This is a genomic window from Rhodococcus yunnanensis NBRC 103083 (assembly GCF_001895005.1).
Lineage (GTDB): Bacteria > Actinomycetota > Actinomycetes > Mycobacteriales > Mycobacteriaceae > Rhodococcoides > Rhodococcoides yunnanense.
The window spans coordinates 56,274-113,944 of record NZ_BCXH01000011.1; the positions used below are offsets into that span (position 1 = coordinate 56,274).

General features: G+C 64.7%; 50 protein-coding genes (2 of these 50 cut by a window edge). 28 read left to right on the forward strand and 22 right to left on the reverse strand.

The features are described 5' to 3' along the window. The 4 genes from RY1_RS17700 to RY1_RS17715 form a co-directional block, all read right to left on the reverse strand. A protein-coding gene (locus tag RY1_RS17700; protein WP_072805319.1) for an ABC transporter ATP-binding protein crosses the window boundary here: on the reverse strand, positions 1-859 show its 5' portion. It extends 32 nt beyond the left edge of the window; the window shows 859 of its 891 coding nt (coding positions 1-859); the start codon lies at positions 857-859; the stop codon falls past the left edge of the window. 10 nt (positions 860-869) lie between these two features. Beyond that, entirely contained in the window at positions 870-1,403 is a 534-nt protein-coding gene (locus tag RY1_RS17705) for a hypothetical protein (protein ID WP_072805320.1), read from the reverse strand. Continuing rightward, positions 1,400-1,666 carry a helix-turn-helix transcriptional regulator gene (locus RY1_RS17710; protein WP_072805321.1) on the reverse strand — a complete coding sequence of 89 codons (267 nt, stop codon included), beginning with the start codon at positions 1,664-1,666 and terminating at the stop codon, positions 1,400-1,402. Before RY1_RS17710 ends, RY1_RS17705 begins: the two co-directional genes overlap by 4 nt. A gap of 276 nt (positions 1,667-1,942) precedes the next feature. Next, positions 1,943-3,577: an ABC-F family ATP-binding cassette domain-containing protein gene (locus tag RY1_RS17715; protein ID WP_072805322.1), complete on the reverse strand. Its 1,635-nt coding sequence runs from the start codon at positions 3,575-3,577 to the stop codon at positions 1,943-1,945. Between the two features lie 54 nt (positions 3,578-3,631). On the opposite strand from RY1_RS17715, the gene RY1_RS17720 reads away from it, so the two are divergent. Then, positions 3,632-4,480, forward strand: a complete 849-nt coding sequence (locus RY1_RS17720) for an aldo/keto reductase (RefSeq protein ID WP_072805323.1) — start codon at positions 3,632-3,634, stop codon at positions 4,478-4,480. Between the two features lie 96 nt (positions 4,481-4,576). Beyond that, positions 4,577-5,404: a uroporphyrinogen-III synthase gene (locus RY1_RS17725; RefSeq protein ID WP_174565411.1), complete on the forward strand. Its 828-nt coding sequence runs from the start codon at positions 4,577-4,579 to the stop codon at positions 5,402-5,404. Here RY1_RS17725 and RY1_RS17730 read toward each other — a convergent pair. Beyond that, complete coding sequence (locus RY1_RS17730; RefSeq protein WP_072805454.1) at positions 5,295-7,439, reverse strand: MMPL family transporter; 2,145 nt, start codon at positions 7,437-7,439, stop codon at positions 5,295-5,297. The genes RY1_RS17725 and RY1_RS17730 overlap by 110 nt on opposite strands. 41 nt (positions 7,440-7,480) lie before the next feature. Next, positions 7,481-10,729, reverse strand: coding sequence for an ATP-binding protein (locus tag RY1_RS17735; RefSeq protein ID WP_072805325.1), 3,249 nt, complete (start codon positions 10,727-10,729; stop codon positions 7,481-7,483). 65 nt (positions 10,730-10,794) lie between these two features. On the opposite strand from RY1_RS17735, the gene RY1_RS17740 reads away from it, so the two are divergent. Further along, positions 10,795-11,469: a hemerythrin domain-containing protein gene (locus RY1_RS17740; protein ID WP_072805326.1), complete on the forward strand. Its 675-nt coding sequence runs from the start codon at positions 10,795-10,797 to the stop codon at positions 11,467-11,469. A gap of 66 nt (positions 11,470-11,535) precedes the next feature. Here RY1_RS17740 and RY1_RS17745 read toward each other — a convergent pair whose 3' ends face one another. From RY1_RS17745 to RY1_RS17775, 7 genes are all read right to left on the reverse strand, one after another. Next, the gene (locus tag RY1_RS17745) at positions 11,536-12,024 is read right to left on the reverse strand and encodes an SRPBCC family protein (RefSeq protein WP_072805327.1); all 489 of its coding nucleotides are present in this window, start codon (positions 12,022-12,024) and stop codon (positions 11,536-11,538) included. Between the two features lie 60 nt (positions 12,025-12,084). Beyond that, positions 12,085-13,482: an aldehyde dehydrogenase family protein gene (locus RY1_RS17750; RefSeq protein WP_072805328.1), complete on the reverse strand. Its 1,398-nt coding sequence runs from the start codon at positions 13,480-13,482 to the stop codon at positions 12,085-12,087. A 201-nt stretch (positions 13,483-13,683) separates the two neighbouring features. After that, positions 13,684-14,604 (reverse strand): vWA domain-containing protein, encoded by a 921-nt coding sequence (locus RY1_RS17755; RefSeq protein WP_072805329.1) that lies wholly within the window; start codon positions 14,602-14,604, stop codon positions 13,684-13,686. Between the two features lie 69 nt (positions 14,605-14,673). Next, positions 14,674-15,669, reverse strand: coding sequence for an AAA family ATPase (locus RY1_RS17760; RefSeq protein ID WP_084727508.1), 996 nt, complete (start codon positions 15,667-15,669; stop codon positions 14,674-14,676). Beyond that, the gene (locus RY1_RS17765) at positions 15,666-16,502 is read right to left on the reverse strand and encodes a mycofactocin-coupled SDR family oxidoreductase (protein WP_072805330.1); all 837 of its coding nucleotides are present in this window, start codon (positions 16,500-16,502) and stop codon (positions 15,666-15,668) included. Before RY1_RS17765 ends, RY1_RS17760 begins: the two co-directional genes overlap by 4 nt. Then, the gene (locus tag RY1_RS17770; protein WP_072805331.1) at positions 16,499-17,329 is read right to left on the reverse strand and encodes a mycofactocin-coupled SDR family oxidoreductase; all 831 of its coding nucleotides are present in this window, start codon (positions 17,327-17,329) and stop codon (positions 16,499-16,501) included. The genes RY1_RS17765 and RY1_RS17770 overlap by 4 nt, the downstream gene beginning before the upstream one ends. Before the next feature lie 214 nt (positions 17,330-17,543). After that, positions 17,544-18,794 (reverse strand): cytochrome P450, encoded by a 1,251-nt coding sequence (locus tag RY1_RS17775; RefSeq protein ID WP_072805458.1) that lies wholly within the window; start codon positions 18,792-18,794, stop codon positions 17,544-17,546. Positions 18,795-19,104: 310 nt separating this feature from the next. Here RY1_RS17775 and RY1_RS17780 point away from each other — a divergent pair, with 310 nt between their 5' ends. Both RY1_RS17780 and RY1_RS17785 read left to right on the forward strand, forming a co-directional pair. Next, on the forward strand, positions 19,105-20,367 hold the full coding sequence (locus tag RY1_RS17780; RefSeq protein ID WP_072805332.1) for a TetR/AcrR family transcriptional regulator: 1,263 nt from the start codon (positions 19,105-19,107) through the stop codon (positions 20,365-20,367). Positions 20,368-20,578: 211 nt separating this feature from the next. Continuing rightward, positions 20,579-22,204: an alpha/beta hydrolase domain-containing protein gene (locus RY1_RS17785; protein WP_139279899.1), complete on the forward strand. Its 1,626-nt coding sequence runs from the start codon at positions 20,579-20,581 to the stop codon at positions 22,202-22,204. 39 nt (positions 22,205-22,243) lie between these two features. Here the strand turns inward: RY1_RS17785 and RY1_RS17790 are convergent, their stop codons facing one another. Together RY1_RS17790 and RY1_RS17795 are read right to left on the reverse strand one after the other, a co-directional pair. Further along, entirely contained in the window at positions 22,244-24,208 is a 1,965-nt protein-coding gene (locus RY1_RS17790) for a flavin-containing monooxygenase (protein ID WP_245819733.1), read from the reverse strand. Positions 24,209-24,238: 30 nt separating this feature from the next. Beyond that, entirely contained in the window at positions 24,239-25,165 is a 927-nt protein-coding gene (locus tag RY1_RS17795; RefSeq protein WP_072805334.1) for an alpha/beta hydrolase, read from the reverse strand. Positions 25,166-25,413: 248 nt separating this feature from the next. Between RY1_RS17795 and RY1_RS17800 the strand changes: the two genes are divergently transcribed. Further along, on the forward strand, positions 25,414-26,055 hold the full coding sequence (locus tag RY1_RS17800) for a TetR/AcrR family transcriptional regulator (protein WP_072805335.1): 642 nt from the start codon (positions 25,414-25,416) through the stop codon (positions 26,053-26,055). 6 nt (positions 26,056-26,061) lie between these two features. Here RY1_RS17800 and RY1_RS17805 read toward each other — a convergent pair whose 3' ends face one another. Then, complete coding sequence (locus RY1_RS17805; RefSeq protein ID WP_245819734.1) at positions 26,062-27,162, reverse strand: NAD(P)-binding domain-containing protein; 1,101 nt, start codon at positions 27,160-27,162, stop codon at positions 26,062-26,064. Between the two features lie 37 nt (positions 27,163-27,199). Here RY1_RS17805 and RY1_RS17810 point away from each other — a divergent pair, with 37 nt between their 5' ends. The 4 genes from RY1_RS17810 to RY1_RS17825 all read left to right on the forward strand — a co-directional run bounded on the left by RY1_RS17810 (position 27,200) and on the right by RY1_RS17825 (position 30,794). Further along, positions 27,200-27,931, forward strand: coding sequence for an enoyl-CoA hydratase (locus RY1_RS17810; protein WP_072805336.1), 732 nt, complete (start codon positions 27,200-27,202; stop codon positions 27,929-27,931). Beyond that, positions 27,928-29,259, forward strand: coding sequence for an ammonium transporter (locus RY1_RS17815; protein ID WP_072805337.1), 1,332 nt, complete (start codon positions 27,928-27,930; stop codon positions 29,257-29,259). The genes RY1_RS17810 and RY1_RS17815 overlap by 4 nt, the downstream gene beginning before the upstream one ends. Positions 29,260-29,445: 186 nt before the next feature. Next, complete coding sequence (locus tag RY1_RS17820; protein ID WP_072805338.1) at positions 29,446-30,114, forward strand: DUF8020 domain-containing protein; 669 nt, start codon at positions 29,446-29,448, stop codon at positions 30,112-30,114. 53 nt (positions 30,115-30,167) lie between these two features. Beyond that, positions 30,168-30,794 carry an FHA domain-containing protein gene (locus RY1_RS17825; RefSeq protein ID WP_084727512.1) on the forward strand — a complete coding sequence of 209 codons (627 nt, stop codon included), beginning with the start codon at positions 30,168-30,170 and terminating at the stop codon, positions 30,792-30,794. Here the strand turns inward: RY1_RS17825 and RY1_RS17830 are convergent. After that, positions 30,777-31,718 carry an alpha/beta fold hydrolase gene (locus RY1_RS17830; RefSeq protein ID WP_072805339.1) on the reverse strand — a complete coding sequence of 314 codons (942 nt, stop codon included), beginning with the start codon at positions 31,716-31,718 and terminating at the stop codon, positions 30,777-30,779. The two genes, RY1_RS17825 and RY1_RS17830, sit on opposite strands and share 18 nt — an antisense overlap. 230 nt (positions 31,719-31,948) lie before the next feature. Here RY1_RS17830 and shbA point away from each other — a divergent pair, with 230 nt between their 5' ends. Beyond that, positions 31,949-32,524: an RNA polymerase sigma factor ShbA gene (gene shbA / locus RY1_RS17835; RefSeq protein ID WP_072805340.1), complete on the forward strand. Its 576-nt coding sequence runs from the start codon at positions 31,949-31,951 to the stop codon at positions 32,522-32,524. A 97-nt stretch (positions 32,525-32,621) separates the two neighbouring features. Then, positions 32,622-34,271: a purine-cytosine permease family protein gene (locus RY1_RS17840; protein ID WP_072805341.1), complete on the forward strand. Its 1,650-nt coding sequence runs from the start codon at positions 32,622-32,624 to the stop codon at positions 34,269-34,271. 87 nt (positions 34,272-34,358) lie between these two features. Here RY1_RS17840 and RY1_RS17845 read toward each other — a convergent pair whose 3' ends face one another. Continuing rightward, positions 34,359-35,321 carry a hypothetical protein gene (locus RY1_RS17845; protein ID WP_072805342.1) on the reverse strand — a complete coding sequence of 321 codons (963 nt, stop codon included), beginning with the start codon at positions 35,319-35,321 and terminating at the stop codon, positions 34,359-34,361. Positions 35,322-35,414: 93 nt separating this feature from the next. Here RY1_RS17845 and RY1_RS17850 point away from each other — a divergent pair, with 93 nt between their 5' ends. Then, on the forward strand, positions 35,415-36,023 hold the full coding sequence (locus tag RY1_RS17850; RefSeq protein ID WP_072805343.1) for a TetR/AcrR family transcriptional regulator: 609 nt from the start codon (positions 35,415-35,417) through the stop codon (positions 36,021-36,023). Positions 36,024-36,063: 40 nt separating this feature from the next. Here RY1_RS17850 and htpG read toward each other — a convergent pair whose 3' ends face one another. Continuing rightward, positions 36,064-37,989, reverse strand: a complete 1,926-nt coding sequence (htpG, locus tag RY1_RS17855; RefSeq protein ID WP_072805344.1) for a molecular chaperone HtpG — start codon at positions 37,987-37,989, stop codon at positions 36,064-36,066. Positions 37,990-38,210: 221 nt separating this feature from the next. Between htpG and RY1_RS17860 the strand changes: the two genes are divergently transcribed. The 9 genes from RY1_RS17860 (at position 38,211) to RY1_RS17900 (ending at position 47,783) form a co-directional block, all read left to right on the forward strand. After that, the gene (locus RY1_RS17860; RefSeq protein ID WP_072805345.1) at positions 38,211-39,314 is read left to right on the forward strand and encodes an MBL fold metallo-hydrolase; all 1,104 of its coding nucleotides are present in this window, start codon (positions 38,211-38,213) and stop codon (positions 39,312-39,314) included. Between the two features lie 160 nt (positions 39,315-39,474). After that, positions 39,475-41,922, forward strand: coding sequence for an HAD-IC family P-type ATPase (locus RY1_RS17865; protein ID WP_072805346.1), 2,448 nt, complete (start codon positions 39,475-39,477; stop codon positions 41,920-41,922). A 44-nt stretch (positions 41,923-41,966) separates the two neighbouring features. Then, positions 41,967-42,155, forward strand: a complete 189-nt coding sequence (locus tag RY1_RS17870) for an antitoxin (RefSeq protein WP_072805347.1) — start codon at positions 41,967-41,969, stop codon at positions 42,153-42,155. An 81-nt stretch (positions 42,156-42,236) separates the two neighbouring features. Then, positions 42,237-43,874 (forward strand): Na+/H+ antiporter, encoded by a 1,638-nt coding sequence (locus RY1_RS17875; RefSeq protein WP_072805348.1) that lies wholly within the window; start codon positions 42,237-42,239, stop codon positions 43,872-43,874. After that, the gene (locus RY1_RS17880; RefSeq protein WP_371829488.1) at positions 43,871-45,061 is read left to right on the forward strand and encodes a lipase family protein; all 1,191 of its coding nucleotides are present in this window, start codon (positions 43,871-43,873) and stop codon (positions 45,059-45,061) included. Before RY1_RS17875 ends, RY1_RS17880 begins: the two co-directional genes overlap by 4 nt. Beyond that, on the forward strand, positions 45,054-45,425 hold the full coding sequence (locus RY1_RS17885; protein WP_072805350.1) for an MmcQ/YjbR family DNA-binding protein: 372 nt from the start codon (positions 45,054-45,056) through the stop codon (positions 45,423-45,425). Before RY1_RS17880 ends, RY1_RS17885 begins: the two co-directional genes overlap by 8 nt. A gap of 8 nt (positions 45,426-45,433) precedes the next feature. Continuing rightward, the gene (locus RY1_RS17890) at positions 45,434-46,594 is read left to right on the forward strand and encodes a sensor histidine kinase (protein WP_371829489.1); all 1,161 of its coding nucleotides are present in this window, start codon (positions 45,434-45,436) and stop codon (positions 46,592-46,594) included. Further along, positions 46,591-47,418, forward strand: a complete 828-nt coding sequence (locus tag RY1_RS17895; protein WP_245819735.1) for a LytR/AlgR family response regulator transcription factor — start codon at positions 46,591-46,593, stop codon at positions 47,416-47,418. The genes RY1_RS17890 and RY1_RS17895 overlap by 4 nt, the downstream gene beginning before the upstream one ends. A gap of 59 nt (positions 47,419-47,477) precedes the next feature. Next, on the forward strand, positions 47,478-47,783 hold the full coding sequence (locus RY1_RS17900) for a hypothetical protein (protein ID WP_371829490.1): 306 nt from the start codon (positions 47,478-47,480) through the stop codon (positions 47,781-47,783). Between the two features lie 17 nt (positions 47,784-47,800). Here the strand turns inward: RY1_RS17900 and RY1_RS17905 are convergent, their stop codons facing one another. Beyond that, the gene (locus tag RY1_RS17905) at positions 47,801-48,487 is read right to left on the reverse strand and encodes a GAP family protein (protein WP_072805353.1); all 687 of its coding nucleotides are present in this window, start codon (positions 48,485-48,487) and stop codon (positions 47,801-47,803) included. A gap of 254 nt (positions 48,488-48,741) precedes the next feature. Here RY1_RS17905 and RY1_RS17910 point away from each other — a divergent pair, with 254 nt between their 5' ends. From RY1_RS17910 to RY1_RS17935, 6 genes are all read left to right on the forward strand, one after another. Continuing rightward, positions 48,742-50,484: a sodium/solute symporter gene (locus RY1_RS17910; protein ID WP_072805354.1), complete on the forward strand. Its 1,743-nt coding sequence runs from the start codon at positions 48,742-48,744 to the stop codon at positions 50,482-50,484. 211 nt (positions 50,485-50,695) lie between these two features. Then, the gene (locus RY1_RS17915; RefSeq protein ID WP_072805463.1) at positions 50,696-50,995 is read left to right on the forward strand and encodes a DUF485 domain-containing protein; all 300 of its coding nucleotides are present in this window, start codon (positions 50,696-50,698) and stop codon (positions 50,993-50,995) included. Then, positions 50,992-52,632 (forward strand): monocarboxylic acid transporter, encoded by a 1,641-nt coding sequence (locus RY1_RS17920; RefSeq protein ID WP_072805355.1) that lies wholly within the window; start codon positions 50,992-50,994, stop codon positions 52,630-52,632. The genes RY1_RS17915 and RY1_RS17920 overlap by 4 nt, the downstream gene beginning before the upstream one ends. A gap of 83 nt (positions 52,633-52,715) precedes the next feature. Further along, positions 52,716-53,150, forward strand: coding sequence for a type II toxin-antitoxin system Rv0910 family toxin (locus RY1_RS17925; RefSeq protein ID WP_072805356.1), 435 nt, complete (start codon positions 52,716-52,718; stop codon positions 53,148-53,150). 106 nt (positions 53,151-53,256) lie between these two features. Beyond that, complete coding sequence (locus RY1_RS17930) at positions 53,257-54,888, forward strand: VWA domain-containing protein (RefSeq protein ID WP_072805357.1); 1,632 nt, start codon at positions 53,257-53,259, stop codon at positions 54,886-54,888. Between the two features lie 92 nt (positions 54,889-54,980). Next, on the forward strand, positions 54,981-56,630 hold the full coding sequence (locus RY1_RS17935; RefSeq protein WP_072805358.1) for a VWA domain-containing protein: 1,650 nt from the start codon (positions 54,981-54,983) through the stop codon (positions 56,628-56,630). Between the two features lie 3 nt (positions 56,631-56,633). On the opposite strand, the gene RY1_RS17940 is transcribed toward RY1_RS17935, so the two are convergent. Both RY1_RS17940 and RY1_RS17945 read right to left on the reverse strand, forming a co-directional pair. Continuing rightward, complete coding sequence (locus RY1_RS17940) at positions 56,634-57,533, reverse strand: ABC transporter substrate-binding protein (protein WP_245819737.1); 900 nt, start codon at positions 57,531-57,533, stop codon at positions 56,634-56,636. Positions 57,534-57,584: 51 nt separating this feature from the next. Continuing rightward, positions 57,585-57,671, reverse strand: the final stretch of a protein-coding gene (locus RY1_RS17945) for an energy-coupling factor transporter transmembrane component T family protein (protein ID WP_072805359.1). 651 nt of this gene lie beyond the right edge of the window; 87 of the gene's 738 nt are visible here — the last part of the coding sequence; the start codon falls outside the window, past its right edge — the gene reads right to left on this strand; its stop codon occupies positions 57,585-57,587.

Below are 57,671 nucleotides of genomic sequence, written 5' to 3' on the forward strand. Positions count from 1 at the left end.
GCGACGGTTTGTGGAAGGAGAACTCGTGAACCGGGCCGGTAGCCAACGCCGCCCGCAGAATCGCCTGGTCGTCGGCGCCGGATTTCACGCTCAGGATGGTACGTCCGCCCGAATGGCTGATCGGTGTCACGCCGGGGATGGTGTCGGCCCACCCTTCCAGCGCGGCGGGCGCGTGGATTTCGAGTTGGGCATCGCCGGTTCCTCGCAGTTCGTCGACGGTGCCGACCGCCTTCATCGAACCGGCGGCGATGATTCCGACGCGATCACACAGTCGCTGAACCAGATCCAACTGGTGGCTCGAGAAGATGACGGGCACTCCCGCTGCGGCCTTCTCGCGGAGGACATCGCTCATGACGTCGACAGCGACGGGATCGAGTCCCGAGAAGGGTTCGTCGAGAACCAGAACCGCCGGATCGTGCACGAGCGCGGCGGCGAGTTGGACGCGCTGCTGATTTCCGAGGCTCAAGGCATCGACGGTGTCGTTCAGTCGTTCCGAGATGCCGAGGCGCTCGGTCCAGCGCTGGACGGCGTCCTTGGCCTCACCCGAGGAGAATCCGTGCAGCTCGGCGAGATAGGCGAGTTGCGGACCGACCTTCATCTTCGGATAGAGACCACGCTCTTCCGGCATGTACCCGATGGTGCGTCTGACATCGAGGTCGACCGGTTTGCCGCCGAGTAGCACCCGTCCCGAGTCTGCGGACAGCACGCCGAGGGTGATGCGCATCGTGGTCGTCTTGCCTGCGCCGTTGCTGCCGACGAACCCGAACAACTCGCCCGGCCGGACATCGAAACTCAAGGAGTCGAGGGCGATCTTCTCGCCGTATCTCTTGGATATGTCGTCGATCGTGAGGGTGCTCATCGTGCCCTTTCTATAGATCTTCGGGGTCGGGGTCGGGAGTGATCCACGCGAGAACGAAAGCAGGCGTGCAGATTCCGGTGAGCAGGGCAACCAACGTCCACAGTCCTCCCGCGTACGCGAGGCGGTCGTTGTCGACCGCCGAGGACAGAACGATCAGGGCAACCACCGCGGTCAGTGTCAAACCCTGTGTCACGGTCAGTCCGATGGATCGAGCTTCGTTGCGCTGCTGCACCTCCCACTCGTCGAGCGCACCCACCGGAGCGTCGCTGTGACGGCCGGAGACCGTCTGAAGCATCGTCCACAGCACGAGAAACGACACCGTCGCCGGAACCCACAGGATCGGTGCCCACCACGAGAACAGCGTCAGAATCGAAATCACCAGCAGGGCAGCGAGAGTCACGACCACTCCGACACAGAGGATGCGTCGGCGATGCTGTGTCCGCCACCGCGGTAGCCAGTGGCGAGTCTTGGCATCGTTGTCGAGGAAACGCCGTGTGCGGTACGCCTGGTACCGGGTCAGGATGTTCGAGTCGAGGGTGCTCATGGTGCCCTTCGGAACAGTTCGGCGGACAGCGGCCCGAGCTCGTGTCGCGAGAAGACGGCTTCGACGGGAAGGTCGAATACATCGCATATCCGCATCGCGAGATCCAGGCTCGGATAGTGGTCACCCCGTTCGAGGGCGCCCACCGTCTGAGGGTTCACTTCCACGAGTTCGGCCAGCTGCGCGCGGCTCATCTTTCGTTCGGCCCGCAGAACTCCCACCCGGTTGTAGATCGGGAGCGTGGTGCCACGCTTCGTGGGGCTCATGCATCGAAGTGTTGTATAAACCCAACGATCTGTCAACTGTCGCAACAGTGGGCCCACGCACTCGGCCCCGCTGGTACGCAAACGCACGTGCGTTTGCGGGGTTGGGTGGGGGTTGGCCCTGGTGGTGCGCAAACGCACGTGCGTTTGCGGGGGTGGGTGGGGGTTGGCCCTGGTGGAGCGCAAACGCACGTGCGTTTGCGTGAAGGGAGGGTATGAAGGGAGGGCGTGAAGGGAGGGCGTGAAAGGGAGGGGCGGGGGACGGGGGACGGGGAGAGGCTAGTCCTCCGTCAGCCGACCGCCATGCATGGTCCAGCGACGGGTCGCGCGGACGGTACCCAGCATCCGCCGGTCGTGGGTGACCAGCAATAGAGTGCCCTCGAAGTTCTCCATCGCACGTTCCAGTTGCTCGATGGCGGGCAGATCGAGGTGGTTGGTGGGCTCGTCGAGTACCAGCAAATTGACCCCGCGCGCCTGAAGTAGGGCCAGTGCCGCACGTGTACGTTCACCCGGCGAGAGGGAGCCTGCCGGTCGCAGCGCATCGTCGCCGCGCAGCCCGAATTTAGCGAGCAGAGTACGGACATCGGCGTCGGGCCACTCGGGAACGGCGGCGCTCAGTGAGTCCGACACCGTCGCGGTACCGGTGAAAAGTCCACGAGCCTGGTCGATTTCGCCGATGGCAACGCCGGAGCCGAGTGACGCGGTACCGTCGTCGGGCACCAGTTTTCCGAGGAGTACGGAGAGCAGCGTGGTTTTCCCCGAACCGTTGTCGCCGGTGATCAACACCCTGTCGCCCCACTCGATCTGCGTCGTCACCGGTCCGAATGTGAAACCCTCACGCCGAACCACGGCGCCGCTCACCACCGATACAACAGTGCCGCTGCGTGGCGCCGACGCGATCTCCATCCGCAGTTCCCACTCCTTGCGCGGCTCCTCGACGACTTCGAGTCGTTCGATGCGGCGTTGGGTCTGACGGGCTTTCGCGGCCTGCTTCTCGGTCGACTCTGCTCGCGTCTTGCGGCCGATCTTGTCGTTGTCGGTTGCTTTGCGGCGCGCATTGCGCACGCCGGATTCCATCCAGTTGCGCTGCATCTGTGCACGGGATTCCAACGATGCCTTGGTGTCGGCGAAGTCGTCGTACTTCTCCCGCGCGTGCTGTCGGGCGATGTCGCGTTCGGCGAGGTAGGACTCGTAGGAGCCGTCGTACACGTCGATGCGATGCTGCGCACGATCCAACTCGACGATGCCGGTCACGGTCCTCGCCAGGAACTCACGATCGTGGCTGACGACGACGATCGCTGCGCGCGTTTCGACGACGAATCGCTCCAGCTGTTCGAGGCCGGCGAGGTCGAGGTCGTTGGTGGGCTCGTCGAGCAGCAGGATGTCGTACCGGGCGAGCAGAATGGCGGCGAGACCTGCGCGTGCGGCCTGGCCACCCGACAGTGACGTCATCAAGCTGGATCCGCTGACCTCCAGCCCCAGGTCGGTGAGCACCTTCGCCGTCCGTTCGGCCAGATCTGCACCGCCGAGGGCGAGCCATCGCTCCAATGCCGGGGTGTAACGATCCTCACTGCTGTCGCCGCCGAGCGCCTCGGCTGCATCGTTCATCACCTGCTCGGCGCCGGTGACGCCCGTTCGTCGCCCGATGAAGTCGAGAATCGATTCCCCGTCGATCCGATCGGGTTCCTGCGCCAGATAGCCGACGGTGGCGTCGGGCGGGCTCGTATATATCTCGCCCTCGGAATCGGCGGTCCCCACGCCGGCCAGCAGCGTCAGTAATGCGGATTTACCTGCACCGTTTGCGCCGACGAGCCCGATCACGTCGCCCTCGGTGACCGTGAGGTCGAGGCCCGAGAAAAGCGTGCGGTCCCCGTGGAAAGCGGCGAGATCATCGATGCGGAGCGTTGCGGTCACGCCGACAAGTATGTCTCGGGAACAGACGGGCGCCGTCCTCGGTTGGCCTGAGGTATGACGTTTTCACCCGAGACCAGTTCTGTACCGACGATCGTGCTCAACGACGGGCACGCAATTCCTCAACTCGGCTTCGGCGTGTGGCAGGTTCCTGACGACGGTGCGCACGACGCAGTTGCCGAGGCGCTGAAGGTCGGCTACCGCAGCATCGACACCGCGAAGATCTACGGAAACGAAGCGGGGACCGGCAAGGCCATCGCAGAGTCCGGCATCGCCCGCGACGAGCTGTTCGTCACCACCAAGCTGTGGAACGACGACCAGGGCTACGACTCGACGCTGGCAGCGTTCGACGCCAGCCTCGACCGGCTCGGACTCGAATACCTCGACCTGTACCTCATTCACTGGCAGCAGCTCGATCGCGACAAGTACGTCGATACTTTCAAGGCATTTCAGAAGCTCAAGGCCGACGGTCGCGTCGGATCGATCGGTGTCTCGAACTTCACGATCCCGACGCTCGAGAAGCTGATCGACGCAGTCGGCGAGGTACCGGCGGTCAACCAGATCGAGCTGCACCCGCGCCTCATTCAGGAAGAGTTGCGCGCGTTCCACACCTCGAAGGGCATCGCTACGGAAGCGTGGAGCCCGCTCGGTTCCGGCACCGTCCTCGAAGAGCCTGCCCTCGGGCCGATCGCCGAAGCCCACGGCGTCACCCCCGCTCAGGTCATCCTGCGCTGGCACATCCAGCTCGGCAACGTCGTCATCCCCAAGTCGGTGACGCCGGAGCGGATCAAGAGCAACTTCGACGTGTTCGGATTCCAGCTGTCGAACGACGAGATCCAGCAGATCAACGCTCTGGACAGCGCGGACGGCCGAACCGGCCCGGATCCGGACAAGTTCAGTAGCTAACCGCCTCGCGCGCACGGCCAGCTCAGGGGCCGTGCGCGCGGAGTCAGTGCGGGCGGTGCTTTTGCGCGCACCGACGCGGAGCGCATAATCCTCGGCATGGGACCGCTCACAGGCAAGACGATTGCGCTCACAGCCGAGCGGCGGGCGGACGAGTTCGCGACTCTGCTCGAGCGTCGGGGCGCCGTAACAGTGCACGTCCCTGCGATCCATGTACTACCGCTCCTCGACGATTCGGACCTTCGCGAGCAGACCGACCACATCATCGAGAAGCCACCGGAACTCGTCGTCATCAGCACCGGTATCGGATTCCGCGGATGGCTCGACGCCGCGGAGGGCTGGGACACCAAGGACGATCTCCTCGCAGCGCTCGGGGCCTCCCGCATCATTGCGCGAGGCCCCAAGGCTCGGGGTGCCATTCGCGGCGCAGGCCTCCGCGAGGTCTGGTCACCGGCAACCGAAGCGTCGCAGGAAGTCGCCGACCACCTCGAAGCCGAAGGCATCGTCGGCGTCGACGTCGCCGTTCAGTTGCACGGCACCATTACCGAGTGGGAACCGACGATCCACCTCAGTGAGTCGCTTGCTCGCCTCGGCGCCGACGTCCGGGCCATCCCCGTCTATCGCTGGATCCGGCCCGTCGATCAACAGCCGCTGATCGACTTGCTGGCCAAGATCCTGAACCACGAGGTCGACGCCGTCACCTTCACCAGCGCCCCCGCCGTTGCGTCCCTGCTGTCGAGCGCCAAGGACAACGGCCTGCTCGACGAATTCCTCACTGCCCTGCGAGGTCCCGTCGCTGCGATCTGCGTCGGGCCGGTCACCTCCGCGCCGCTGGACGCTCTCGATGTTCCGACGCGGATGCCGGAGCGGGCTCGATTGGGAGCGCTTGCGAAGTTCGTGATCGACGAGCTGGGTGTTGGAGCGTAGCCTGCGGAGTGGCCGAGGTTGTCAGTGGATTCCACCAATTCCACTGTCCCAGTAGCGTCATCGTCGACGGAACGAGGACCATCCGGACGATCGTGGCGTCCACGAGCACCGCGGTGGCCAGTCCGACGCCCATCATCTTGATCGTCACGTCCGCGTCCATCGCGAATCCGAGGAACACGGCGATCATGATGGCTGCGGCGCTCGTGATCACCCGGCCGGTCGATGCCACGCCGTCCACGACGGATCCATGCGCGTCGCCGGTCCTGAGCCACGCCTCGCGGACGCGTGAGAGCAGGAAGACCTCGTAGTCCATCGACAAACCGAACAGAATCGTGAACATCAGGATCGGCACCCAGCTGGATACGGGTACGGCATGGGGTAGTCCGAGTAGGGCTGCGCCCCAACCCCATTGGAACACCACAACCATCACGCCGTATGCGGCTGCAACCGACAGCAGATTCATCGCCGCGGCCTTCAGTGCGACGACGACCGAGCGGAACACTGCCGTCAACAACACGACCGACAGTGCGACGACGAATGCGATGACGAGCCAGATGCGGTCGGCGACCTTGTCGGTGATATCCGAGAAGATCGGCGTGACACCGGTGGCGATGACGCCGTCCGGCAGAATATTTGCTCGAAGATGTTGGAGCACAGCGACTGTCGCCTCGTCGCTCGGTCCGGTGGTGGGCTCGAACATGATTACCGCGGTGTCACCCGCTGCATTCGTCATCGGAGGACTCACCACCGCGATTCCCTCCTCGCGGGCGAGTTGTGCGGTCACGACGTCGGGTGAGACTCGTGAAAGGTCCACTGCCAGCATGAAAGGCCCGTTGGCGCCTGGCCCGTATTCGGCCCCGATCAGGTCGTACGCCAGCCGGGTGGTGTTCGACGTCGGTTGAGTGCCTGCGTTCTGCGGCCACATCCGCATCTCGAGAACGGGTGCTGCGAGTACGGCCAGCACCATCAGCGCGGCGAGCGTCCAGGCGACGGGTCTGCGGCACACCATTCGAGCCCACCGCTCGGTACGGGACGGCCCGGTGGCCGCCGAGGTCTTCTTCCGGAGCACTCGCGTTCCCGCCAGTGCGCACAGTGCAGGCACGAGCGTGATCGAGGTCAGCATCACCGATCCGACGACGGCGAGCGTGGCGTACCCCATCGACGCGTAGACCGGCAATCCGGCCAGTTTCAGCCCGAGCAAGCACAGCAACACCGTCGTTCCGGCGAATACGACGGATACTCCTGCGGTGGAGTTCGCATGTGCCGCAGCATCCTTGGAGTCCATGCCCGAACGCAGGCCGTCGGCGAACCGGGTGACGAGCAGCAACGCGTAGTCGATTCCGACTCCTATGCCGACCATCGTTGCGATCGTCGGAGCCATCGAGGAGATCTCGGTGAACGAGGCGAGCACGGTGACGATGCCCGATCCGATTCCGACGCCGATGACGGCCACCGCGATGGGCAGTCCCGCCGCGACGGCGGACCCGAAGGCGACCAGCAGGATTGCCAGTGCGACCACGATTCCGATTCCCTCGGCGACACCGCTCGGCTTGCTGATGTTCTCGGCGACCTGGCCGCCGAGTTCGACCTGTATGCCCTCACGCTCGAGCGGCGCCGTCGCCGAGCGCAGTGCATCGACGCCGTCGCTGCCGGAGAAGTCGGTCACGGGGATGCGGTACTGGACGGACACGAGTGCGGTGTCGCCGTCGGCGGACATGCGGGCCGGTGACACCGTTCCGACACCGTCGAGCTGACGCAGCCGGTCCTGTAGACCGGTCAGTAGTGACGGGTCGAGCGGGGAGTCGCTGTGCACCACGACCCGGGCATCGGTTCCGGCGAGGTCGGGGAATCGCTCGGCGAGCAGATCGCTTCCCGCGATCGATTCGAGTCCTTCGACGTGGTAATTGTCGTGCATCTGGCCGCCGATCGAGGCGGCGGCTCCGAGCGTCGCCGCGAACAGTACGACCCAGACTGCAATCGTCCGTATTGGGTGAGCAGCGCAGACTGCTCCGAGTCTGCCGAGCAAGGTACTCATTCCAGCTCCTTCGGTGTGTGGTGCACACAGCGTGGAGCCGATCACTTGGAGTGTTCTTGTGGCTTTCTAGTAGCGGCTGCGATCCAGTACGGGCTGCCCCATGCCCGCGCCAGTGCGATGGCCTCCAGCTGGTGTTCGGCGGCAGAATCGGTATCTCCGAGCGCCGCAGCGAGACGGGCCAGAACGGTGTCGACGGGTCCTATGACGTACGTGCCGGTGCCCATTCCGGCGAGCTGGCCGGAGAACCTGGACAACGACGAGTACACCTCGGGCGCTTCGTTCAGTTCACCGGTCGCCAGCACGGCCATCCCGCGGAGAGCGAGGAACAGCGATTCGAAGAAGTCGTGCCTGATGGGGCCCGCACTGCGACGAACTCGACGAGCCTCGTCCGTCTTTCCCGTCTCGACGAGAGTCAGCGCGAGAAGGTCGCAGGCAATGGCGGGGTACGCCGAATACAACCGGCGTAGCCCCGGCTCCAATGCAACGAGATGCCCGGTGGTCACTGCCGTGGTGACGTAGGCGAGAGAATGGATGGTCTCGGCATTGACCGCGACGCTGCTACGAAGCGCTGCACCGCCGGAATCGAAGTGCCGGTGAGCTGCATCGATGTCACCGGCGGCATGGGCGAGCATCCCGCGGGACAGGTGGCACGTGGCGAGCGTCTGCTGCCAGCTGTACCGCTCGGCGAGCGAACTCTCGTTCTCTAGGTGCTCGCGCATCCTGTCGAAGCGGCGCTCGGCGGCGTCGACGAGGAATGCTCCGTGGTGCCCGATCATCGCGAACACCGGCATGTCGTGGGTGGTTCCGAGTTCGATGAGGTCCAGGCTCAACTGCATTCGCCGCGTCGGATCCAGATCCGGAGGTATCAGATTCCACAGTGCGTTGGACGCGAGGCCGAGTATCTCCGGATCGGCCAGCGTGCGCGCCACCGTGTGGGCGTGCTCGGCTGCCTCCATGGCGCGATCGTCGAGCTCACCGCGGATCTCGTCGACGAGAGCGCAGAGGAGTCGGCAACGGGAGGCGTCGTCGATGTCCTCGCGGGTGAGGGCCCGTTCGATCAGTGCCACCACCCCGGCGTCGTACTCGCCGTATTCGCGTTTGAGCCACGTCGTCGGTAGTTCGCCTGCGGTGAGGGTGCGGATCAACAGGTCGGTTCGGCCGGTTCCCTCGGCGATCGAGACCGCTTCCCGACGGGTCCGGGCGGCACCGATGCTCGCCCCTCCGGCGACCTGCGCCGAAATGCGCTGGGACAGTAGTTCGATCTGCTCCTCGACCGATCCGTCCGGCAGTCGTCGCCACGCGTCGAGAGCAGCGGCGTAGAGGACTGCGGCCGATCCGTGTGCGAAACGTGCGTCGGCTTCGGCCGCTGCTGCGGCGGCGTAGTCGAGGGTTTTTCGGATATGGGTGGGCCCGGACAGTTGCGCGTAGTGGAATGCGAGCGCCGGAAAGTCCTGGGGTGAACGGTGTTCGAGCACCTCGGCGATTCGGGCGTGCCAGCGGCGGCGACGTAGGAGGGTCAGGTCGGAGTAGAGGGTGTCGCGCACGAGTACGTGGGTGAACCGGATCCGGGTCGGATCGGTGTCGTCGAGCAGGCCTGCGACCACGCCGGATTCGAGTGCATCGAGCGCGTGTTCGCTGTCCAGTTCGGCGGCGGCGAGTAAGACGTCCAGATCGGCGTCGCGGCCGAAGACCGAGGCGAGCCGCAGCATCGAGACCGTCAGTTCGGGAAGCCGAGCGAACCGGCGGCGCAATACGTCTCGAACACCCTCGGGCACTTCGGATTCTGCGACCACCGCGCCCTCGCTGCTCAGCAGCAGCGCACTCTCGCGAAGATAGAAGGGATTGCCCGCAGTCCGTTCGGTCAGGGTGAGCATTGTGCTCGGCTCGGGCACCAGCCCGGATACCGACTGCACGAGTTCGGCGGCTTCGTCGTCCGTCAAGCCCGTCAGTCGAAGCCTGGTCGGTGACAACGGTGCGAGTGCGGCAAGCGCATCTCGTTGCGGGGCGTCGATCTCGTCCGGCCGATAGCCGCCGAGAATCCGCAGCGAGCGCGATGATTCGTGGGCGATGGCGACGAGCAGTGCCAGAGTCTCGGGATCCGCTCGGTGCAGGTCGTCGAGAACGATCGCGACAGGTCCGAGCGCGGCCACCCCGGACAGGTACTCGACGACGGCCCGCTGGACCAGGAAGCGGCTGCCCGGTGCCGTCGCGGGAGCGTCGCCCAGCAGTGGCGCCAGCGCATCGGCGTGGCAGCTCGGGGCCACACGGGAGGTGGCCGCGCGCAGGATCTCCGTCCATGCCCACGCGGGCGGAGCCCCGTCGGCCTCCGGGCATCGCCCGAGAAGGCAGGTCCAACCATCGGATTCGAGTAGTCCGATCGACGCCGCGAGCAGCGCCGTCTTGCCCGAACCCGCCTCGCCTGCAACGAGAACGATCGACGACGCGGGGTCGGTGAGACTTCGGAGCTCGTCGGCGCGCCCGACGAAGTTCGTCACCGCAGCTGCAGGCGTGTGCTGCTCGACGACGGGAGCAGGGCGCGGCAATGCAACTCGGTGCGAGAGAACAGCGGCCTCGAGTTCGACGAGTGCGGGCCCGGGATCGAGTCCGAGCTCGTCGCCGAGCGTCGTGCGTGCCCGGCGCAGCGCGGTGAGTGCATCGGCTTGTCTACCACTCGAATACAGGGCCAGAGCCAGTAGCCGCCAGCTTTCCTCGCGCAGTGGATGTTCACGGGTGAGAGTCGTCGCGTCCAGCACCGCGTCCGAGGCGTGTCCGCAGTCCAGAGTGGCACCGACGAGCCGTTCCCTCGCGACGGTCCGCAGTTCGTTCAGCCGGGCGATCTCCGCCTGCGCCCACGGCGCGGACGACACCTCGCCGTACGCGTCGCCGCGCCACAGGCGAAGAGCCTCGTCCAACAGGCGGCGGCGGCCGGTTGCATCGGTGTCGGCGGCGGCCTGGCGGACGAGAGATTCGAAGTGCCATGCGTCGACGGACTCGACCGGAAGTCGGACCGCGTAACCGGGGGCCTTGCTGACCAGGATCGACGACGGCGTCCTCGGCGCACGATCGGGTTCGAGGACTCGACGCAGATTCGAGATGTAGGCCTGCAGTGCACCTGTCGCGCGGGCGGGCGGTTCGCCGTTCCACAGATCGTCGGTGAGCCTGTCGACCGAGACGACGTCGCCGCGTGCGATGAGCAGGATGGCGAGAACGCCGCGCTGCCGGGGGCCACCGAGATCGATGGGCCCCGATGGGCTTTGCGCACTCGTCGCACCGAGAACTGTCACCTGCACGCGAACAGCGTAGATGGCTAGCGGGCTACAAGTGGATTACTAGAGCCCCACGTCATCGTCGTTCCATGACAACAACACGACACTCCACCCGACCCGACACCAGGAACATGGTGATCATCCACCAGTGCTTCCGCACACAGTTCGCGGCGCTGCCGTCGCTCGTACGCTCGGTTCCCGACGGCGACGCCGTGCGGGCCGGTGTTCTCGTCGACTTCATGGGCGAACTGACGACGGCATTGCACTATCACCACGTGGGCGAGGACGAGGCCATGTGGCCGCTGCTTCTCGAACGACTCGACGGGGACACGTCGAACATTCTGGAAATGGAAGAGCAGCACGAGCGGATCGGTGAACTGATCGACCGGGCGCTGGCGCAGGCGTCGGCGTTTCGTACGTCGGCCCGCGATCACCGAGGAGAACTCCTCGCCGCGACGCTGGCGGAACTGTCCATCGCGTTGAACGAGCATCTCGACGAGGAGGAAGCGGTGGCGCTGCCGCTGGTGGAGGAGCTTCTCTCGGTCGAGGAATGGGCGCACATCGCAGAGATCGGCCATGCATCGATTCCGAAGGACCGGATGCTGGTGATTCTGGGCTACATCCTGCTGAGCGCGTCACCGCCGCAGCGTGAGTTCTTTCTGGCGCAGAGCCCGCTCATGGCTCGGATCGTGTGGAAACTGATGGGCAGGCGCACGTTCGAGGCCGACTACCGCCGGGTGTACGGCCATCCGCCCACCGGCTGAGCACGAGGTCCCCGCCGGAATCGGTGCAGTTGCCGGATCGAATTCGCCGGCACCTGCACCGATCGGTCAGACCGTCGCGGACGCGGCTTCCTTGTCGAGCTCGCGTGCAATTGCAGCGTGGTAGGCGTCGATCTTCGTCGGATTGACGACGCGGAAGAACTCGTCGGGGAACGGTGCATCCCGGTACGCCTCGATCGTCATGGTCCTGGTGAACAGCGTGACATCGTGTCCGGGCCTGGTGAATTCGTAGGACACGGTCATCCGTCCTTCGAACCCTCCGCTACCGTCCGACCCGTGCCCGAGCAGGCCGACCGAGGTGAACACGAAGATCCTCGGCCGAGCTGCGATCGCCAGCTGCCACGTGAACACCGCTTCGCTGTTGGCGCCCGCTTCTTCCCAGGTGTCCCCGATCTTCAGCGGAACCGACGGCAGATTTCCGATGTGGCGAGTGCCCGGGTACGCCTTCACCCAGTTGGACGGATTGCTCACGAAGTCGTAGACCACCTCCGCGGGCTGCGAGAAGGTGGTTGCCGAGGATGTCGTGACGATACCCATGTTTTTTCGCTCCTTGCTTCGACCACCGATGGACAGCGGTCGCTCTGGTGTTGGGATGAATTAGCGTGCGGTGTAGACGACATGCGGTTCGGAGAACGAGTGCAGGCCCCAATGTCCGCCTTCGACTCCGAGGCCACTCCACTTGGCACCGCCGAACGGCTGCCCTGGCGTCACGATGGTGTGACTGTTCACCCAGGTCGTCCCGGCTTCGAGACGAGGCGCCAATTGTTGTGCGGCAGTGACGTCCGCGGACCAGATGGACGATCCGAGGCCGTAGTGCGAGGCGTTCGCGCGCGCGATCGCCTCGTCCACCGTCCTGTACGGGATGACCGGCATCACCGGGCCGAATTGTTCTTCGTCCACCACGCGGGTGCCGTCGGAGACGTTCGCCAGGATGGTGGGTTCGTAGAAGTAGCCTTCGGTTCCCCACCTTTTTCCGCCGCTGACGACCTGTGCCCCTGATCGCACCGCGTCGTCGACGAGTTCGCTGACTCGATCGAGCTGCATCGCGTTGTTGAGGGGACCGTGCGTGGTTCCTTCGGCGTCGCCTGCGCCGAGCACCACTCCGCGTGCGCACTCGGCGAGGGCGTCGATCATCTGCGAGTACATCGACTCGTGCACGTAGGTGCGTTTGACGGCCACGCAGATCTGCCCGTTGTTGGCCAATGCCGAGCCGAACAGCCGGGGAGCCACCGTGGACACGTCGGCGTCCGGCAGCACGATGGCAGCATCGTTTCCACCGAGTTCGAGAGTGACTCGTTTGAGGTCTTCGGCGGCGAGCGCTGCGACCTTCTTGCCGGTCGCGGTCGAACCGGTGAAACTGATCTTCCGAACGAGCGGGTGGGACGCCAGACGGGAGCCGAGCGGGTCCTCGCCGGTGATCACGCTCAAAACGCCGGGAGGAAAGACGCCGCTGAGCACGTCGGCCATGGCGAGTGTCGTCAACGGCGTGAACGGCGACGGTTTGACCACCACGGTGTTGCCTGCGCGCAATGCGGGTGCAATCTTCCACAGCGACAACGCGATCGGAAAGTTCCACGGGGTAATCGCTGCAACGGGGCCGAGAGGGCGTCGAAGAACCTCGACATGCGCGCTGTCGTCGTCCTGGATGACCTGCGGTGCATCCTCGATCTGGGCGAAGTAGTTCAACCAGTGCGCGCCGGTGTGGATCTCCAGCACGGCCTCGCGGATCGGTTTGCCCTGTTCCTTGCTGAGTGTCACGGCCAGCTGCTGGGCTGCGCCCGCAAGCGCTGCCGAGGCCTTACCCAGCGCGCTGCGCCGGAAATCCTCGTCGCGTGACCAGTCGGGGAACGCATCGTGTGCTGCCTGGACGACGGCATCGAGATGTTCCGCGGAAGAACTGGGCGCGTACGCGAACGGTTGGCCGGTCGCCGGGTTGGTCACCGCGAACGTATCGGAACTCGCGCTCGGCACACCGGCTTCGAAGTCGACGGACATTGTTCTCGCTCCTTCTTGCACAGGGTCGGGCTGGACAGGCCGGTACGAGTCGATACGGTTCGGGCGGAACCGCACAGACCCCTCGCCCGTGCGCGACCGATTCGTTGTGAGGTTACCCACGAAACGCGGAAAGCCCCCCGGTTTCATTGATATTAATCATTTTGACTCAGAAGTCGAGGATCGCCGAGATAATCGAGCCGGTCACTCTCCGAAGATCGCACTCAACGCAGGACCCACGTCGCGGTAGGTTCGCACCGTGCGGATGCGACCGCGTCCGATTCGAGCCAGGTCACGCCCGAGATCCGGGTCGTTCTCGCCCGAGGTGTCCAGCAGAACGTCCAACCGAGGGATGCTCGCCGCGGTATATCGCGGATCCGGCCCGGCGTTGTGGACGCAGTCGGACAGCAGCAGTACCCGGCGGTCTCGCGAGGACACACCGCGGAGCAGTCCGGCGGCAGTCTCGAGCGCGAACTGGACGTTGGTCAAACCGCGGGCGGGGATACGCAACACCGTGTCGAGGATTCCGAGCGGGGTCATCGGATCGCCGAAGCGGGTCAGTACTGCTGCATCCGACCAGAATGCGACGACGGCAAGATCGTCCATGTTCAGCTCGCCTGCCAGCGCGCCGACCGTCGCCGCCGCGGTCCGCACTCGTTCGCCCTTCATCGAACCCGAGATGTCGACGACCAACACGATCGATCTCTTGGTGTGCAACCGTTCTCGTACGACGATGTCGTCGTCCTCGGGCAGCGGATTCGCCGCGAGCACATCGATGGTCCGGTCCATGTCGATCTCGTCGGACCCGTCGCGGTAGCGCAGCGACGTCAGATCGCCGATCCCTCGGCGGGCGCGGGAGTCCCGGCGTGGGCGTCGTACGGCCAAGCGGGCAGCGATCTTTCGCGCGCGAGCCCGGGTGGCGGCGTCGGCGCTCGATTCGACGTCGGTGGCCTCGTCCAGTGAGATGATCTCGGCCGATTCGTCGGTGAATCCGGGCGCCGACGGATTGTTCTCCCCGCTCGCCTTGCCCTTCCTGCTTCGGCCGTCGACGAGCAGGACGGCCCCGCTGCCGCCGGGCTTGAACAGCGACGGCGATTCGGTGAGCTGTTTCGGCTTGCGCCGCAGCGGTTTCAGAGTTCCGGGCGCCTTACCGGTACCGGGCTTCCGGACCGGCGAGTCGGCTGCGACGGCTCTTCAACCCGGCGCTGCAGCAGCAGGCCGAAGCACGAAGTGGTCCTGCCAGATCGAATGCAGGATCGTCTCCGGCGTCGCATCGGAGGTCTCGTCGACGTGGATGCGCCCTGACAGCGCGACGAGGACGGCGTCGAGCATCACTGCCTGGTAGTCCTGTGGGAGGTCACGCGGTGGCGCGATATCGGGCACCTGGGGAATCTCGACCGCGCGTAGATCCGCCAATTGCTGGGCGACGAGTGTCAGGTCGATCGCGCCGCGGACACTGCTGCCCTGGGTTATGTCCTCGTGTTCGCGGGTGGCTCGGGTGATCGCGACTGCATCGGCGATGAGCCGGATCGAGTCGGATTCGGTTCTCAGTGCGACGATTCCGCGTTCGGATTCCGCGTCCTGGTAGCCGATGGCGAGGCGGCAGAGGCGGTCGTGCACGCTCGTCGACAGTCGCGTCGTACCGACGTTGTCGTACGGGTTCATCGAGGCGACGACGCGGAACGTCGGCAACGCATGGACGGTACCCACCCGCGGGATCGCGATGCGTCGTTCCGCCATCGCGGTCAGCAGAGTGTTCAGAGTGTCCTCGGGTGCCCTGTTGAACTCCTCGACGTAGAGGAAACCGCCGGTCCGCATCGCCTCCACGAGTGGGCCGGGAACGAAGTTGTCCTCGCTGTAGTCCTCGCGCAGAACGCGGGCCGGGTTGTGATGTCCGACGATACGGGCCGGCGTCAGGTCCGCGTTGCCTTCGACGAACAACAACGGGATGCCCCACTCGGCGGTGATGGCCCCGAGGAGAGTGCTCTTGCTGGTGCCGGGCGGGCCCTCGATGACGAGGTCCCGCCCGGCTGCGACCGCCGCCAGGACAAGGTCCAGTTCATGATCGCGACCGACGACACTCGCCGCGATACGGCGGCGAATCTCGGCGATCGAGAGCTGTGTTTCTCCGAGACTCCGTGCAGGGGCGGTCTCGCGTCGGACCCCGGTGTCCTGGGTGGGCCACGTCATTTGATCGTGTACCCCGCATCGACGGGCAGTGTCGCGCCGGTGATGTAGCGGGCTTCGTCGGAGACCAGGAACGCGATGGCGTTGGAGATGTCGATCGGTTCGACCCACGGGATCGGCAGAGTGTTCGTCGAGGCGAAGATCGGCGCTGCCTTCTCGCGGCTCGGGTTCGGATCGTCGGGCGCGAACAGGCCCCACGTCTTCGAGTTCTGAATCATGACGGTGTCGACTCCGGTGGGATGGACGGTGTTGACGCGGATGCTGTGTTGCCCGAATTCGTTTGCCAGCGTGCGCATGATGCCCACGACGCCGTGTTTGGTCGCAGTGTAGTGCACGGTGTTCGGTGTGCCCTTGAGACCCGCGGTCGACGACGTCAGCACGATCGAACCGCCGCGCCCACCGGCGATCAGGTGGGGAAGTGCGACCTTGCAGGTATTCCAGACGCCGGTGAGGTTGACGTCGATCATGTTCTGCCAGCCGTCGTCGGTGATGTCGAGTGCCGGTGCGATCTCGAAGACACCGGCGTTGCCGAGCACGATGTCGAGGCGGCCGAGTTCGGCCACACCGTCGTCGACGGCCTTGCGCAGTGCGGCCGAGTCTCGGACGTCGGCCTTGGTGGCGATGATCCGCCGGTCCAGCGCCTCGACCTGCTCGACGGTGTCCGCCAGGTCGGCTTCGGTCGCAGCCGGGTACATGTCGATGGTGTCGACGGGCCCACACAGGTCGACGGCGATGATGTCCGCCCCTTCCTGCGCGAGCCGAAGTGCATGACTGCGCCCCTGACTGCGGGCCGCGCCGGTGATGAACGCGACCTTGCCCTCGAGTTTGCCGGTCATTTGATCACCGATCCGGCGTCGACGGGCAGCTGAACGCCGGTGATGTAGCGGGCGTCGTCGGAGACCAGGAATGCGATGGCGTTGGAGATGTCGAGGGCGTCGACCCAGTCGATCGGCAGTGCATTGAGCGTCTTGAATGCCTCGCCCGCTTCTTCACGGGTGGGGTTCGGGTTGTCCGGTAGGAAGGTGTTGTAGGTCTGCGCGTTGTGGATCATGTCGGTGTCCACCGATGTCGGGTGGACCGAGTTCACTCGAATGTTGAACGGTGCCAACTCGTTTGCCAGCGTCTTCACCAATCCGACGACGCCGTGCTTCGCGGCGACGTAGTGGGCGAGGTTCCCGAGGCCCTTGATGCCCGCCGTCGAACTGGTCAGGACGATCGCTCCGCCGCGTTCGCCCGCCTTGATGTGGGGAACTGCAGCGCGGACGGTCTTGAACACGCCGGTGAGGTTGATGTCGAGCATGTCGTCCCACATCTCGTCCGTCAGATCCTCGATCGGCGCGAAGCTCGCTATACCGGCGTTGGCCAGCACGATGTCGAGGCGGCCGAGTTCGGCGACACCGTCGTCCACCGCCTTCTTCAACGCCGCGGTGTCGCGCACATCGGCCTGTGTCGCGATGATCCGTCGATCGAGGGCCTCGACCTGCTTGACGGTGTCGGTGAGGTCGGATTCCGTGGCCAGTGGGTATCCCACCGAGTCGACCTGCTTGCACAGGTCGATCGCGATGATGTCCGCACCCTCCTGGGCGAGTCTGATGGCGTGGCTGCGGCCTTGACCGCGTGCGGCGCCGGTGATGAATGCTACTTTCCCGTCGAGCTTTCCCATGATCGAACTTCCTTGGCCGATGCGAGTGAAATCGATACGAGCGCACAACGGTTCGTTTGCGGCGTCCCGTCGTGCGGCAGGATGTCCAAGGTGGAGGACATGGAAAGAAACCTAATTGACACTCGGTGCAGAAGTGGGCGATTTGGTTGAATTTTCTATCTGGTACTCGCAGTATCGAGTAGCGGGCTCCTTCTGTTGTCAGCCGATTTTGTTGTCAGCCGATGTGGGCGGGCAGTGATGCGACGCCGTTGATGAAGTTGCTGATCAATTGGACGGGCTCGCCGAACTCGATGTTCGGCACGCGGCGTACCAGTTCACCGACGATGGACCGCAGCTGAACCTTGGCGACGTTGTGTCCGAGGCAGTAATGCACACCACCGCCTCCGAAGCCGACGTGCCGACCGCGGGGACGCGAGAGGTCGAACGACGTGGGGTCGGCGTACACCGACTCATCCCGGTTTCCGGAGCAATAGAACATCACGACCTTGTCCCCGGCGGCGATCTGCTGCCCACCCAGTTCGACGTCGACCACCGCTGTGCGCGCGAACTGGATGACCGGTGATGCGTGACGGATGAATTCGTTGATCGCAGGCATGATCGGTCCGTCGATATTGTCCCGCAACCATGCGAGTTGATCTGGATTCTCGGACAGGGACAGCATTGTTCGAGTCGTGGTCTGCTTCGTGGTGTCGTTGCCCGCGACGCTCATCAGGAGCATGAACGCGCCGATGTGGTCGTCGCTCAGACCTTCACCGTCGATACGCGCCTCGACGAGATTGGTCATGAGGTCGTCGGCCGGGTTCGTGCGCCGGAAGGCCGCCATGTCCTTGGCGACGGCATAGAGGAACAATGCTTCCTCGATGAGCTTCTGGTAGCGCTCCTCGCCTTCCAATCCGGCCACATCCGCGCCCCCGACGAGGCATTCGGCCGCTCGCGCCACGCGCGCGCGGTCGGCGTGCGGCACCCCGAGCATGTCGGACACGGTTTCCATCGGCAGGCGCGCGGCGCAGTGCTCGACGAAGTCGATGTCGCCCGCGCCGACGATGTCGTCGACGATCGCGGTGGCGTTGGCAACGATCTGAGACTCGATGGTCTTGACCTGTTTCGGGGTGAACGCCGCGTTGACCAACCCTCGATAGAACGTGTGCTCGGGCGGGTCCATCGCGAGGAAGAACGCTCCTGCCGCGGCGGTGGGATTCGCCGGATCGAGAGTGAACCCGTGTTTGGACTGAAAAATCTCGTTGGTCGTACTGACCGTCGTGATGTCCTCGATGTTCGTGACGGCCCAGAATCCGACCTCCTCGTGTGGACTGTGGTAATCCACCGGCACATGCCAACTGACCGGGGCTTCGGCTCGCAGGCGCGCGAACGCCCGGTCGCGGTCGTCGAACGACTGAGCCCAGAACTGCGCCGACGAGATGTCGATGTCCGTGGTGAGCGGGTGGGACGTTCTCGCTGTTTCCATGATGCCTTCTTCCGAGGTCCGGGAAGCGATGCCGTGGTTTTCGATGCCGTGGTTGTTCGGTGGCGTGGTTGTTCGGTGGCGTGGTTTTCGACCGCTGTGGATAGCCCGCAGCGTGATACAGGTCACGGATGTTACCCATACTTCGATTCTCGTTTCAATACCGAACACGGACCATGTGATACGCATCCGAGCTGGTATTGAAAGAAGCCAGCGACGAACTTCGACAAAATATCGGCAACGACGATGAACTCGTGATCTAGTTATCTCCGGACCAGGAGCGATCGAGTGCACGTGAAGTGAGGTTCGAGAGATGGCGGTCGGCGAAAGTAGCCATGGTGCGTCGGAGACACCTCCGTCGGAGACACCTGCGTCGGAGTTGTCGGTGTGTCGCCGCGAGGCATCCGCTCGACGCGTTCGATACCGGCGCATCATCGACGCGGCATTCGGATGCCTGGAGGCCGGTGAATACGACCGCGTCAAAGTCGACGAGGTGGCGCGTGCCGCGGGGGTGGCCAAGGCGACGCTCTACAGGTACTTCCCGTCCAAGGAGTTCTTGTATTCGATCGTTCTCCGTGAATGGGTGGACGAGCATCATCTTCGGGCCATCGACGCCGACGGCGCCGAGCGCGCCAGGATTCGCGCGCACTCCATCATCGGCGACTTCGAGAAGGCTCCGCAGTTCTTCAGGCTGACCGTTGCGCTGTTTTCCAGTGCCGATCCCGACGTCAAAGCCGAGCTTTCCGCGGTGAGTACGCGAAATCATCGGTACTTCTTCGACGACCTGATCGACTCGACTCCGATGATGCGCCGCGATGCCGCACTGATCCTGGAGGCGATCGTGCACTCGGCCGTCAAATCGTCGGTCTACCACGATGTTCCGTTCGTGGAGGCGTACCGCTTGGTGGACCAGGCGATCGATCTTCTCACCGGCACTGCGCCGACCCCCGTCGAAAGGGGAGGCGGAGAACAGGTCGCAGGGTCCGGGTCGGCCGCCCGTGATGTGCCGGGGTTCAAGCAGCGACGCAGGCTGTCGATCGTCGAACATGCGAGCGATGCACTCCGGGAGAAGGCCTACGAAGAAATTCACGTGACGACTGTTGCCCGCGATTCGGACGTTGCTCTCGGTACGTTGTATCGCTACTTTCCGTCCAAGGAGTCTCTGTACGCAGAAGTTCTGCGGCACTGGATTTCGACGAGTGCGTTCTCGTCGACCTTGGATCACCTGGCAGCCGAGGCCCGTATAGCCGCTCGCTTCGACGCCGTATTCGATTCCTTGGACAGCGATCCCGAATTCTTCCGAGTGAACGTTCTTCTTCACTCGGTCGGCGACAGATCCGTTCAGGCAGTGCTCGGTGAGCTTGCCGCTCTCGCGCGTATCGCTTTTGCGCGTGACCTCGCGGCCCTCGGCGTGCCGAACAGTCGGGACGTCGCGGCGATGACTTGGGCGTTGCTCGATACTCTGACCACGGGTGTCGTCTACTACGGCCGAGGCCTTGCCGAGGCCAGGCGAGTGTCGAATGCATTCGCCGAGTTGATCTTCGCCGATGGCAGCACATCGTCCACGCCGGAATAGAATCGTGGATACGCCGGACGTGCATGCCGACACTGTCGAATTACGTTCGCCACAAGCAGATTTCGGTTGTTATATTCCACAATGGCCATGCTGGAACGTTCAGGGTACGCTGCACCGATAGCGAAAGCTCAACCGAAACGACATCGTGTCGCGGTGGTCGATCGACCGGGGATTGCCATGTGGCAGAACAATTCAGGTATGGGGGTGCCCGATGAGAACTCGTCGGTCGATGCTGTCGGCTGGGGTGCTGACAGTCGTGCTGTCGGCGGCGTTGCAGACGACGCCGGGGGCCGTACTGCACGCGAATGCGTCGCCGATCCTCGGTGCGGTGACCGTGTCCGGTCCGATAGTCGGTCACCCGTATCCCTCGGCCGACTTCGATATCAGCGGTCAGGGATATACCGAGAAGGAGTATTTCCTGTCAGGATCTGCCCACTCGTACGGGGCAGCACGTCCTGACGCGCCCTACACCACACGGATGATCGTGTATCGACCGCTGGACGCGACGCAGTTCAGTGGAAACGTGGTCGTCGAATGGAACAACGTCAGCAGTTTCAACGACGCGCCCGTCGATCTGCAATGGGTGCACCAACAGGTGATCGACGAAGGTGACGCGTACGTTGCGGTGAGCGTTCAGCAAGCTGGAATATGCGGGCCTGGTCAAGGTCGTCTCCCGGCACCGGGATTCGGCAGTATGCCGTGTATTCCGACGTCGCTCGCGGGTCATGATCCCGCGCGTTACGGGCGGCTCGATCTGCCCGGAGACGACTATTCCTCCGGCATCTTCTCGCAGGCAGCCGCATCGCTGCGGAACCGAAACGGCGCAGACCCGCTGGAGGGGCTGATCCCGAATACCGTGCTCGCAATAGGAGTATCGCAGTCAGCGCTGGCGCTCGACGATTACATCAAGAGCGGCGCGGACGACAGTGCACGCGTATTCGACGGGTTTCTCATCGACGCTGATTCTCAGGCGACACTGCCCAGCAGCTACCGCGTGCCCACACTGCATCTGTGGAGTGAGGACGCGGCACGGCCGGGTGTGGACGAGTCGAAGGCGAATCATGTGAGCTGGCAGATCGCCGGCGCACCGCATGTCGATCGATGGGCGAACTCCTTCTCGGACAGCACCGGTACCCGCGGCAACGCGACTCCGGTCACTGCACCCGAGATACCGTCGGTCGACAATCTCGGCAACTACGGACAGGAAGGTCCGACCGGGGCAGTGCCGTGCATTGGAGGGTCCGAATTCCCGCGGCGATATGCAGTCGACGCTGCGCTGGCGGCACTTCAGGTGTGGGTGCACAGCGGAATCGAACCGCCGCGCGCCCCCGCTCTGGAATTCACCGGCATCGCGGAGTCGGTCCAGGGAGCGCCGACCCTGCCCGACATCGCAGGACTGCCTCTCGACGGTGTCAATGCTGCAGCTCTGTTGGTCTCGCCGGTCGCGATTGCTCGTGACGCGTACGGTAATGCGTTGGGAGGGCTGCGTCTACCGGTGGTCACGGTGCCGGTCGCAGGCTATGTCGGCAGTGCGTGCGTGTTGCTCGGGACGTCGACGCCGTTGCCCGCGAACGTTCTACACGAGCTCTATCCGACCCACTCGGTGTACGTGGACAAGCTGCTCGTCGACACGCGTAAGGCCGTTCAGGATCGGTTCATGACTGCTGCCGACGGCAGGGACTTGATCGAGCGGGCGTGTGTCTCTGCCATTCCGTCGTGGGGAACGACCCCGTCCGAACAGCGACCCGAGACATGCCTGAATATCGAAGCGCAGCTACGGAATCGAGAATCCGACATTGCCCGTCCTGATGACGCTGTGCCCACTCGCGAGGGGTGAGTGGGCACAGCGTCGTCCGCAGTGTGGAATCGTGTCTCGTCACACTCCGTCGAGCAGTGCTGGAGTTCTCTCCACGAGAAGATGATCGGCAGGCTCGACACGGGCTGTGTGCGACCACATGTCGACCAGACGCCACGGGCTGAGGATGTACACCTTGCCGTCCGCCGCGCGGTACCAGTTGTTCTCGACGGTGAGTTGCGCCCACGTCGTGGTGGATATCTCGGCCTGAAGCCGTTCGTTCCACTCGACATAGGCCGCATCCGTCGGTTCGATCGAGTGCCGAGACCCCTCGATGAGAATGCGCAGTGCATCACCGATGTAGCGCATCTGGCACTCGTTGGTGAAGATGATGCTGCCGCCGTGCGCGAGTCCGGTGCCAGGGCCACCGAGAATGAAGAAGTTCGGAAAGCCAGGCACCGTGGTACCGCGGTACGCCTGCGGTTTTCCGTCCCACACCTCGGAGAGAACTGCTCCGTCTCGGCCGACGATCTCCATCGGAGCCAGGAACTCGTTCGCGAGAAAGCCGGTCGCGAGAACCACCACGTCGATCTCGACATGTCGGTCCGCGGTACGTATCCCGGTCTCGTCGAACCCCGCAATGGGGTCACGTATCAGATCGACATGTGGTTTCTTCAGCGTCCGTAGCCAGCTTCCATCGTCCTGAAGCGTCCGTTTGGTCATCGGTGGGTACTGCGGCAGTACCTTGGCGAGCAGCTCCGCATCATCGCCGACCGCCGAGGTGATCGCAGCGGTCAGCACCTCGCGCACCGCGGCGCTACGTGCATTTGCGCTGCGGGGGAAGTCTTTCCACTCGGGATCGACCTTTGCCATCGCAAGCGACCTGTCGTTCGACTGGCACAGCAACATGAAGCGGTACCAGCGTGCATACCCTGGCACGTGCCGCATCGCCCACAGCTCGCCCGGTGTGATGGCGGAGCGGTACATGGGGTTCGGTGCCATCCACTGCGGTGTCCGCTGGAAGACGGTCAGATGCTCGACGTCGTCGGCGATCTCCGGACCTATCTGGAACCCGCTGGCGCCTGCTCCGACGAGTGCGACCCGTTTGCCGCGGATGTCGACCGAGTGATCCCACTCCGCTGCGTGGAACACCGGCCCGTCGAACCGATCGAGGCCGGGAAGATCGGGGATCTTCGGCCTGCTGAGCACCCCCACTGCCGAAATGACGGCATGCGCGGTCCTGGTGTGTGTCCGGCCGTCGGAATCTCGAATCAGGATTGTCCACAGGCCCGATTCGTCGTCCCACGAGGTACGCACGACCTCACTGCGCCAGCGCATGTGCGAGTGCAGGCCGTGTCGGTCGAAGATGTCTCGGAAGTATTTCTGGATCGACGGCTGACGAGCGTAGTAGTCCGTGAACGAGTTGGGCTCGAACGAATAGCTGTAGTAGTGACTCGGCACATCGACGCGGCACCCCGGATAGGTGTTCTTCCACCATGTTCCGCCGACGCCATCGCTCTTCTCGACGATCTCGAAATCGATCCCCGCTTGTTTCAACCTGATGCCGGCCAGCAACCCGGACTCACCGCACCCGATGACGACCACCGAGAAATCCTGGAGACCCGCTGCGTCACTGTTTATTTCGATCGAACGGGGGTCCTCGCCGGCAAGGTCGATCTCTTCGGCGAACCATGCCGCGTAGTCGTCTGCGAGGTCCTCTCCTGCAACCCAGTTCATCGTCTCGCGAAGTGACTCCGGGCCGGGCGATCCGACGTCCGGGCATCCGGCGTCACGCCACGAGCAGAGGGCCGCGGCCGCCTGGCCGCGCAGAATACTCGACTCCTCGTCGGTCAAGCCTGCGGTGAAATCTGCGGGGACGAGCGGCCCCGCAGGGCGAATCGGTCCGCGTAGAAGGGAAGTATCACCGGTGATCTGAGTGACGGCCGCGATGAGGGCAGGCACCACGGCGTCGTCCAGCATCGACACTATCGTCGCGTCGTCGTCGAGTATCGGTTCGGTTCGAACGTGAGGGGCGGGATGATTCACAGAAGTTCCTCTGATGATCGGTTGGGTCTGTCAGGAGTTCGCGATGGCAATGCTCACGACACCGAGCGCCTCGGATGCGCGCGGGAGAATCGCGTCGTCGAGCGTCAAGAAGCCGTGGATCTGGCCGGCGTAGAAATGGAGATCGACCGATACTCCCGCTCGCCACAGGTGCTGTGCATACGCAAGACCCTCGTCGGACAACGGATCACAGCCACCGAGCAGAACGGTCGTAGGCGGCATGCCGGTCACATCACCCAGCAGCGGAGCAGCGTCCGGATCGGATGCCATCGACTCCTCGGTCACGTACAGGCCCCGAAACCACGCGCGATCGGGATCGGTCAACGGCAGCTCCGTGCCGTACGGATGGGGATCGGTGCCCGCGGTGAGTCCGGTGAGATCGACACCCGGATAGGCCAGGATCTGCCTCGTGACCGTAGGGCCACTGCCGAGGGTCTTGCGGACTGCGACCGTCACGAGGCCGCCACCGGCGGAATCGCCGAGGGCCACGAGCCTGCCTGGATCTCCGTTCCACCTCGCAGCGTTCGCGGCGGCCCAGTGCAGCGCTGCGACCACGTCGTCGATCGCGGCGGGGAACGGAGATTCCGGAGCCAAGCTGTAGTCGACACTGATCACGAGGCACCGGGCGGCGTCGGCGAGTCGCCGACAGAACGCATCGGACGCGGCGAGGGTGCCGAGTACGAATCCGCCGCCATGGGCGTAGACCACCGTCGGTAGGGGAGTAGCCGATGTTGGGCGGTACACCCGTGCTCTCGTGACGCGCTCTCCCACCGGTATGTCGTGGTCGCTCACATGCTCGAGCTCCGGCCCTGGGCGACCGGCGGATGCTGCCGCCGACAGGTACTGCCGAGCACCGTCCAATCCCAACTCGTGAAGTGCGGGAACCCCGGCGCGGCGCATGCCCGCGACCAACGCCTCGGCGTCGGCGTCGCGGGTCATGCCTCGAAAGCTCGGACCTGTGGTTTTCGGGGCTGTGGTTCTCGATGCTGTGGTTTTCGATGCTGTGGTGCCGATGTTCATCTGCCGAATCTCCCTGTGCTGTGTCCGCTCGCGGAAACAGAGCGAGAACGTCGAAGGCAACTGTCGGCCACAGTACGCACGAAACGTGGATGCGTCCCCGGTTTGACAGAATTATCTAGATCTTTATTACGCGCGTGGGTGGAACGAGGTACGTATACTGCGACACGATGGAAAGTGTGCGGCCACGCAAGGATCAGGTGCGCAATCGAGCGCTGTTGATCGATGCTGCGCGAAAGGTGTACGGCAACCAGGGCGTCGACGCGCCGTTCGATCTGGTCGCGAAGGCGGCCGGATTGAGCAATGCCACCCTCTACCGCCATTTTCCGCAACGAGAACATCTGCTCGTCGAGGTGTATCGACTGAGCCTCACCGAGAACCTGTCGAGATTTGCAGCGCTGGACGCGAGCGGTGATCCCTGGGCGTCAGTAGTGGAGTATTGCCGATGGGTCTTCGACACCCAGTTCGAGAATCTGACGCTCACGCGCTGTCTCGCGACGATCCCCGCAGGCCTCGACTCCGGCCTCGATGCTCAGCGTGCCGCGATGCGCGATTCGTTGATGAATCTGATCGACCGAGCGAAAGGTGAGGGCCGCTTCAGGTCCGACAGGTATCTCGACGATCTCATTCTGTACTTCGCAGCCAACGAGGTGCTCGCAGGATTGGGCGAGGACGCCCGTCCACAGTCTCGTCGACTCTTCGAGCTGATGATCGATTCGATCTCGACCGAACGGCACATCGATCCCAATTCCGTTGCGCCTGCGCCGCTCACGATGGACAGTGTGCTGACCAAAGCGCTGTCCGCCACTTGATCTCGTTCATTCGCCGAGTCCGAGTGTCTCCATCAACTCGGTGACGGCAGCTCGTCCGCCGCGATTGGCGCCGATGGTGCTGGCCGAGGGCCCGTAGCCGAGGAGATGGACTCGGTGGTCGGCCGCGACACGAGTGGCAAGGCGTCCGTCCATGACGATGCCACCGCCGTGACCGCGTAGTCGCAGGGGTGCCAGGTGGTCGAGCGCGCTGCGAAACCCGGTGGCCCACAGGATGACATCCGCGCGTACGAAAGAACCATCGGTCCAGCGCACACCGTCGGGCTCGATCGAGGAGAACATAGGTAGTCGTGTCAGCGTCCCGCGATCACGGGCGGCACGCAGAGAATCGGTGAGCAGCAAGCCAGTGACCGAGACGACCGAACCGGGCGGCAACCCGGCCCGCACGCGGTCTTCCACCATCGCGACGGCCGCGCGCCCTGCGTCCTGCCCGAAATCGCCGTCGCGGAACACCGGTTCCCGACGCGTCACCCATGTGGTCGAGGTGACCTGTGAGATCTCGTCGAGCAGCTGGACTGCCGAGATGCCGCCGCCGACCACGACGACGTGCTTGCCTGCGAAGTCGCCTGCTCTGGTGTAGTTCTTCGTGTGCAACTGCTGTCCGCCGAAGGTCTCGGCACCGGGATACGAAGGAATGAACGGCTTCTCCCACGTCCCGGTCGCGTTGATCACTCCGCGCGCCGAGAGCACCGTCTCGCCTGCCTCGATCCGGAACCGCGGCTCACGGTCGCACACCACCGTCACGGTGACCGGCCGCCGCACCCGTAGGTCGAACTTCTCCTCGTAGGTCCGGTAATAGCGGGGTACCGCTTCGGCCGCGATGACCCCGTCCGGGGCGTCGTCGGTGAGAACCTGAGCGAATTCCAGGCCGGGCAGGTCGTGTACGCGGTTGACGGTGCTCAGGGTCAGCGACGGCCACCGGTACTGCCAGGCGCCTCCTGGAGCGGGCGACCTGTCGAGCATCACGAACCCGCTGCCGGGCTCGAGCCCTGCACGGCGAAGGTGGTAGCCGGCCGACAGACCTGCCTGTCCGGCTCCGATGACCGCGATGTCGGTGAAGATCACGCCGTCCAGTAGATCAGCCCACACCGCAGGTCCGCGCGTACCGGGCAGTAACGTCTAGCCGATGATCGGACAGACTCGTGACGGAGATGTCGTCACCCTCGAACTTCGGCGTCCGGAGCGACGCAACGCACTGAACACCGAGCTGTGCACCGCACTGCGCCGAGGGATCGAGGAGGCGATCGTCGCCGATGCCCGTGTCGTGGTGCTCACCGGGCAGGGATCGAGCTTCTGCGCCGGTGCCGACCTGAGCGGTGACTCGTTCGCCGAGGAATTCCCGGAAGCGCTCGAACTGCTGCTCAGAGCCGTGGACGGTGCTCCGATCCCCGTCATCGCTGCCGTCAACGGTCCCGCAGTCGGCGCGGGGACTCAGTTGGCCATCGCCAGTGACCTTCGGGTCGTCGCGGACGGGGCATTCTTCGAGATTCCGTCGACGCGCCTCGGGATCGCAGTCAACAACTGGACCATCAAGCGGCTGGCCACCCTCGCAGGAGGGAGCGTCGCGCGCACCATCCTGATGGGCGGGGAGCGGCTCGACGCCGACCGCGCCTACGCCAGCGGGCTGGCGAACAAGAGAGGCGATCTCGCGCTCGCGCAGGAATGGGCCGCGTCGATCACCCAGCTCGCGCCCCTCGCTCTTCGGCATCTCAAGCTGGTCTTCAACGACGACGGCACGCACGACGAACCGACGGCGACGCAGTGGGCGGCATTCGGAGCGGCGTGGACGAGTGAGGACATGAAAGAAGCCCGCCGGGCACGCAACGAAAAGCGCGCACCGAAGTTTCAGGGTCGGTGACGTTCGGGGCGCCCGACACGGGCGATACCGCATGGCTACTCGTGTGCACCGCGATGGTCCTGTTGATGACCCCGGGGCTGGCGTTCTTCTACGGCGGCATGGTCCGCTCCAAGAGTGTGCTGAACATGATGATGATGAGTCTGTCGGCGATTGCCGTCGTATGGCTGTTGTGGCTGATGTTCGGGTACTCGATGGTGTTCGGCGACAACTTCTTCGGCGGCTGGATCGGCAATCCGGTGCAGTTCGCGGGTCTGCAGGATCTGCTCGGGGGCACGTATTCCGGTGATGCGGTGTCGATCCCACTCGTCGGCACCGTTCCTGCGTTGGTGTTCGCGGCGTTCCAAGCAGGTTTTGCCATGGTGACCGTCGCATTGATCTCCGGCGCCGTCGCAGACCGTATGCGATTCGTGCCGTGGATAGTCTTCGCGGCGCTGTGGTCCGTCCTCGTCTACTTTCCCGTCGCACACTGGGTGTTCTCGATCGACGGTCTGACCTCGGCAACCGGAGGCTGGATCTCCAACAGATTGGGCGCGATCGACTTCGCCGGTGGAACCGCGGTCGAGATCAATGCCGGTATGGCCGGGCTCGTGCTCGCGCTCGTCGTCGGCAACAGGGCCGGGTGGCCGCGGGATCCGATGCGTCCACACAATCTGCCCGCTGTGATGCTCGGTGCAGGACTGCTGTGGTTCGGCTGGTTCGGCTTCAATGCGGGTTCGGCGCTCGCCGCCGACGGTGTCGCCGCCGTTGCGCTGGTCAACACGCTCGGCGCGGGCGCGATGTCGATGGCCGCATGGTTGGTGGTGGAGAAGGTGCGCGACGGCAAGGCCACGTCCTTCGGTGCCGCGTCGGGTGTCGTGGCCGGCCTCGTCGCGATCACGCCGTCCTGTACCTCGGTCACCCCGATCGGCGCGGCAGGAGTCGGTATCGCTGCCGGCGCACTGTGCGCACTGGCGATCGGCCTCAAGTACCGGTTCGGCTACGACGACTCGCTCGACGTGGTCGGCGTGCACCTGGTAGGCGGTGTCGTCGGCACTCTCATGATCGGTCTGCTCGCGAGCGCGCACATGCCTGCGGGAGTCGACGGACTTCTCTATGGCGGAGGCTTCCATCAGCTGTGGGTGCAATTGGTGGCGGTGGTCGTGGTGATGGCGTACACGGGCATCGTGACCGTGGTCATCGCACTGGCGATCAAGGCCGTCATGGGTGTGCGTGCCGACGCCCAGCACGAGGCGGACGGGCTCGACGAACACGAGCACGCCGAGTCGGCCTACGACTTCGCCGTGGGTCACGGCGGCTCCGGTGGACACGGGTTGTTCGGCAAGAAGTAGAGCGTCCCGTTACCAGTTCTTGAATGTCCGAATTCCGTTCTGTCCCATTGATGTAACTCTGCACTAGTGTTTACCCGGCGGTACCGACGGGTTATCCGCACGGCCACTGGCGGGACCCCGTTCTCCCCGTACGTTTGCGCCGCACCCAAGTGGGTGCGCACGCATCCGAAGTGGAAGACGGGGAACATGAAGATCGGTAAATTCGCAGCAACGTCGGCATTGGTCATCGCCGCAATGACGACCGCAATGGGGACGTCCTACGCGGACCCGGCTCCTGCCCCGGCGCCCGTGGGCTGGAACGTCGCTCAGAGCGGTGGTCAGGTCATCGTGGACACGTCGGCGGGAACCCTGAGCAACGAGAACAATCACCTGGTGGTCCGTGACGCAGGAGGTGCGCTGGTCGACTCGGTGCCGCTGTCCATCGCATTCGAAGGCCTGGCTCACCCGGTCGCCGCCGACATCGACGGAAACCACGCAGTGCTGACCGCCGACGTCTCGCCCGCCGCCGCGACGCCGGTGTCCACTCAGCTCCCGGGTCTGCAGCAGGTCGACCTGCCTGCCGCCGTGGCAGGGGTCAAGGACAACCTGAGCCTGTCCGCCTCGGTCGGCGGATTCCTCGGTGCCGCAACCGGACTCGTCGGCGGATGCCTCCTCGGCGCCGTCGCGGCCGGTGTCGTCTCGGCTCCCGCGGCACTGCTGTTCGGCGCCGGGCCCATCGCCGGGTGCATCGGCGGCGCACTGCTGCTCGGCTCGACGGCGTCGCTCGCCGGAACCGCCATCGGCGGCCTCAGTGCACTCGCAAGCAACGCAGGACCGTTCATCACGCTGCTCAACGCCCCTCCGGCCAAGAAGTAGCCTTCGGCCGCTACGTCCTTGCCCTGGCCGTCCGGCCGGGGCAGGATGTAGCGGTGGCTCGGGGTGAACACGAGGATCCTCGCCTGCAGTACGAGGGCGACGGTGGAGTGCGACGCGAGGTGGTGCTCTCGCGTGACCACAGCCGTCTGACCATCGGAAGATCCACCCAGGCCGACATCTCGTTCCCCGGTGATCACGAGGTCTCGCGGCTGCATGCGGCCATCGAATGGATGGGCACGCACTGGACCGTCGTCGACGACGGCCTCTCGCGCAACGGGACGTATCTCAACGGCGACCGTCTCACCGGCAGGCGCAGTCTCCGGCAGGGTGACACCATCCGGATCGGCAGCTCACTACTGACCTATCACGACTTCTCCGGCCTCGGCGACGAGGCCACGCGCATCGCGGCGGAGATGCCGAACACGAAGTCGCTCACCGAAACTCAGCGGTCCGTCCTGATCGCACTGTGCCGGCCGTACAAGCACAACGCAACGTTTGCCAATCCGTCGTCGAATCAGCAGATCGCCACCGAGATCTTCCTCAGCGTCGATGCCGTCAAGACGCATCTGCGTACGTTGTTCGCCAAGTTCGGAGTCGAGGACCTGCCGCAGAATCAGAAGCGGGTCCGGTTGGCCGAGCGAGCACTGCAGAGCGGGGTCATCTCACAGCGCGACCTCTAGCGCGCGCGTTCCGGTATCGATGTCTGCCGCGGCGCGATCGACGAGGGTGGTCACGGCCTCGGCCACCTCGGCGGCACGTTCGAGAATCACCATGTGCCCTGCCCGCTCGACGGTGACCAGCCGCGCTGCGGGAAGGTGCTCCGCGATCGCCCGCGAATGGCGCATGGGGGTCATGATGTCGTCGGATCCGCACAACACGAACGTCGGTACGACTGCGAGGGCGGACAGGCTCGCGGATTCGTCGAAATCGTGCAGGGATTCGAGGAAACCCGCCATCGTCTCGACGGCCGTATCGTTCAGCATCGCCGACGCCAGCGCGACGACGCGTTGGCTGACCCGCCGTGATCCGCAGCCGGCGGCCCGCACGATCGGCGCGCAGATTCCCCGGCTCATGCGCTTGGACGTACCCATCACGCCGGGCGCATGCCGCACCGCCGAACGGAACATCGAGACGAGTGGGTGGGCCAGGTACGCCCCGAGCCCTTCCTCGGCGATGCCGCTGGCAGCGGTGGCGACCAGACCGACTCCGACCAGGCGTTCGCCGAGTTCGCCGAGGTGCTGGCGAGCGTATGCCATGGCCGTCATGCCGCCCATCGAATGCCCGACGAGGACGTATCGGCCGGTGGGAACCGTCGTTCGGATCACGGCGCCGAGATCGCGGCCGAGCTGGGAGATCGTGTAGGTCGAGGCGTCCGCGCTGCCGGAGGCACCGTGTCCGCGGTGGTCGTAGAAGACCATGTGCACGTTCTCGCCCCACTGAGCTTCGAGCTCGCCGCGCACGTCGAACCACGACTCCTTGGCCAGGCAGTGACCGTGCACGAACACCACGGTCATCGATGCGTTGCGGCTACCGGACTCCCACACGGCGAGTGCTGTGCCGTCGTCCGTGACCACGGTGCTCCGTCCACAGTGTCGCTCGCTCATGATGGTCTCTCCGATGCCGTGAGGTGTGTAGAGGGTTTCGCCCCTCGTTGCCGATGTGTTACGGGAACCACTCTGCCCGGCCGCTCGGCGCCGGCACACCCTCCGGTGAGTTCGAATGGCCCCCCCAAAGGGTGGGGATGTTCACCCCTGCGGTGGGTGGTGACCAAACCGAGCGGCCCGCAGGATCGAATCAGTAGGTAGGTGCTCGGTTATCAGGGAGGACACGGACGATGAGGGATGTCGACGTCGCAGAACGGCTCGCAGTCAGGGTGCCGCTGGCGGTCGCGGGGGACAGGACCGCCTTCAGTGACGTCATCGCACTGGTGCAACCGCCACTCAAGCGCTACTGCGCAGCACGTCTGGGAAATCTGGATGTGTCGGCGGACGACGTCGTGCAGGATGTCTGCCTCGCGCTTGTGACCGCGGTGCCGAAATATCGTGATCTCGGCAAGCCCTTCATGGCGTTCGTGTACGGCATCGCCGCCCACAAACTCGCCGATGCAGGACGCAAAGCCGCACTGCGGCGGTCTTATTCGCTGGAATTGGTGACCGAGGAGCCGTCGACCGACGAGACTCCGGAACTGCGCGCTCTGGAGGCGGAACTGCAGAGCAGTGCGCAGGCGTTGATGAACACCCTGCCGCCCCGGTACCGCAAGATCGTGCTGATGCGGGTGGTGTGGGGTATGACGGCACCGCAGGCCGGGAAGGCGCTCGGAATGAGCGCAGGAGCGGTACGCGTCGCGCAGCACCGGGCGATGAACCTTCTGCGTGCCGAACTCGGAAACTTCGAGCTGCTCAGCGCGTGAACCCGAAAGAGTCCGATTAGTACGTTTTGCCGGGCTGCGTAACAGTACCTGAACGTGGTGTGACGTCACCGACATGTAGCACTTCTACCTTCTTCCCATGACCGCTGTGCAGCCTGCGCCCACAGATTCGGCGCTGAAGGAAACGTTGGAGGACTACACGCTGCGCTTTGCGCCGCGTAGCTACCGGAAGTGGGGCACGGGCGTCGTCGCCACGTCCGCACTCGGCGGAATCGCATACCTCGCCGACTTCGCGATCGGTGCCAACATCGGCATCTCCTACGGCACGGGCAACGCACTGTGGGGGATCCTGGTCTTCGCCGTCGTCATCTTCCTCACCGGACTTCCGCTGGCGTACTACGCGGCGCGCTACAACATCGACCTCGATCTGATCACGCGCGGAAGCGGATTCGGCTATTACGGGTCCGTCGTCACCAACGTCATCTTCGCGACGTTCACGTTCATCTTCTTTGCGCTCGAAGGTTCCATCATGGCGCAGGGGTTGAAACTGGGCTTGAACATTCCGCTGCCGATCGGCTACGCGCTCTCGACGCTGATGGTCATTCCGTTGGTGATCTACGGGATGAAAGCGCTTGCGAAGCTGCAGGTCTGGACCACTCCGCTGTGGCTGATCCTCATGGTGTTCCCGTTCGTCTACCTCGTGGTCAGCAATCCCGACTCGGTCGGTGACTTCATGGCGTTCGGCGGCGCGGACGGTGCCGCAGGCAAGGGCGTCAACCTCGGATCGGTGATGCTCGCGGCCGGTGTGTGTCTCTCGCTGATCGCACAGATCGCCGAGCAGATCGACTACCTGCGCTTCATGCCGCCCAAGACCCCGGAGAACACCCGCCGCTGGTGGACCGCAGTGCTCCTCGCAGGGCCCGGCTGGGTCATCTTCGGTGCGATCAAGCAGGTCGTCGGGTTGTTCCTCGCGGTCTACCTCATCGCGAACGTCGCCGACGGCGCGTCCATAGCCAACGAGCCGGTGCACCAGTTCCTGGAGATTTACGAGAACATCATGCCGGGGTGGCTCGCCATGACCCTTGCGGTGATCCTCGTCGTCATCAGCCAGATCAAGATCAACGTCACCAACGCTTACTCCGGTTCGCTGGCGTGGACCAATGCCTACACCCGCGTCACCAAGACGTACCCGGGACGCATGGTGTTCGTCCTGTTCAACCTGGCGATCGCGCTGGTACTGATGGAAGCGAACATGTTCAGCTTCCTCAACGACATACTCGGCTTCTACGCCAACTGCGGCATCGCGTGGATCGCAGTGGTGGCGTCGGACATCGTCTTCAACAAGTACATCCTGAAGCTCTCACCCAAGGTGCCCGAGTTCCGACGGGGCATGCTCTACAACTTCAACCCCGTCGGATTCGTCTCGATGCTCCTTGCTGCCGGACTGTCGATCCTGACGTTCTTCGGCGGACTCGGCAGTGCACTCGAGCCGTACTCGCCCATCGTGGCGCTCGTCATCGCGATCGTCATGCCTCCGGTGCTCGCCGTCGCGACCAAGGGCAAGTACTACCTGCGGCGCAACGACGACGGCATCGACCTGCCGATGTTCGACGAGCACGGCAACCCGTCGGACGAGACGCTGCTGTGCCATGTGTCCGGGATGGAATTCGAGCGCCCGGACATGATTCGCTCCAACAAGGTCGGCCCCGAGGGCGAGATCCTCTACATCTCCTCGTTGTCGCTGAGTACCGACAAGACGGGTGAGCACATCCTGCCGGAGCAGAAGTAGCCAGTTTCTTCACGAACGCACCCCTGTTTGCGCGACTCGCCGCCCGACACGCCGAGCGCGAGGCAAACAGGGGTGCGTTTGTCGGTTCTAGAGCGTTACGCGCTCGAGTTCGTCGGCAGAGGTGGCCCGTACCACCGAGCCAGTCGTCGCGACGGCCCTGCGATGCCCGACGGCCATGAACGCCGCACCCGCCGCAATCCATGCCGCCAGTACCAGCCAGGACTGCGCCGTCGGCGCATCGGGGAAATACGACAGGTTGCGGAGCAGCGTGGCACCGGCGCCCGGCGGGAAGAACTGGCCGACGACGCCCCACGGCTGCGGAAGGAACTGCCACGGTTGCGCGGCGCCGGAGATCTGGTTTCCGATGAACATCATCAGGATCGCGCCGACTCCGATGCCCGCGGGGCCGATGATCGACGTCAGTCCGACGATGAGAGCGCTGACGGCCAGCACGGACATGCCGGCGGCCGCGATGTTCACCACGACCGCACCGTGCAGAATCCCGAACCATCCCTGGGTGATCGCCACGACCACGATGCCGGCCCCCACGCCGTACGTTGCCGTCGCAAGTAGGCGTCGCCACACGCCTTTCACGAGCATCGAGATGATCACTCCGCCGACGATGCCGCCGATCACCAGTGGAAATGCCATCGCCGACAGGCCTGCGCCGCGTGCATCGGTCGAGGCGAGGGGAACGACGTCGGTGACCGTCGTCTTCAGCTCCGACGCCACCCCGGTGAACATCTGGCTGACGACGGTTCCGTTCGCCGAGGCGGTCAACACTTCCGGTGTCGGGCCGGGGACGATCGCGCCGTAGACCTCGCGTGCCTCGATCTGCGCGACGGCGGTGACTCGATCCGGGACGGTGCTGACGTCGAACGTCCCGGACAATTGGCTGGTCAGAGCTGGACTGTCGCCGACGACGGCAAGGGGTACCTCGTGGGCCTTCGACGTGACGGACGGCCATAGAAACGCGAGTACGACGACGGCCAGTGCGGCAGATCCGGCGAGTGCGATGGCCACTGCGCGTGGCCAGGTGGTGGGCTTCATGATGACCTCCTTATTAAAACGAATACTCGTTCTTTATAATCGCTCGACGGCTCCGGCTTGTCAAGAACGAAGATTCGTTTTTAATATGGCCGGGTGCCCAAAGTCAGCGAAGACCACCGGGAAGAACGTCGGAGACAGATCATCGACGCAGCATTGACGCGCTTCGGGCGCGCCGGATTCGAGGGCACGTCGATGGCGGACATCATTGCCGAATCGGGATTGTCCGCCGGCGCGATCTACAGCTACTTCAAGAGCAAGCAGGAATTGATCGTCAGTGTCACCCGTGATGTGTTGAAGAGCAGGACGGCCGACCTCGACGGTCTGGAGAAGCAGGATCCGCTGCCCCCGCCCGCGGCCGTCGTCCGTCTGTTTCTCGACGGCATGACACGCGACATCGGAAACCCGAGCATCCTTCTCCAGATCTGGGCGGCCGCGGCAGCGGAACCGGACAGTGTCGAAGCCTTGCCGACGGTGCTGGTGGAACTGAGGGGGCTCTACGAGCGTTATCTTCGAGTGTGGTTCGAGCGCAACGGTTTCGACGACGCCGAGGCAGTCCGGCGCGCCCGCGCGTTCGCTCCCGTCGTCGTCGGGCTCTGTCAGGGTTACATCCTGCAGACCGCGCTGCTACCCGACTTCGACTCCGAGGCCTACCTCGGTGCGTTGGAACTGTTGGACATGACAGCGCCCCCGAACTCTCCGTGAGAATTCGGGGGCGCGTGTCGGAACGAACGGACTGTCTGCGTCAGACCGTTCGAGTCAGCCGATCGGCCAGCAGTCGGGAGAACTTGGCTGGATCCTTGAGCTCCGTGCCCTCGGCGAGAAGTGCCGTGGCGTAGAGCAATTCGGCCGTCTCGGCCAGATTGGGATCCTCGCTGCGATCCTCGCGGGCCTTCTTCAACCCGGTCACCAGGTCATGAGTGGGGTTGAGTTCGAGGATGCGCTTGGACGTCGGCACGAACTGACCCGACGCCTTGTACATCTTCTCGAGCTGCGGGGAGAAGCTGAACTCGTCACCGACGACGCACGCGGGCGACGTGGTCAGACGCGAGGAGAGTCGAACTTCCTTGACGTCCTCGGCAAGCGTCTCGGTCATCCACTTCAGAAGTTCCTCGAAGTCCTTGTCCTGCTCCTCGCGCTTGGCTTCGGCGTCCTTCTTCTCCTCCTCGGTGTCGAGGTCCACCTCGCCCCTGGAGATGGACTGGAAGGACTTGCCGTCGAAGTCGGGGACGTTGCCGACCCACACCTCGTCGACCGAATCGGTGAGCAGGAGTACCTCGAGGCCGCGAGCCTTGAAAGCCTCCATGTGCGGGGAACTTTCGATCTGCTGACGAGATTCACCCGTCATGTAGTAGATCTGCTCCTGGCCGTCCTTCATCCGATCGACGTATTCGGCGAGAGTCGTGACACCGGACTCGGCATGGGTGGACTCGAACGACGAGAGCCCGAGGATGGTCTCACGGTTGTCGTCGTCCGAGATCAGGCCCTCTTTGAGTGCTTTGCCGAACTGCGACCAGAACGTCTGGTACTTCTCGGCGTTCTCGTTCTGCAGTTCCTTGATCGTCGAGAGCACCTTGCGGGTCAGGCGGCGACGGATCGCACGGATCTGCCGGTCCTGCTGCAGGATCTCGCGGGAGACGTTGAGCGAGAGGTCGGCTGCGTCGACGACACCCTTGACGAAGCGCAGGTACTCGGGCATGAGCTCTTCGCAGTCGTCCATGATGAAGACGCGCTTGACGTAGAGGTGCACGCCGGTCTTGCCCTCACGCATGAACAGGTCGAAGGGCGCCTGCGACGGAAGGAACAGCAGCGCTTGGTATTCGAACGTGCCCTCGGCCTTGAACGGAATGACCTCGAGCGGTTCGTCCCATGCATGGCTGACGTGCTTGTAGAACTCCTGGTACTCCTCCTCGGACACCTCGTCCTTGGAGCGAGTCCACAGCGCCTTCTGTGAATTGACGGTCTCGGTCTCGATCGTGACCGTGTCCTCGCCGTCCTCGTCCGTCGCCTTGACACGCTTCTCGACGTCGATGCGAATCGGCCACGCGATGAAGTCCGAGTATTTCTTGACCAGCTGCTTGATCTTCGATTCCGACGCGTAGTCGTAGAGGTGATCCTCTTCGTCGCTCGGCTTGAGATGCAGCGTGACCGAGGATCCCTGCGGGGCGCCTTCGACGTCGGAGATCTCGTAGGTGCCCTCGCCCGTCGAATTCCACTCGGTCGCGGTGCTCTCTCCGGCGCGACGGGTCAGCAGAGTGACCTTGTCGGCGACCATGAACGTCGAGTAGAAGCCGATGCCGAACTGGCCGATGAGCTCCTCGGACGCAGCGGCGTCCTTGGCTTCCTTGAGCTTCTTGCGTACCTCGGCGGTGCCGGATTTGGCGAGCGTGCCGATGAGGTCGATGACCTCGTCGCGCGACATGCCGATGCCGTTGTCACGAATGGTGAGGGTGCGCGCCTCTTTGTCGATGTCGAGTTCGATGTGGAGGTCCGAGACGTCGACGTCGAGATCTTTGTTCTGGTAGGACTCGAGTCGCAGCTTGTCGAGCGCGTCGGAGGAGTTCGAGATCAGCTCGCGGAGAAAGCTGTCCTTGTTCGAGTAGATGGAGTGAACCATCAGGTCCAGGAGCTGGCGCGTCTCGGCCTGAAATTCCCGCTGTTCGGTGGTCATGAGTGTTAGCGATCTCCTTCTAAGGCAAAACCGTCGCAGGCAGTGTAGTCCAAGGCTACGTCTGCTGTGTTGGGCTGGAGAGGGGGCCTGCGGTTGAGAGGAATCGTTTACGCCGAGCGAGAACGCGTCGCCCACGGAGATCCATGTCAGGGCAGACCGGGTGCAGCCGTTCCCGGCTCGGGACCAGCCACCTCGGGTTCGGTTCACCTATCGTGGTTTCTGTGACGAAGAAGCAGATCGTGCCGGTAGCACTGGCAGTGGCAGGCGCAGTATGGGTCACCAGGGCCGCGTGGGGCCTGCCCGCGCAGATCGGCGCGACAACGGCCAAGATCGCTCCGTACGCGGCCGGTTCGTCGCGCTACCGTGACCGGCGTTTCCACAACACCGAGCCGAGTTCGAGCTTCACCGGCGGGGGAGACGAGTCGATTCTGGCGTCGTTCCTCAAGCGTCGGGCCCAGGGCAAGCCGCAGCGCCCGATTCCGCTGGCTCCGCCGATCGCGCCGGTGGACGCAGGGGAGGTGGCTGTCACCTGGTACGGGCACTCGTCGGTACTGATCGAGATCGACGGCAGGCGCATCCTCGCCGACCCGGTGTGGAGCAACAGGGTCTCGCCGTCGCAGACCGTCGGACCTGCGCGGTTGCACCCGACGCCGCTTCCGGTCGCGGCGCTGCCTGCCGTCGATGCGATCGTCATCTCGCACGATCACTACGACCACCTGGACAAGACCACGATCCAGCGGCTCGCGAGTCTGCAGAAGGCGCCGTTCGTGGTGCCGATCGGAATCGGGGCGCACCTGCGGCACTGGCGCATCCCCGAAGACCGGATCATCGAACTCGACTGGGACGAGCAGGTCGAGATCGCAGGACTGACCATCTCGTGCACCGAAGCCAGGCACTTCTCCGGCCGTGGTCTCAGACGCGATCTGACGCAGTGGGCGTCGTGGGCCTTCGCCGGGCCCGAGCACCGCGTCTTCTTCGGCGGCGACACCGGGTACACGGTGAAGTTCGCCGAGATCGGCGCGAAGTACGGCCCGTTCGATCTGACGTTGCTGCCGGTGGGGGCCTACGATCCGCGCTGGGCGGACATCCACATGAATCCCGAGGAAGCAGTGCGGGCGCACGGCGATCTGACCGGCAACGGTGTACTCGTGCCGGTGCACTGGGCGACGTTCAACCTGGCCTTCCATCCGTGGTCGGAACCGATCGTGCGATTGAAAGCAGCTGCCGACGACGCCGGAATCACGACGGCTGTGCCTATGCCGGGGCAACGCATCGACGTCTCGCGCGGAATCGCCGATGACCGTTGGTGGGCGCGGCTCGGATGAGCGTGACCGCATAGGTCCAGGAGTGGAGCCTGCGGAATGACCGCGTAGGTCCAGGAGTGGAGCCTGCGGAATGACCGAATAGGTCCAGGAGTGGAGCCTGCGGAATGACCGCATAGGGTCCAGGAGTGGAGCCTGCGGAATGACCCAATAGGCTTGCCGCATGTCGATCGAGGCGGACGCAGAGCGGGAGAGCGGGCTCACCGAGGCGGAAGTGGCGGAGCTTCGGTCCGAGGGAAAGTCGAACGATGTGCCGGCCCGAGCGAGCCGTTCCGTCAAGGACATCGTTCGAGGAAACGTCTTCACTCGAATCAACGCGATTCTGGGTGTGCTGCTGCTGATCGTGTTGTCGACCGGATCGGTCGTCGACGGCATGTTCGGTCTTCTGATCGTCGCGAACAGCGGCATCGGCATCATCCAGGAAATTCGCGCCAAGAAGACACTCGACGAATTGGCGATCGTCGGTCAGAGCAAGCCCGTGGTACGACGCGACGGGGTGGCCCGCGAAGTGGCGCCCGACGAGGTGGTTCTCGGCGACCTCATCGAGCTCGGTCCTGGTGATCAGATCGTCGTCGACGGCGAGGTGGTCGAGGCGTCCAGTCTCGAGATCGACGAGTCTCTGCTCACCGGTGAAGCCGACGCGGTGCACAAAACGCAGTCGGCGCAAGTGCTTTCGGGAAGTTTCGTCGTCGCGGGCAGCGGTGCCTACCGTGCGACGAAGGTCGGCCGCGACGCCTACGCGGCCAAGCTCGCCGAGGAGGCGAGCAAGTTCACGCTCGTGCATTCGGAGCTGCGCAGTGGAATCGACAAGATCCTGAAGTTCATCACGTACCTGATGGTTCCGGCCGGTGCGCTCATCATCTACAACCAGCTCTTCTCCTCGGGGCAGTCTCTCGGCCCTGCGCTCAACGGTATGGTCGCCGCCCTCGTGCCGATGGTCCCGGAGGGATTGGTGCTGATGACGTCGATTGCGTTCGCTGTCGGCGTCATTCGCCTCGGTCAGCGGCAGTGCCTCGTCCAGGAGTTGCCTGCCATCGAGGGGCTCGCACGCGTGGATGTGGTGTGCGCGGACAAGACCGGAACATTGACCGAGAACGGCATGCGGCTGTCCGAATTGCGCGTCGTGAAAGACGGGGACGGGGCTCTGCTCGCATCCGTACTCGCGGCAATCGCACACGACGACCCGCGGCCCAATGCGAGCGTGCTCGCGATCGCCGAGGCCTTCCCCGACGATCCCGGCTGGACTTCGACGGCCGTCGCACCCTTCTCCTCGGCCAAGAAGTGGAGCGGCCTGTCCTACGGGGCGCACGGCAACTGGCTCCTCGGTGCGCCCGACGTTCTGCTCGACCCGGCCACCGACATCGCCCGTCAGGCAGAGGAAGCCGGTTCCGCCGGCCTTCGTGTCCTGCTTCTCGCCAGCAGCGATCTGCCCGTCGATTACCCATCCGTCGGGGACCCATCTCTCGGGCACACCGCGGCACCTGGCGTCGTGACGCCGAGGGCTCTGGTGATCCTCGAACAGAAGGTCCGGACCGACGCCCGCGCGACGCTCGACTACTTCGCCAGTCAGTCCGTCGCGGTCAAGGTCATCTCCGGTGACAACGCCGTCTCCGTCGGAGCGGTGGCCGGATCTCTCGGTCTCGCAGGCACACCCATCGACGCGCGCGATCTGCCCGAGGACGTGCACGAGCTCGCCGACACCGTCGAGAACGGATCCACCTTCGGTCGCGTACGCCCCGACCAGAAGCGCCAGATGGTCGGTGCACTGCAATCGCGTGGACACACCGTCGCGATGACGGGTGACGGTGTCAACGACGTCCTGGCGCTCAAGGACGCCGACATCGGCGTCGCGATGGGCTCGGGAAGCGCCGCGACGCGTGCTGTCGCGCAGATCGTGTTGCTGGACAACAAGTTCGCGACGCTGCCGTACGTCGTCGGCGAGGGTCGACGCGTCATCGGCAACATCGAGCGCGTTTCCAACCTGTTCCTCACCAAGACCGTGTACTCGGTGTTGCTGGCCTTCCTGATCGGCCTGTCCGGGCTGCTGTCGCAGATCTTCCACTTCGAGCCGATTCCGTATCCGTTCCTGCCTCGGCACGTGACGATCGCGGCGTGGTTCACCATCGGCATCCCTGCCTTCGTCCTCTCGCTCGCCCCCAACAACGAACGAGCACGCACCGGCTTCGTCTCTCGGGTGATGCGGCTGGCCGTCCCGTCGGGATTGATCGTCGGTACTGCCACGTTCGTGTCCTACCTGCTGGCCTACCAAGGGCCCGATGCAACCGAAACTCAGGTGACACAGGCCAGCACGACGGCGCTGATCACGCTGATCATGATCGCGGTGTGGGTGCTCGCCGTCGTCGCGCGGCCGTACGTGTGGTGGAAGATCCTGTTGTTGGCCGGATCCGTCGTCGGTTACCTGCTGCTGTTCACCATTCCGTTCTGTCGGACGCTCTTCGAACTCGATCCGTCGAATCTCGCGCTGACGACGACGGCCATCGTCATCGGTGGCGTCGGCATCGTTGCGGTCGAGGCTGCCTGGTGGATCAGCGCGGCACTGCGCGGCCGTTCCGGTCGCTCTTCGGAGCCATCGGCAGCCGGCCGGAAGTAAGCTCTGACGAGGTAGGGCAAATTCACGGACGAGATGGAGCGATCATGGGTTTCGCAGACAATCTGAAGGGCCTCGTCGACAAGGGCAAGAAGGCCGCCGCCGAGAACTCGGACAAGATCGAGGACGCCGTCGACAAGGCAGGCGACTTCATCGACAAGAAGACCGACGGCAAGTACGCCGACAAAGTCGACAAGGTGCAGGACGCAGCCAAGAAGGCCATCCCGGACCAGTAGCGCGCTGACGCGTCCGTGCGCGCGAAGTGACACAGGGGTGTTACTTCGCGCGTATGGGCGGCGTAGCCCCACAATGTACGAGTGGACGGACCGATACTTCTTCTTGTCGTGATCGCAGCTGTTGCTGTTGCCGGCTTCGCCAAGCGTTTCGAGTTGCAGGTTCCGCTGGTGCTCGTCGCAGTGGGGTCGGTTGCCTCGTTCATTCCCGGGGTGCCGCATGTGACGCTCGCGCCTGACCTGATCCTCGGGGTGGTGCTGCCGCCGCTGCTGTATTCGGCGGCTCTGGATTTCTCGTTCGTCAGTTTCCGTAAGAACCTCGGCCACATTCTGCGTCTCGGCATCGTGATGGTCCTGGTGACCACGCTGGCCGTGGGTTATTTCGCGAATTGGCTCGTTCCCGAGCTCACGCTCGGCGCGGCATTGGTTCTCGGTGCCGTCGTCGCCCCGCCCGACGCGGTCGCCGCGGTCGCCGTCGGCCGCAAGCTCGGTCTACCGTCGCGCATGATGGCCATCCTGACGGGGGAGAGTCTCGTCAACGACGCGGCCGCGTTGACGCTGTTCACGTTGGCTGTCGCGTCGGTGACAGGCAAGAAGATCGCCATCGATTCACCGATTCTGTTCTTCGCGTACGAGATCATCGGCGGGGTACTCGTCGGGTTGATCCTCTCGCGCATCGTTCGATTCGTCCGGACGAGGATTCAGGACTCGGCTCTCGAAACCGTCCTGGGGCTTGTCCTGCCGTTCGCCGCCTACCTCGCTGCCGAGGAGATTCATGCCTCGGGTGTGCTGGCCGTCGTGACCGCAGGTTTCGTCCTGGGCCGTGTCACCGCCGACGTCGCGGTCACCACACGTATCCAGGAGCGGCAGGTGTGGCCGACCCTCGACCTGCTTCTGGAAGCATTCGTGTTCGCGTACATGGGCCTTCAGTTGAAGTTCGTGATCTCGGAGGTCGAGCGCGACGGACTGCCGGTGCTGCACATCTTCGCGTACGCGTTGCTGATCCTCGTCGTGGTGATCGCGGTGCGCCCGGCCTGGATCTTCGTCAACACCGGTCGTCGTGCTGCGATGCGCTCTGTGTTCGGTGTTCGGAACGTCAAGAACTCCGATGCGCTGGGGCTGACGTGGAAGCAGAACCTGGTGTTGTCCTGGGCGGGGATGCGCGGCGTCGTCACGCTCGCCGCCGCGTCCGGTGTTCCGCTCGCGACGGTGGCGGGTGACCCGTTTCCCGGACGCGCAGTCATCCAGGCCGTCGCGTTCGTCGTCGCGGTCGGAACTCTGGTGATTCAGGGGTTGACGTTGCCGTTGCTGATTCGGCGCCTCGATGTCGCGGACCCACACGAGGAACAGTGGACCGACGAGCAGCAGGCTCTGGCGCGGACCATCTCACGGTCCGCCGCCGAGACGTATCTGACCGAGGCGGCACGAAGCGGCGTGCCAGGGGCGAGCAAGGAATCGGTCGAGGCGGTGCTCGAACGAGTCAGGCGGTCGGTGCGTGCGCGGCTCGACGCCGAGGAGACCGAGGATCACGAGGAGCGTGTAGCCGCAGCGGGAGCGTTGTTCGACACCCTGCGTCGCAATGTGTTGGGGGCGCAGCGTGATGCGCTCGTGAAGGCGCGCGATTCGGGTGAGCTCGACGACGAAGTGCTGCGCCACGTCCTCGACGGACTCGACGTCGAAGAGGCCGCCGCAGAGGCTCGACTCGAGCGGCGGAACCGATAGTGCGCACACTGATCTCGGTCGCCGCGGCGGCATGTGTTCTGGCCGGGTGCGCGCAACCGCAGGCGATCACCCGGGTCACGGGGATGGATGTGCCTGCGGCTCCGGTCGGCGCCGAGCGGGGTGCTGTGGTGAGCGCCACCCCGATCGGCCACACGGATTTCGCTGTTCGCCTCCTGGGAGCCGGCGCGACGCACGTGGTGTACAGGTCGACATCGAGCGACGGCAACTCCGGCACGGAGGTCTCCGGCACGGTGTTCACCCCGAAAGGTGAACCGCCTGCCGGCGGTTGGCCGATCGTGTCCGTCGGGCACGGCACCACGGGCGTGACCGACGAATGTGCCCCGTCGCTCTATCCGAACCTGTTGGGCACCATGGAGATGGTCAGCCCGTTCCTCGAACGCGGAATGGTCGTCGCGGTCACCGACTACGAAGGGCTGGGGACGCCGGGAACGCACCCGTATCTCGATTCCGACGCGGCGGCGTACAACGTCGTCGACGCGGTACGGGCCGCGCGGAATGTCGTTCCGAACACGGGAACGAGGTGGGGTGCAATCGGGAATTCCCAAGGCGGGCAAGCGGTATGGGCGGCAGCCGAGCATGTCGAGTACGGCGACGGGCTCGACCTGGTCGGCAGCGCCGCACTCTCGCCCACTGCCGATCTGACGCCGATGTTCGATGTCGGTGCCGCGCGCACACTCCCACAGATGCTGCTCACCCCGTTCCTCGTCGAAGGTCTGCGGGCCCGGCATCCGGACGTCGCCGATTCGCAGTACATCCGTGGGGCTCTCGAGGCGGACAAACGCGCGTTGACCGCGTGCACCGATCTGCTCGGAGTGCAGAAGGCAGAGGCAGCCGCCCGGCTCGCACCGGGCGATGCGTCGCCGGACACCGAGGCGTCACGAACATCGATGCTCGACTGGCTGAGCTCGGTAGCGTTGCCGAAGTCCCGTGCCGCGGCGCCGCTGCTCGTCGCGGTCGGCAGCGAGGATCAGCTGATCGATCCGAAGTGGACACAGGATGCGGTGGCACGGGCATGCTCGTTGGGTGACGTCGTCGAGTTCCGTATCCTCGTCGGTCAAGGGCATTCCGACTATGGAGCCACCGGGGACGGGGTTCGATGGCTTGCCGACCGGTTCGCAGGCGTCCCCACCACCGACACGTGTTCTCCGAGGGGGACCGATGGCTGATCCGTTGACCATGCTGCGCGCGCTGTGCATGGCTCTCCCCGATGCGACCGAGCGCGTCAGCCACGGCGAACCCGCGTGGTTCGTACGGCGTTCACCCCAGTTCGCCTCGTTCTCCGATCATCATCACGACGACCGTGTCGGCTTCGTCGCCGCTGCACCTCCGGGCGCGCAACAGGACTGGATCGCCCGCGATGCGACGAGGTTCTACCTTCCGCCGTACGTCGGTGGTCGAGGGTGGATCGGGGTGTATCTCGATGTCGAGCAGGACTGGGAAGAGGTCGCGGACATCGTCGAGGAGGCCTACCGCACGGTCGCGCCGAAGTCGCTCGTCGTGCAACTGGATGCGGAGCGGCAGCCCGAGTGAACTCGGCGATTCTGTGGTTCGGGGTCATTTTCGCAGCCGCGGTGGTGGCCATCGCCGTGATCAGCCTCCGCGGCCGGCGGGCGTTGACGACGCCCGAGGAGCGGGCAGTGCACTCGACGCTGCACACCGCCTCCCTCGCCGCCCGACCACTTCGCCAGGGGCTCGACGCCGATTCCGCCGCCGAGGCGTCACCGCACCTACGGGCGCTGACCGGCGGCGACGCACTCGGCATCGCCGACGCCGATGCCCGGCTCCTGACCTGGAACGGACCGTACGACGAGCTGGCCCCACTGTTTCTCGAGGCGGCCCAGCGCGCGACCTCCGGTGAACGGCGCGTCCTGCTCGCGCATCCGCTCGGCGCCGATCACGCGGTGCGAGCACTGATCGCTCAACCATTGTTGATCGAGGACGTCGGCGTCGTCGGCGTTCTCGGTGCGGTGACGACGGCGGTGCCGGGGCCGGGAATGCTCGGTGCCATCACCGAGGTCGCACGTTATGCGTGCGGGCAGATCGAACTCGCCGAACTCGATGCCTCGCGTGCACGCCTCGACCGCGCCGAGGTGCGCGCGCTGCGTGCGCAGATCAGCCCGCATTTCATCTACAACGCACTCGGAACCATCGCGTCGTTCGTCAGGACCGACCCCGACCGGGCGCGTGAGCTGGTGCTCGAGTTCGCCGACTTCACGCGCTATTCGTTTCGCACGGCAGGCGAATTCACCGTTCTCGCCGACGAGTTGCGCAACATCGACCGCTACCTGACGCTCGAACGTGCGCGCTTCGGTGACACATTGCAGGTCACGCTGCAGGTGGCGCCCGAGGTGCTCAACGTCGCGCTGCCGTTCCTCGCGCTGCAGCCACTGGTGGAGAACGCGGTGCGGCACGGTCTGTCCGATCGAGGGGGCAGAGGAACCATCACGATCGTCGCTGCCGACGAGGGAACCGACTGTCTCATCAGCGTCGAGGACGACGGGGTCGGGATGGACGCCGAACTTCTGCGCTCGGGATCGCTCGATGCCGAACACGCAGCTCACGTGGGGTTGTCCAATGTCGATGACCGGCTGCGCGCGGCATTCGGCAACGACTACGGCCTCGTCGTGGACACCGCTCCGGGCGCAGGAACCAAGGTGAGTATGAGAGTGCCGAAGTTCAAGGCAGGTATTCGGGCATGACGGGTGTGTCTGGCACGATGAGATCCGTGGAGAATTCGACGTCGGCGCCCCTGGTGGTCCTCGCGGTCGACGACGAGAAACCCGCGCTCGACGAACTGGCGTTCCTGCTCAGCAGACAGAGCACCGTCGCCGAGGTGTACACCGCCTCGGACGCGACGACCGCGCTGAGGCGACTGCAGCATCCCGTCGGCCCGAAGACTCCTGCGGTAGACGCGGTGTTCCTCGACATCAACATGCCAGGACTCGACGGACTGGAACTGGCGGGCATTCTGGCCAACTTCGCACATCCTCCCGTGGTCGTGTTCGTGACCGCACACGACGACCGCGCGCTCGCGGCGTTCGACCTCGGGGCCGTCGACTACCTGCTCAAACCGCTGCGCGAAGAACGTCTCGCGGAATCGCTACGCCGAATACGGTCCTCCGGCCGTCGGCGAGAGTCGCCCGAGGCCACCGGCGTCGACGAAGTGATACCCGTCGAACTCGGCGGAACCACCACACTCGTCCAACGCTCGAGCGTCGGATGGGTCGAGGCCGAGGGCGATTATGCCCGGCTGCACACCACCACCGGCTCACATCTGGTGCGCATCCCGATATCGACACTCGAAAGCCGCTGGGGTGACAGCGGTTTCCTGCGCGTGCATCGATCGTTTCTCGTCTCGTTGCAGCTGGTGACCGGGATCCGCAGTGTCGGTTCGGGATTGGTGGTCTGCCTACGCGCGGACGGCGATCTACCCGCGGTCGAGCTGCCGGTCAGTCGCAGGCACACCCGTGAACTCAAGGACCGGTTGGTGCGTGGACCGCTCCAATCCTGGTCGAGCCGGTGACGAGCCCGCGCAAGCAGCCGCGAGAACGCGTCGTCCTCGCAGGCAGGCGCGGGGCGCGCATGGTGCGCACACGAGTGGAGGTGCAGGAGCAGACCGAGGTCGGTGACGCCATGGTGCGCGGCCTCGTTCGTGCTCAGCTGCTGCTGTCGGTTCGGTTGGCGCTACTGACTCTGGCGGTGTTGTTCGCGATTCCGTTGGTGTCGTTGGTGGTTCCGGCGTTCGCCGACGCGCTCGTGTTCGGGATCCGGCTGCCGTGGCTCGTGCTGGGGGTCGCGGTCTACCCGCTCCTGCTCGGGGTCGGGTGGGTCTACGTTCGGCAGGCGGAGAGAAACGAGCACGAGTTCGTCGATCTCGTGGACGATTGACAGCCTGCGTCAGTCAGTCAGTCGGTCGATCCGATGGCGAGGATCCCGCTGACCGCGACGTAGACGCCGAGCAGGAGAAGAACGACGACGGTGACGATCCGACTGTGCCGGACGAACCCGTCGACGACGGCGGTCAGTGGCCTGCGCGCTCGATCACCGAGCGTCAGCAGGGCCAGGCCGGGGGCTGCGACTCCGATACTGGCCACCACCACGAAAACGACGGCCGAGACGATCTGCGCCGGAATCACGTCCGTGGCGTCGACGATGACCGATACCGCGGACATCGCGATGATCGTGTTCTTCGGATTCACCGAACCGAGTAGGAATGCCGTGCCGAATGCCTTCCTGCCGGTCAGGCTCCGGGTGGTGCGTACCCACCCTGGCTCCTCGTCGGTCTCGCCGTCGCGGATGCGGCTCACGAGTGCGCGCACACCGGCCACGAGCAGTGCGATTCCGAGTGCCAGCTGAAGCCACGACACCCAGGCAGCCGAGTCCGACGCGAGGACAACGCCGTCGACCAGCAGCAACCCTGCGGCAGTGATCGCAGTCAGACCCGCCAGCCACCCTGCGGTGAACTGTGCGAGCACCCGACCGGAGTTCAGGGTCGACAGCCCCGCCGCCATCGCCACCATCGGCAGATTCGCGACGACGGCACCGACGGCCACGGGGACAACGGCAGCAAGAGTCACTGCAGCGAGCGTCATTGCAGGACAGGTCGAACTCGGCCCCGCGCCGAACTTTCGTCGGCGGTGCGCGCCGTCCTTGTCGACCAGCTCATGTCTGCTCCTCCACCGGCGGCTGCCATCTCAGCGCTCACAGTAGCAACGGCGCAGTAACTCGGGCGTCGTCGCAGTCGGTGGGTGGACCTACCATTGCTCACTGCAGGGCTTTGCTCACTGCAGGGCTTTGCTCACTGCAGGAGTTCTGCGCCCCCGACGAGACCAGGAGACTGACCCAGGTGAACGGTCAACCCATTCCGTGGGTGACGGTCGTTGCGCTCGTGCTCGCTGCGGTCGCCACCGTCGCGATAGGTGTGTACGGGGTGCGGTTGGCGCGCACGACGTCGGACTTCCTGGTTGCCTCGCGTAGCGTCGGGCCGAGGTGGAACGCTGCGGCCATCTCGGGTGAATATCTCTCGGCTGCATCGTTTCTCGGGGTTGCCGGGCTCATCGCGAAGTACGGCGCCGATGCCCTGTGGTATCCGATCGGTTTCACCGCAGGCTATCTCGGCCTGCTGCTGTTCGTGGCGGCTCCGCTTCGGCGCAGTGGTGCATACACCGTTCCCGATTTCGCCGAGTTCCGTCTCGGGTCGCAGCGGTTGCGTAAGCTCGCCATGTTCGTCGTCGTCATCATCTGTGCCCTCTATCTGGTGCCGCAGTTCCAAGGTGCCGGGCTCACGTTGAACATCCTTCTCGGAGTGCCGGGCTGGGTCGGGGCAGCGGTGGTGGGTGTCATCGTCATCGCCAACGTCGTCGGCGGCGGGATGCGGTCGATCACGTTCGTGCAGGCGTTCCAGTACTGGCTGAAGCTGACTGCCGTCGCCGTTCCCGCGGTGGTGCTCGCCATGCATTTCTTCGCCGACGACCGAGCTGTCGGAAGCCCCGCACCGCCGACGGTCGACCGCGAGACGACCGTCGAGATCAGTACCGACGTCCTCGTTCAAGTGGATTCGCCGATCGAGGTGACGGTCCGCGGCACCGTCGACGACCTACCCGTCGACGGCAGAATCGGACTGGGTCAGGGAACCCACGAACTCGGCGAGGGCACGTCGTTGATTCTCGACGCGGACTCGCCGGTACCTGTGGTGGCCGGCGCGCCGACAACGGATCGGCAATGGGCGCAACCCGGTTGGGGACTGGGCGGAACCCATCCGCTGTACCAGGTCTACTCGCTGATTCTCGCGACGTTCCTCGGCACACTGGGGTTGCCGCACGTGCTGGTTCGGTTCTACACCAACCCGGACGGGCGTGCCGCACGGCTGACATCGCTGACGGTTCTCGGTTTGCTCGGTGTGTTCTATCTGTTTCCGACGCTGCTCGGGGTGTTCGCGCGGCTGTACGTTCCGCAACTCCTGATCACCGGAACCTCCGATGCGGCGGTCCTGCTGCTGCCCGGCTCGGTGCTGTCCGGCGTCGGTGGGCAGCTGCTCGCCGCCGTCGTCGCGGCAGGAGCGATCGCGGCGTTCCTCTCGACGTCGTCGGGACTTCTCGTCAGCATCGCCGGTGTACTGAGCACCGACGTTCTCCGTGGACGGGTCCGCGATTTCCGCATCGCGGCCGTCCTCGCAGGCGCAGTGCCGCTGGTGTTGTCGCTCGGGTTGGTCTCGCTCGATCTCTCGCGGACGGTCGGGCTCGTGTTCGCCGTCGCCGCGTCGACGCTCTGCCCGCTGCTGGTGCTCGGAATCTGGTGGCGTGGACTGACGGCCGCCGGTGCTGCAGCGGGACTGATCGGCGGCGGCACGGTGTCGCTGACGGCCGCATCGCTCTCGGTGTTCGGGGTCTCCGAGACCATGTGGTCGGGGTGGCCTGCGGCGTTGCTCGGCTATCCAGCTGCGGTGAGTGTGCCGTTGGCGTTCGGGCTGATGATCCTCGTCAGCAAGGCGACGTCGCGATCGGTGCCGCCCGACGTCGGACGAATCTTCACCCGATTGCATGCCCCCGAACGTCTGGGCGTCGGCCGAGATCGTGAGCGCGAGCTGTAACTGCCCCCGCTCGCCGACGTCAGGTGACCGTTCGGCGCAGACTCCGACAGCTGAGCGTGTGATCGCCGCCACTGCATTCTCCTGTGACCTGCCTCTCACTAGCGTCACTGTTCAGTTCCGAGTCACAGACCGTGACGCGAATTCGAGGAGTGAATCAGACGTGAGTACATCGGACACCTCTCCGCCACCGGACGCGCAGGCGTTCATCGACATGCAAGCGAGCCCGGAATTCCAGGAACTGCGACGTCGGCTGCGCAGCTTCGTGTTTCCGATGACCGCGTTCTTTCTGATCTGGTACATCGTCTACGTGCTGCTGAGCAACTACGCGCACGACTTCATGTCGACGCCGGTCTGGGGCAACATCAACGTCGGTTTGCTCCTCGGTCTCGGCCAGTTCGTCACGACGTTCGCGATCACCGGGATCTACGTCAAGTTCGCGAACCGTGAACTCGATCCACGCGCCGAGTCGCTGCGCAACGAGATGATCGCGTCGCAGGAGGCCACACGATGAGCGTTTCCATTCTTGCGCAGGCCGCCGACACCACCGTCGGCGAACCCGTCGTCAACATCGCGATCTTCGGCGCATTCGTAGCCGTCACGATGTTCGTCGTCATTCGTGCGAGCAAGAAGAATGCGACGGCGTCGGAATTCTTCACGGCAGGTGGCGGGTTCTCCGGACCGCAGAACGGTGTTGCCATCGCGGGCGACTATCTGTCCGCAGCCAGCTTCCTCGGCATCGCGGGCGCGATCGCCGTCTACGGCTACGACGGATTCCTGTACTCGATCGGCTTCCTCGTCGCGTGGCTCGTCGCGCTGCTGCTCGTGGCCGAATTGCTGCGCAACACAGGAAAATTCACGATGGCCGACGTGCTGAGCTTCCGGCTCAAGCAACGGCCCGTCCGCACGGCCGCGGCGCTCTCGACTCTGACGGTGTCGCTGTTCTACCTCCTCGCCCAGATGGCAGGCGCAGGAGGACTCGTCGCCCTGCTGCTCGACATCTCCGACCGCACCGGGCAGTCCATCGTCATCGCGGTGGTCGGCGTGCTGATGATCGTCTACGTCCTCGTCGGCGGCATGAAGGGCACCACGTGGGTGCAGATCATCAAGGCCGTGCTGCTCATCGCAGGCGCGCTGTTCATGACCGTGCTGGTACTCGCGAAGTTCGGCTTCAATCTCTCCGAGCTGCTCGGTAGCGCACAGGAGACGATCACCGGCTCCGCCGACGACGCCGTCGCGGCCCGCAACGTCCTCGAGCCAGGCGCGCAGTACGGCGGCAGCAACATGAGCAAGCTGAACTTCCTCTCGCTCGGAATCGCGCTCGTGCTCGGAACCGCCGGTCTCCCACACGTTCTCATGCGTTTCTACACGGTCCCCACGGCCAAGGAAGCTCGTCGCAGTGTCGTGTGGGCCATCGCCCTCATCGGTGCGTTCTACCTGTTCACCCTCGTTCTCGGCTACGGAGCCGCGGCCATCGTCGGCCCGGACCGCATCCTGGCGTCGGCGGGCGGACAGAACTCGGCCGCACCGCTTCTGGCGTTCGAACTCGGAGGCGTCGTGCTCCTCGGCGTGATCTCGGCGGTCGCGTTCGCGACGATCCTCGCCGTCGTCGCCGGGCTCACGATCACCGCATCCGCGTCGTTCGCCCACGACATCTACGCCAGTGTCATCAAGAAGGGCGATGTCGACGAGAAGAAGCAGGTCAAGGTTTCTCGCATCACCGCGGTGGTGATCGGAATTCTCGCTATCGGCCTCGGCATCCTCGCGAACGGGCAGAACATCGCCTTCCTCGTGGCGCTCGCCTTCGCCGTCGCGGCGGCCGCGAACCTGCCGACCATCGTCTACTCGCTGTTCTGGCGCCGCTTCAACACCACCGGGGCGCTGTGCAGCATGTACGGCGGCCTGATCTCGACGCTCGTGCTCATCGTCTTCTCGCCTGCGGTGTCCGGGTCGAAGACAGCAATGATCCCGGGCTCGGATTTCGCCTGGTTCCCCTTGTCCAACCCCGGCATCGTCTCGATCCCGCTCGCGTTCGTCCTCGGCATCGTCGGAACGTTGCTGTCGAAGGATTCGGAGAGCAGGGCGAAGCAGGCCGAGATGGAAGTGCGATCACTGACCGGTATCGGCGCGGAGAAGGCGTCGGCACACTGATTGGTTAGATTTCACAATCCGCAGGCGCCCGTGTGAGTCGTACTCACACGGGCGCCTCGCTGTGTGTGGTTACTATCCCTTCCGTGGCCAAGCTCAAGGTTTCCGTCAATGTTCCCCTCGACCCCGAAGCGGCGTGGACGCATGCGTCCGACCTCGCCGACTACGACAAGTGGCTGTCCATCCACGAGGCGTGGCGCGGCGAGCTCCCCGAACAGCTCGCTGTCGGAACCACCCTGGACTCGGTGGCCAGCGTCAAAGGGCTGCGCAACCGGGTTCGGTGGACCATCGAGAACTACGACCCACCGAAGAAGCTGACCCTGAAGGGCAGCGGCAAGGGCGGGGTGAAGATCGGGCTCGTGTTGTCGGTCGCGGCGGGTGCGAAGGGTGGATCCGACCTCTCCCTCGATATCGAACTCGGGGGAGCGCCCCTGTTCGGGCCCATCGGGTCGGGTGTCGCACGCGCTCTGAAGGGCGATATCGAGAACTCGTTGAAGACCTTCGAGTCGTTGTACGCGTAGCGGTCGTGCGCACGCTCGCGGCCGCGGCGCGCGATAGTATCGCCGCGAACCGCACAGCGAGAACTTGTTCGCACAAGTTCCTCGCTCACTACGGAGGGGTTCTGCAATGCCAGGGAGACACAGTGCGCCGAGCGAGGCGTCCGGTTCGACAGGGCTGGTGAAGTACGGCGTCCTTGCCGTCGTACTGCTCGTTGTTGTCGGTGGTGGCGTCTACGCGGCGCAGAAGGCATTCGGGTCGGGCTGTTCGGATCCGTCGTCGTACACGCTGGCGGCAGATCCCGCGATCGCCCCCGTCGTCGACGACGTGGTTCGCCGCGCCACGGCCGAGGATCTCGGTTGTGCGAAGGTGCAGGTCACGCCCGTAGATTCCGCGGAGGCGTCGGCTGCGGTATCCAAGGGAACCGACGCTCCGGCGCTGTGGATACCCGACTCCTCGCTGTGGGTGGGCAAGACCGTTCGTGCCACGGGTTCTCTGGTCGATCTGGCCAGTCAGTCGGTGGCAAGTACGCCCGCGGTCATCGCGGCACGGAAGGACGAGGTGCCGTTCTTCGATACCTGGCTCACCGCGCTGCAGCTCGAGAGTCTGCGTATCGGCAATCCGCTCACCAACACCATCTCCGACGCAGCCATACTCGGTGCCCTGGCCGAGGCGGGTAGCGATGCCGAGGCGGTCGACTCGGTCTCCGCTGCGCTCGTGCCGATCGCACAGGCACAGGCGTCGACCCGCGGCGAGGCCGATCCGGTGGTCCGCCTCGACGAGATGTCGGCCGAAGGCGGGGTCTCGGTCGTCTCGGAACAATCGTTCCTGGACTATCAGAACAGCACCGGCACCGAATTCGGTGCGACGGTACCCCCCACCGGCAGTTTCTTCCTCAACTTCCCGCTCGCTGTCACCGAGCCTGCAGGCGAACGGCACGAGGCCGCGAAGGCCGTCGGTCTCGCCGTCGCCGAAGCTCTCGGATCCAAGTCGGGCCTGGCGTCGTTGTCGGATGCGGGGTTTCGCGCGCCGGACAACGCCCCGCTGAGCGACGACCGCGGATTGGGAGATGTCACAGCACTGACGATTGCGGATCAGCAAACTGCCGAATCGACGTTGCGGCGCTACCAGGTCCTGGCATTGCCCTCGCGGACGTTGGTGATGGAGGACGTCTCGGGATCGATGGCCTACAGCGCAGGCGCCGACACCCGGATCGGGCTGACGGTTCAAGCTAGCGACACCGGCAACCGGCTGTTTCCGAACAACGCAGCGCTCGGCCTGTGGGCGTTCTCGATCGGACTCGGCGGTGGCAGTCAGGACTACCGCGAGCTGGTACCGATCCGGCGCCTCGACGAGAACGTCGACGGAACGACACAGCGAAATCTGCTGCTGCAACAGACTCGGACGCTTCCGGGCCTGGTCGGAGGCGGTACCGGACTGTACGACACCACACTGGCGGCCTTCCGCACGGTGAAGGACGGGTACGACCCCGACTACATCAACAGTGTCATCATTTTGACCGACGGTTCCAACGAAGACCCGGGAAGTATTTCGCTCGACGAACTCCTCTCGACGTTGCGGGCCGAACAGGACCCGACCAAGCCCGTCATCATCGTGACGATCGGTATCACCGACGACGCCGACGCCGGAGTTCTGCAGCAGATCTCGGCCGCCACCGGTGGCACCAGCTTCCTGGCACGAAACCCAGCAGAAATCCCCAATGTGTTTGTGAATGCTCTCAAAAGCCGAACAGGACGCTGATTCAACGGTTAATTTATTCCAACCGTGTGTTCGCGGCGGCACGTAGTGCATGATCGTCGGGAAACACTGACCGTTTGGGGGAGCACGTAGAGATGCCGGGGCGTCACGGAACTGGAACACGCTCGAATCCTGCCTTCACGTGGGCGGCCATCGTCGTCGTAGCCGTGGTGTTCGTCGTCGGCGGATACTTCGGCGTCGAGGCGGTGCGGGCCAGCAACGCCGGGTGCGACTCCGTCCAACAGGTGTCGTTGGCCGTCGACCCGACCCTGGCGCCCGTCGTCACCGACGTGCTGGCGAGCTCCGACGATATGTCGCGTGGTTGTGCCAGCTTCGACGTGCGGGCGGAGGCCCCGAGCGACACCGCGACCGAGCTGGCAGGGGCGAACCAGAACCGTCCGGATCTGTGGATCCCCGATTCGACGTTGTGGTTGCTCAAGACACTCCGATCCACCGGTGCACTGCCCGAGCTCGCCAAGTCGTCGGTGGCGAACACCCTCCCCATCGTCGTCACCGCCGAGAGTGCACCTGCACCTGCTGCCACGTGGCTGCAGGTGCTGCAGACACAGGGTCAGCGGATCGGCGACCCGCTGACCAGCAGCGCTTCGCTTGCGTCGATCCTGGGCGCGCTCGCCGAATCCGAGGTCGCCCTCTCCGACGCCAACGCAGTCTCGGCCGCGCTCGTCCCGATGGCTCAGGATTACGGACGCATCGCAGACACCCCGCACGGCACCAGTGATCTCGTGGAACAGGTGGCGTCCGACGGCGGAACTTCCGTGGCGACGGAACAGTCCCTCGTGGCGTACAACGCGTCGAATCCGTCGGCGCCGCTGGTCGGTTCGGTACCGCCCACCGGCAGCTACTTTCTGAACTACCCCTTGGCGATCACCGCCGCGGCGGGGCCGAATTACGACCGTGTGAAGAGCGCAGGGACCGCACTGTCCTCGATCCTTGCTTCCACGACTGCATCGGATGCACTGTCCGCGGCCGGTTTTCGGCAGGCCAGCGGCACTCCGCTTCCCGATGGACGCGGGGTCGGGACCGTTGCGTCGTTGGAGCTCAAGAATCCAGTGGCGATCGAGACGACGCTGCACGACTGGGCTGTTCTCGCGCTACCGCTGCGAACGTTGGTCGTCGAGGACGTATCCGGCTCGATGGCAGCCAAATCCGGTGACTCCACCCGCATCGCGTTGACCGTCGACGCCAGCCTCTCGGGCAGCACACTGTTCAGCGACCAGACCGAGATGGGACTGTGGGCATTCTCGATCGGCCTCGGCGGCGGCGGCCAGGATTTCCGTGAACTCGTCCCGCTGGGTCCGGTGACCGATGTCGTACGCGGCTTGCCGCAGCGGGAGGCGATCCTGTCCTCGATTCGGACACTGCCCTCGCTCGTCGGAGGCGGGACCGGTTTGTACGACACGACTCTCGCCGCGTTCCGGCGAGTGAAGGAGGGGTACGACCCCAACTTCGTCAACAGCGTCATCATTCTCACCGACGGAGCGAACGAGGACGCCGGAAGCCCGAGTCTCGACGATCTCATCGCCACGCTGCAGCGGGAGCAGGATCCGGTACGCCCCGTGGTCATCGTGACGGTCGGCATCACCTCCGACGCAGACCCCGTTGCACTGCAGCGAATTTCGGCCGCAACGGGTGGTACCAGCTACATCGCCGAGGATCCCCGCGACATTCTCGATGTCTTCGTGAAGGCACTGAACTCGCGGACCGAACGAATCGGCGGCGAATAGTCCTCACTCCAGTACGCGTGCGCCGGTGATATTTCCGAGCCACGTCTGCGACAGCTCGTCGATGCTGCCGTCGGCATACATCGAATCGATGGCGGCATCGACGCACGGAGTCATCGCACTGCCCTTCTGCAGGACGACCCCGAAGAACTCGGTGACCTCGTTCGGCTGCGGAAACTGGCCCACCAGAACGCTTCCGGGAACATCGGCCGCAGTGATCTGAAACGCAGTCGGAAGATCGACGACGATCGCGTCGACTTCGCCGTTCCGCAGAGCCGTTTTCGCATCGTCGTTGGTGCTGTATTCCACCGGCGTCGCGGCACCGATGGTCGCCGCGATGGACAGCGCACTCGTCGAGTCGGACTGAGCGCCCAGACGGTATCCGCGGAGGCCTGCGAGGTCGGTGGCGTCGGCGATCGGCGTTCCACCCATGGCCACGACTGCCTGCGCAACCGCGTAGTACGGCGAGGACAGGTCGACGTTCTCGCGGCGCTCACCGAGGATGGTGAACTGGTTGATGTCGAAGTCGAAGGATTTGGGTCCAGGTGCCAACGCATCGGCGAAACCGGTCCGAACATAGCGGACCTGCGCGGGGGCGTAACCGAGGCGATCGGCGATCTCGCGCGCGGTTGCACCTTCGAATCCGCGGCCGTTCGACGGATCGTCGTCGACGAACCACGGCGCGTAGGCAGGGTCGTCGGTGGCGATGGTCAGCACTCCCTCGCTCACACTCGTGCCCGAGCCGGGCCCACACGTCGACACCGCTGTCGTCGGAGGAATCTTGGTGAACGCGGGTGTTTCCTGCGCTGATTCCGGTACCGGCATGGAGTCTGCGCCGGCGCACGACGCCGTGATCAGAGCGGCCGCCGCGAGCACGGCGGCGGCAACTCGGCGATTGCGGGGCACGCCGTGATGATGCACGAGTCATGCACAATCGGCAATACGAACGATCGAGGCTCAGCCGAGGGCGACGGTGGCCGCGATTCCTGCTGCGCAGCACAGCACCACGACCGCGATCGCAATGGCGTCGGGCAGACGCGGGCG

Bases quoted from the DNA above. Each gene is read 5' to 3' on its own strand.
- RY1_RS17740 (WP_072805326.1), top strand. From the start codon at position 10,795: ATGACAACAACACGACACTCCACCCGACCCGACACCAGGAACATGGTG.
- RY1_RS17885 (WP_072805350.1), top strand. From the start codon at position 45,054: ATGGCTGATCCGTTGACCATGCTGCGCGCGCTGTGCATGGCTCTCCCC.
- RY1_RS17780 (WP_072805332.1), top strand. From the start codon at position 19,105: ATGGCGGTCGGCGAAAGTAGCCATGGTGCGTCGGAGACACCTCCGTCG.
- RY1_RS17720 (WP_072805323.1), top strand. From the start codon at position 3,632: ATGACGTTTTCACCCGAGACCAGTTCTGTACCGACGATCGTGCTCAAC.
- RY1_RS17725 (WP_174565411.1), top strand. From the start codon at position 4,577: ATGGGACCGCTCACAGGCAAGACGATTGCGCTCACAGCCGAGCGGCGG.
- shbA (WP_072805340.1), top strand. From the start codon at position 31,949: ATGAGGGATGTCGACGTCGCAGAACGGCTCGCAGTCAGGGTGCCGCTG.
- RY1_RS17765 (WP_072805330.1), bottom strand. From the start codon at position 16,502: ATGACCGGCAAACTCGAGGGCAAGGTCGCGTTCATCACCGGCGCGGCC.
- RY1_RS17840 (WP_072805341.1), top strand. From the start codon at position 32,622: ATGACCGCTGTGCAGCCTGCGCCCACAGATTCGGCGCTGAAGGAAACG.
- RY1_RS17760 (WP_084727508.1), bottom strand. From the start codon at position 15,669: ATGACGTGGCCCACCCAGGACACCGGGGTCCGACGCGAGACCGCCCCT.
- RY1_RS17920 (WP_072805355.1), top strand. From the start codon at position 50,992: ATGAGCGTTTCCATTCTTGCGCAGGCCGCCGACACCACCGTCGGCGAA.
- RY1_RS17800 (WP_072805335.1), top strand. From the start codon at position 25,414: ATGGAAAGTGTGCGGCCACGCAAGGATCAGGTGCGCAATCGAGCGCTG.
- RY1_RS17810 (WP_072805336.1), top strand. From the start codon at position 27,200: ATGATCGGACAGACTCGTGACGGAGATGTCGTCACCCTCGAACTTCGG.
- RY1_RS17705 (WP_072805320.1), bottom strand. From the start codon at position 1,403: ATGAGCACCCTCGACTCGAACATCCTGACCCGGTACCAGGCGTACCGC.
- RY1_RS17745 (WP_072805327.1), bottom strand. From the start codon at position 12,024: ATGGGTATCGTCACGACATCCTCGGCAACCACCTTCTCGCAGCCCGCG.
- RY1_RS17870 (WP_072805347.1), top strand. From the start codon at position 41,967: ATGGGTTTCGCAGACAATCTGAAGGGCCTCGTCGACAAGGGCAAGAAG.
- RY1_RS17915 (WP_072805463.1), top strand. From the start codon at position 50,696: ATGCAAGCGAGCCCGGAATTCCAGGAACTGCGACGTCGGCTGCGCAGC.
- RY1_RS17845 (WP_072805342.1), bottom strand. From the start codon at position 35,321: ATGAAGCCCACCACCTGGCCACGCGCAGTGGCCATCGCACTCGCCGGA.
- RY1_RS17905 (WP_072805353.1), bottom strand. From the start codon at position 48,487: ATGACGCTCGCTGCAGTGACTCTTGCTGCCGTTGTCCCCGTGGCCGTC.
- RY1_RS17865 (WP_072805346.1), top strand. From the start codon at position 39,475: ATGTCGATCGAGGCGGACGCAGAGCGGGAGAGCGGGCTCACCGAGGCG.
- RY1_RS17750 (WP_072805328.1), bottom strand. From the start codon at position 13,482: ATGTCCGTCGACTTCGAAGCCGGTGTGCCGAGCGCGAGTTCCGATACG.
- RY1_RS17770 (WP_072805331.1), bottom strand. From the start codon at position 17,329: ATGGGAAAGCTCGACGGGAAAGTAGCATTCATCACCGGCGCCGCACGC.
- RY1_RS17820 (WP_072805338.1), top strand. From the start codon at position 29,446: ATGAAGATCGGTAAATTCGCAGCAACGTCGGCATTGGTCATCGCCGCA.
- RY1_RS17930 (WP_072805357.1), top strand. From the start codon at position 53,257: ATGCCAGGGAGACACAGTGCGCCGAGCGAGGCGTCCGGTTCGACAGGG.
- htpG (WP_072805344.1), bottom strand. From the start codon at position 37,989: ATGACCACCGAACAGCGGGAATTTCAGGCCGAGACGCGCCAGCTCCTG.
- RY1_RS17795 (WP_072805334.1), bottom strand. From the start codon at position 25,165: ATGACCCGCGACGCCGACGCCGAGGCGTTGGTCGCGGGCATGCGCCGC.
- RY1_RS17775 (WP_072805458.1), bottom strand. From the start codon at position 18,794: ATGGAAACAGCGAGAACGTCCCACCCGCTCACCACGGACATCGACATC.
- RY1_RS17710 (WP_072805321.1), bottom strand. From the start codon at position 1,666: ATGAGCCCCACGAAGCGTGGCACCACGCTCCCGATCTACAACCGGGTG.
- RY1_RS17785 (WP_139279899.1), top strand. From the start codon at position 20,579: ATGAGAACTCGTCGGTCGATGCTGTCGGCTGGGGTGCTGACAGTCGTG.
- RY1_RS17900 (WP_371829490.1), top strand. From the start codon at position 47,478: ATGGTGCGCACACGAGTGGAGGTGCAGGAGCAGACCGAGGTCGGTGAC.
- RY1_RS17830 (WP_072805339.1), bottom strand. From the start codon at position 31,718: ATGAGCGAGCGACACTGTGGACGGAGCACCGTGGTCACGGACGACGGC.
- RY1_RS17730 (WP_072805454.1), bottom strand. From the start codon at position 7,439: ATGAGTACCTTGCTCGGCAGACTCGGAGCAGTCTGCGCTGCTCACCCA.
- RY1_RS17935 (WP_072805358.1), top strand. From the start codon at position 54,981: ATGCCGGGGCGTCACGGAACTGGAACACGCTCGAATCCTGCCTTCACG.
- RY1_RS17895 (WP_245819735.1), top strand. From the start codon at position 46,591: ATGACGGGTGTGTCTGGCACGATGAGATCCGTGGAGAATTCGACGTCG.